The sequence below is a fragment of the Fortiea sp. LEGE XX443 genome (assembly GCF_015206815.1).
Taxonomy (GTDB): Bacteria; Cyanobacteriota; Cyanobacteriia; order Cyanobacteriales; family Nostocaceae; genus Nostoc_B.
Genome location: NZ_JADEXZ010000009.1, coordinates 1 through 57,671, shown reverse-complemented (window position 1 = coordinate 57,671; position 57,671 = coordinate 1). Strand labels below are relative to the sequence as shown.

At 40.7% G+C, this 57,671-nt stretch carries 45 protein-coding genes (1 of these 45 running past the window's edge); 22 read left to right on the top strand and 23 right to left on the bottom strand.

Annotated features, from left to right (window positions below; translation table 11 throughout):
* Positions 1–312 carry the 3' portion of a hypothetical protein gene (locus tag IQ259_RS06060; protein ID WP_370568004.1) on the top strand. It extends 1,044 nt beyond the left edge of the window, so only the last 312 of its 1,356 coding nucleotides appear in the window; its start codon lies off the left edge, out of view; its stop codon occupies positions 310–312.
* Positions 313–359: 47 nt separating this feature from the next.
* On the opposite strand, the gene IQ259_RS06055 is transcribed toward IQ259_RS06060, so the two are convergent.
* On the bottom strand, positions 360–1,181 hold the full coding sequence (locus IQ259_RS06055) for a sulfurtransferase (protein WP_193882423.1): 822 nt from the start codon (positions 1,179–1,181) through the stop codon (positions 360–362).
* A gap of 57 nt (positions 1,182–1,238) precedes the next feature.
* Here IQ259_RS06055 and IQ259_RS06050 point away from each other — a divergent pair, with 57 nt between their 5' ends.
* The 3 genes from IQ259_RS06050 to glmU all read left to right on the top strand — a co-directional run bounded on the left by IQ259_RS06050 (position 1,239) and on the right by glmU (position 5,724).
* A complete protein-coding gene (locus IQ259_RS06050; protein ID WP_193882420.1) occupies positions 1,239–2,168 on the top strand; it encodes a tRNA (5-methylaminomethyl-2-thiouridine)(34)-methyltransferase MnmD in 930 nt (309 codons plus the stop codon).
* An 866-nt stretch (positions 2,169–3,034) separates the two neighbouring features.
* On the top strand, positions 3,035–4,264 hold the full coding sequence (locus tag IQ259_RS06045; protein WP_193882417.1) for a two-component system response regulator: 1,230 nt from the start codon (positions 3,035–3,037) through the stop codon (positions 4,262–4,264).
* 113 nt (positions 4,265–4,377) lie between these two features.
* Positions 4,378–5,724, top strand: a complete 1,347-nt coding sequence (gene glmU, locus IQ259_RS06040; protein ID WP_193882414.1) for a bifunctional UDP-N-acetylglucosamine diphosphorylase/glucosamine-1-phosphate N-acetyltransferase GlmU — start codon at positions 4,378–4,380, stop codon at positions 5,722–5,724.
* Between the two features lie 165 nt (positions 5,725–5,889).
* Here glmU and IQ259_RS06035 read toward each other — a convergent pair whose 3' ends face one another.
* From IQ259_RS06035 to IQ259_RS06010, 6 genes are all read right to left on the bottom strand, one after another.
* On the bottom strand, positions 5,890–6,849 hold the full coding sequence (locus IQ259_RS06035; protein WP_193882411.1) for an isoaspartyl peptidase/L-asparaginase: 960 nt from the start codon (positions 6,847–6,849) through the stop codon (positions 5,890–5,892).
* A 216-nt stretch (positions 6,850–7,065) separates the two neighbouring features.
* On the bottom strand, positions 7,066–7,224 hold the full coding sequence (locus IQ259_RS06030) for a DUF2256 domain-containing protein (protein ID WP_083468775.1): 159 nt from the start codon (positions 7,222–7,224) through the stop codon (positions 7,066–7,068).
* Between the two features lie 397 nt (positions 7,225–7,621).
* Positions 7,622–8,203: a CHRD domain-containing protein gene (locus IQ259_RS06025; RefSeq protein WP_193882541.1), complete on the bottom strand. Its 582-nt coding sequence runs from the start codon at positions 8,201–8,203 to the stop codon at positions 7,622–7,624.
* A gap of 178 nt (positions 8,204–8,381) precedes the next feature.
* Positions 8,382–10,916, bottom strand: coding sequence for a PAS domain S-box protein (locus IQ259_RS06020; protein WP_193882408.1), 2,535 nt, complete (start codon positions 10,914–10,916; stop codon positions 8,382–8,384).
* Between the two features lie 15 nt (positions 10,917–10,931).
* Positions 10,932–16,394 (bottom strand): ATP-binding sensor histidine kinase, encoded by a 5,463-nt coding sequence (locus IQ259_RS06015; protein WP_228014385.1) that lies wholly within the window; start codon positions 16,392–16,394, stop codon positions 10,932–10,934.
* Between the two features lie 216 nt (positions 16,395–16,610).
* Complete coding sequence (locus IQ259_RS06010; protein WP_193882402.1) at positions 16,611–19,466, bottom strand: GAF domain-containing protein; 2,856 nt, start codon at positions 19,464–19,466, stop codon at positions 16,611–16,613.
* A 129-nt stretch (positions 19,467–19,595) separates the two neighbouring features.
* Here IQ259_RS06010 and IQ259_RS06005 point away from each other — a divergent pair, with 129 nt between their 5' ends.
* Positions 19,596–20,720, top strand: a complete 1,125-nt coding sequence (locus IQ259_RS06005; protein WP_193882385.1) for a quinone-dependent dihydroorotate dehydrogenase — start codon at positions 19,596–19,598, stop codon at positions 20,718–20,720.
* A gap of 150 nt (positions 20,721–20,870) precedes the next feature.
* Here IQ259_RS06005 and IQ259_RS06000 read toward each other — a convergent pair whose 3' ends face one another.
* The 3 genes from IQ259_RS06000 to IQ259_RS05990 all read right to left on the bottom strand — a co-directional run bounded on the left by IQ259_RS06000 (position 20,871) and on the right by IQ259_RS05990 (position 23,180).
* Positions 20,871–21,590, bottom strand: a complete 720-nt coding sequence (locus IQ259_RS06000) for a hypothetical protein (RefSeq protein ID WP_193882382.1) — start codon at positions 21,588–21,590, stop codon at positions 20,871–20,873.
* A 360-nt stretch (positions 21,591–21,950) separates the two neighbouring features.
* Entirely contained in the window at positions 21,951–22,463 is a 513-nt protein-coding gene (locus IQ259_RS05995; protein WP_193882379.1) for a L,D-transpeptidase, read from the bottom strand.
* Positions 22,464–22,547: 84 nt separating this feature from the next.
* A complete protein-coding gene (locus IQ259_RS05990; protein ID WP_193882376.1) occupies positions 22,548–23,180 on the bottom strand; it encodes a bifunctional 4-hydroxy-2-oxoglutarate aldolase/2-dehydro-3-deoxy-phosphogluconate aldolase in 633 nt (210 codons plus the stop codon).
* Between the two features lie 711 nt (positions 23,181–23,891).
* Here IQ259_RS05990 and IQ259_RS05985 point away from each other — a divergent pair.
* Positions 23,892–24,470, top strand: a complete 579-nt coding sequence (locus IQ259_RS05985) for an HdeD family acid-resistance protein (protein WP_193882373.1) — start codon at positions 23,892–23,894, stop codon at positions 24,468–24,470.
* A gap of 564 nt (positions 24,471–25,034) precedes the next feature.
* On the opposite strand, the gene IQ259_RS05980 is transcribed toward IQ259_RS05985, so the two are convergent.
* Positions 25,035–25,634, bottom strand: coding sequence for a hypothetical protein (locus IQ259_RS05980; RefSeq protein WP_193882370.1), 600 nt, complete (start codon positions 25,632–25,634; stop codon positions 25,035–25,037).
* Positions 25,635–25,969: 335 nt separating this feature from the next.
* On the opposite strand from IQ259_RS05980, the gene IQ259_RS05975 reads away from it, so the two are divergent.
* Positions 25,970–26,539: a DUF3611 family protein gene (locus IQ259_RS05975; RefSeq protein ID WP_193882368.1), complete on the top strand. Its 570-nt coding sequence runs from the start codon at positions 25,970–25,972 to the stop codon at positions 26,537–26,539.
* 483 nt (positions 26,540–27,022) lie between these two features.
* On the top strand, positions 27,023–27,916 hold the full coding sequence (locus IQ259_RS05970; protein ID WP_193882365.1) for a DUF4394 domain-containing protein: 894 nt from the start codon (positions 27,023–27,025) through the stop codon (positions 27,914–27,916).
* A gap of 30 nt (positions 27,917–27,946) precedes the next feature.
* Here IQ259_RS05970 and IQ259_RS05965 read toward each other — a convergent pair whose 3' ends face one another.
* From IQ259_RS05965 to IQ259_RS05940, 6 genes are all read right to left on the bottom strand, one after another.
* The gene (locus IQ259_RS05965; RefSeq protein WP_193882362.1) at positions 27,947–28,624 is read right to left on the bottom strand and encodes a response regulator transcription factor; all 678 of its coding nucleotides are present in this window, start codon (positions 28,622–28,624) and stop codon (positions 27,947–27,949) included.
* Positions 28,625–28,687: 63 nt separating this feature from the next.
* Positions 28,688–29,644, bottom strand: a complete 957-nt coding sequence (gene era / locus IQ259_RS05960; RefSeq protein ID WP_193882359.1) for a GTPase Era — start codon at positions 29,642–29,644, stop codon at positions 28,688–28,690.
* Between the two features lie 426 nt (positions 29,645–30,070).
* Positions 30,071–31,051 (bottom strand): magnesium transporter CorA family protein, encoded by a 981-nt coding sequence (locus IQ259_RS05955; protein WP_193882356.1) that lies wholly within the window; start codon positions 31,049–31,051, stop codon positions 30,071–30,073.
* A gap of 71 nt (positions 31,052–31,122) precedes the next feature.
* Positions 31,123–32,025, bottom strand: coding sequence for a M48 family metallopeptidase (locus tag IQ259_RS05950; protein ID WP_193882353.1), 903 nt, complete (start codon positions 32,023–32,025; stop codon positions 31,123–31,125).
* Positions 32,026–32,091: 66 nt separating this feature from the next.
* Complete coding sequence (locus IQ259_RS05945; RefSeq protein WP_370568006.1) at positions 32,092–32,481, bottom strand: DUF2358 domain-containing protein; 390 nt, start codon at positions 32,479–32,481, stop codon at positions 32,092–32,094.
* A gap of 63 nt (positions 32,482–32,544) precedes the next feature.
* Entirely contained in the window at positions 32,545–32,835 is a 291-nt protein-coding gene (locus IQ259_RS05940) for a hypothetical protein (protein WP_193882347.1), read from the bottom strand.
* A gap of 111 nt (positions 32,836–32,946) precedes the next feature.
* Between IQ259_RS05940 and IQ259_RS05935 the strand changes: the two genes are divergently transcribed.
* From IQ259_RS05935 to IQ259_RS05915, 5 genes are all read left to right on the top strand, one after another.
* Positions 32,947–33,810, top strand: coding sequence for an alpha/beta fold hydrolase (locus IQ259_RS05935; RefSeq protein WP_193882344.1), 864 nt, complete (start codon positions 32,947–32,949; stop codon positions 33,808–33,810).
* A 312-nt stretch (positions 33,811–34,122) separates the two neighbouring features.
* Complete coding sequence (locus tag IQ259_RS05930) at positions 34,123–34,581, top strand: pentapeptide repeat-containing protein (protein ID WP_193882342.1); 459 nt, start codon at positions 34,123–34,125, stop codon at positions 34,579–34,581.
* Between the two features lie 560 nt (positions 34,582–35,141).
* A complete protein-coding gene (locus tag IQ259_RS05925) occupies positions 35,142–35,579 on the top strand; it encodes a CAAD domain-containing protein (protein WP_193882339.1) in 438 nt (145 codons plus the stop codon).
* Between the two features lie 211 nt (positions 35,580–35,790).
* A complete protein-coding gene (locus IQ259_RS05920) occupies positions 35,791–36,054 on the top strand; it encodes a hypothetical protein (protein WP_193882336.1) in 264 nt (87 codons plus the stop codon).
* Positions 36,047–36,499 carry a hypothetical protein gene (locus IQ259_RS05915; protein ID WP_193882333.1) on the top strand — a complete coding sequence of 151 codons (453 nt, stop codon included), beginning with the start codon at positions 36,047–36,049 and terminating at the stop codon, positions 36,497–36,499. The genes IQ259_RS05920 and IQ259_RS05915 overlap by 8 nt, the downstream gene beginning before the upstream one ends.
* Positions 36,500–36,735: 236 nt before the next feature.
* On the opposite strand, the gene IQ259_RS05910 is transcribed toward IQ259_RS05915, so the two are convergent.
* The 3 genes from IQ259_RS05910 to petH form a co-directional block, all read right to left on the bottom strand.
* On the bottom strand, positions 36,736–37,794 hold the full coding sequence (locus IQ259_RS05910; protein WP_193882330.1) for an S-layer homology domain-containing protein: 1,059 nt from the start codon (positions 37,792–37,794) through the stop codon (positions 36,736–36,738).
* Between the two features lie 108 nt (positions 37,795–37,902).
* Positions 37,903–39,192 (bottom strand): homoserine dehydrogenase, encoded by a 1,290-nt coding sequence (locus IQ259_RS05905; RefSeq protein WP_193882538.1) that lies wholly within the window; start codon positions 39,190–39,192, stop codon positions 37,903–37,905.
* Positions 39,193–39,384: 192 nt separating this feature from the next.
* Positions 39,385–40,695, bottom strand: a complete 1,311-nt coding sequence (gene petH, locus IQ259_RS05900) for a ferredoxin--NADP reductase (RefSeq protein WP_193882535.1) — start codon at positions 40,693–40,695, stop codon at positions 39,385–39,387.
* Between the two features lie 1,115 nt (positions 40,696–41,810).
* On the opposite strand from petH, the gene IQ259_RS05895 reads away from it, so the two are divergent.
* From IQ259_RS05895 to IQ259_RS05885, 3 genes are all read left to right on the top strand, one after another.
* On the top strand, positions 41,811–42,815 hold the full coding sequence (locus IQ259_RS05895; RefSeq protein ID WP_193882327.1) for a phosphoribulokinase: 1,005 nt from the start codon (positions 41,811–41,813) through the stop codon (positions 42,813–42,815).
* Positions 42,816–43,109: 294 nt separating this feature from the next.
* Entirely contained in the window at positions 43,110–44,378 is a 1,269-nt protein-coding gene (gene metK / locus IQ259_RS05890) for a methionine adenosyltransferase (RefSeq protein ID WP_193882324.1), read from the top strand.
* Between the two features lie 532 nt (positions 44,379–44,910).
* A complete protein-coding gene (locus IQ259_RS05885; RefSeq protein ID WP_193882321.1) occupies positions 44,911–46,635 on the top strand; it encodes an ATP-binding protein in 1,725 nt (574 codons plus the stop codon).
* A 169-nt stretch (positions 46,636–46,804) separates the two neighbouring features.
* On the opposite strand, the gene murJ is transcribed toward IQ259_RS05885, so the two are convergent.
* From murJ to IQ259_RS05870, 3 genes are all read right to left on the bottom strand, one after another.
* Positions 46,805–48,409 carry a murein biosynthesis integral membrane protein MurJ gene (murJ, locus tag IQ259_RS05880; RefSeq protein ID WP_193882318.1) on the bottom strand — a complete coding sequence of 535 codons (1,605 nt, stop codon included), beginning with the start codon at positions 48,407–48,409 and terminating at the stop codon, positions 46,805–46,807.
* Between the two features lie 110 nt (positions 48,410–48,519).
* Complete coding sequence (locus IQ259_RS05875) at positions 48,520–49,026, bottom strand: pentapeptide repeat-containing protein (RefSeq protein ID WP_193882315.1); 507 nt, start codon at positions 49,024–49,026, stop codon at positions 48,520–48,522.
* Positions 49,027–49,186: 160 nt separating this feature from the next.
* Entirely contained in the window at positions 49,187–50,695 is a 1,509-nt protein-coding gene (locus tag IQ259_RS05870) for an LCP family protein (RefSeq protein WP_193882312.1), read from the bottom strand.
* A 117-nt stretch (positions 50,696–50,812) separates the two neighbouring features.
* On the opposite strand from IQ259_RS05870, the gene IQ259_RS05865 reads away from it, so the two are divergent.
* The 6 genes from IQ259_RS05865 to hemB all read left to right on the top strand — a co-directional run bounded on the left by IQ259_RS05865 (position 50,813) and on the right by hemB (position 57,357).
* Positions 50,813–51,877 carry a mannose-1-phosphate guanylyltransferase gene (locus IQ259_RS05865; RefSeq protein ID WP_193882308.1) on the top strand — a complete coding sequence of 355 codons (1,065 nt, stop codon included), beginning with the start codon at positions 50,813–50,815 and terminating at the stop codon, positions 51,875–51,877.
* 84 nt (positions 51,878–51,961) lie between these two features.
* Positions 51,962–52,246, top strand: coding sequence for a membrane protein insertion efficiency factor YidD (gene yidD / locus IQ259_RS05860; protein WP_193882305.1), 285 nt, complete (start codon positions 51,962–51,964; stop codon positions 52,244–52,246).
* A gap of 31 nt (positions 52,247–52,277) precedes the next feature.
* Positions 52,278–53,924 carry an AarF/ABC1/UbiB kinase family protein gene (locus IQ259_RS05855; protein WP_193882302.1) on the top strand — a complete coding sequence of 549 codons (1,647 nt, stop codon included), beginning with the start codon at positions 52,278–52,280 and terminating at the stop codon, positions 53,922–53,924.
* 208 nt (positions 53,925–54,132) lie between these two features.
* Positions 54,133–55,113, top strand: coding sequence for an ATP-binding cassette domain-containing protein (locus tag IQ259_RS05850; protein WP_193882298.1), 981 nt, complete (start codon positions 54,133–54,135; stop codon positions 55,111–55,113).
* A gap of 6 nt (positions 55,114–55,119) precedes the next feature.
* On the top strand, positions 55,120–55,908 hold the full coding sequence (locus IQ259_RS05845; protein WP_193882294.1) for an ABC-2 family transporter protein: 789 nt from the start codon (positions 55,120–55,122) through the stop codon (positions 55,906–55,908).
* 438 nt (positions 55,909–56,346) lie between these two features.
* On the top strand, positions 56,347–57,357 hold the full coding sequence (gene hemB / locus IQ259_RS05840) for a porphobilinogen synthase (protein WP_193882292.1): 1,011 nt from the start codon (positions 56,347–56,349) through the stop codon (positions 57,355–57,357).
* Positions 57,358–57,671 lie beyond the last annotated feature (314 nt).

Here is a 57,671-nt window from a genome sequence, read left to right as displayed (position 1 = left end):
TTTAGCGCTAACTTTGCTGAACCAACTAGCCGTAGTCGGCTAATTAATTCCTTTTGGGTTGCTTTAAATTATTCTGTGCAGAAACCTTTGCAAGTTGGAATTAACTATCAATTAAATCTTTCCGATTTTACGCAACGACAAAGAGACGACCAATATCACCGTTTATTTGGAAATGTGATTTACCGAATGTCTGATTCTAGCAGTTTGAATTTGCAGAGTGGTATCAGCTTTGGAGATTCTACAGAGAGAAATATTGACTTTAACAGCTGGTTCTTGAGTGTTTACTACAACTTAAAAATAGGTGAATTTTGAAATATGTCATTTGTCCTTTTTTCTTTGTCATTAGTTTTGACAAATGACTACATATAACTAATCCAATCACTCCAACTACCAGCATAAAGTTTACCTGTATGAATGCCAGCTAATTCTAAAGAGAGCAAATTCACACAAGCTGTGACACCAGAACCACAGTAGACTAAAATTTCCTTGGCTGTTGCTATAGTTTCCCATCGTTGACGTTGCTGTAGTTGAGAAAGCAGATAGCCTGATGAGTCTGTAACTTCTTGCCAAGGATAGTTAACTGCACCAGGAATATGCCCAGCAATTTTATCAATTGGCTCTCTTTCACCTCGGTAGCGATCGCCTTCTCTCGAATCTACCAATGCTACTTGTGGTGAATCTTGGCGATTTTTGACTGCTTCAATATCTACTAACAGTTCGGTTTGAATCTGAGGAGTAAAATTACCTGTTCGAGGTTGTGAGATAACATCTGTAACTGGATATCCAGCTTTTTCCCATGCAGTAAAACCGCCATCCATTACTACTACTTGCTCATGTCCGAGATAACGTAGTAACCACCACAGACGAGATGCAAAAGCCAACCGGGAATCGTCATAAGCTACAACCAAAGTTTTTTGAGAATTTACCCCAATTGCTGATAATTTCTGAGCTAAATTGTTAATGTCAGGCAAAGGGTGTCTACCGCCATGCTTACCTACTGGACTGGAAAGATCCTGATTTAAATCAAAATAATATGACCCTGGGATGTGACTTGTTTGATATTGTTTTTGTCCTAATTGTGGATCAACCAGAGAAAAACGACAATCCACAATCACAATTTGTAGATTGTTGAGGTGTTCTAAAAGCCACGCTGGTGAAACAAAAAGTTGAATGTCAACCATAAACTAACTCAAAATTCAAAATATATTTATTAGCTATTTATCAGTGAAAAAAGTCTGATGCCAGAATTTGATAACTTTGTACCACAACCAACCGCCGATGGTTCTTTCACCTTTTTCTCTCAAGAGTTTAGTGAATCATTTCACAGTCATTTTGGCGCTAAACAGGAGAGTTATTTTAAGTTTGTGGAACCGACTCAATTAGCTCAAGCTGCGCTCAAACCATTTGTGCGGCTATTGGATATTTGTTACGGTCTAGGATACAACACAGCCGCAGCTTTACAGACAATTTGGGCAGTAAATCCGAGTTGCCATGTGGAATTAATCGGTTTAGAACTGAATCCTGCTGTACCGCAAGCTGCGATCGCCAATTCTTTATTTGATCACTGGAACTACGAATACACGGCAATTTTGACCCAACTCGCGTTTGAACAGCAAGTACAAACAGAACGCCTCGAAGCAAAATTACTCATTGGGGATGCGAGAGTCTCGATTCAAGCGGTAAATCAATCAGGTTTCCTAGCAGATGCAATTTTTTTAGATCCTTTTTCACCACCTCAGTGTCCCCACTTATGGACTGTGGAATTTCTACAACAAGTCTCAGTATGTTTACAAGAAAACGGCTTGCTGGCGACTTATTCTTGTGCGGCGGCTGTACGTACAGCACTGATATTAGCTGGGCTACGAATAGGTTCTACTCCACCAGTCGGGAGGCGATCGCCTGGTACGGTTGCAGCCCCAAATCAAGACACAAAATTCTCCGCCTCTCCGCCTCTCCTAATCCCCGTGTCTACTTTACTTCCTCCTCTTTCCCCAGCCGAACAAGAACATTTGTTAACTCGCGCTGCTATTCCTTACCGCGATCCGCAATTGCATGATTCTCCTGATGTGATCATTATGCGGCGACAACAAGAACAACAAGCCTGTTTATTAGAACCTACCTCTCGTTGGCGAAAACGTTGGTTATTTAATACACAACTTAGACAGTGAGATGAAAAATCAAGGGTTTAGACAAGGGGTGTGGCGTGTAAGAGAGAAAAACGTTCTGTTCTAATAAATATTAATTTAAATTTAATATTTTTAATATATATCTATGATAATGTCGTAGCCACTGGGAAAAACAGCAAGTAAAAGCATTTTGATTGCGGCTTTACCACAAACTAGAAGCACTTAGAAATTTAAATTTTATAGCCACTAAGTTTCAAATTGCTTTATTTGCGACCTCAAAAGTGGTTATGACCATGTAGTTTTCAAGTTTCTCTCTTTATTAAAAATATTGAGTATATAAATTGACATAAGTTTAAGTATATTGTGATGATAATTTATAAAAATAGGTTCTTGCATTGATTTTATGGTGTGTCATGAAAATCGCTGTTTTATCAAAAATTTCAAAGATTTAAAATCTAGTAACAGCAAGGAACACAGGCTATGATTAGGTTTTATTTATGCTGCGATTCTATAAAATGAACTGAAGAACCTAAAAATTACTGACAAAAAATACGTATTAATTTTAAGATTTGAATAAAAACTTGAAAATTAAATTACTGTCGTTTGAGTTCAATTGAGCGATTAAAACACTTTGTTATGCTGGAAATGTTAAAAAATCTCCGTAAAAAACCTGATTTAACATTTGTGTGAATTTATCATACTAGAATAGTAAGTTAGGAATTTTGCAGCAAATTTCTCTGAGTAAGATTCTTTTCTCATAAAGAAAAATATGATCTGCATAATAAAAACAAGCAGCCTAAGATAGTAAATAAAGCTGATAAAAATTGAAAGTGGATTATGGTTGCAAATCTAAACTAGGTTTTTGCAGATCGAAACTGTTAACTTATTAGAAAAAATGGGGTGTCTTCGTGATTCACTGGAGTGCCAAATACACAGATTCTAATCAACAAAGTTTTAGTGAGTCAAGTCTCATAAAAAAAGTAAATGATATAAATGCAAGTCATGACCTAAAGTTTCGAGATTTAGATGACCAACCACTAAAATTATCGCAACAAGAAGTCATGCTTGAACAGGCGCAAGCAAGGTCTTCTTGGATAAAACCTGAAATTAATTATGGGTACAATTCATTATTATCAAAAACTCTACAAGCCAAAAGCTCCAAAGTGAATAGCTTTGATATTGAAGCACCAATAATTTTAGTAGTTGACGACCATGCGGCTAGTCGGATGACAGCAGCAGCGTTATTGGCGATGGAAGGTTATGAAGTGATTGAAGCAGACAGTGGAGCGACTGCTGTGGTGTTAATAACGCAAAAACAGCCAGATATAATCTTACTGGATGTGATGATGCCAGGCATGGATGGATTTGAAGTATGCCAGTTGCTTAAGCAGGACGAACATACGAGGTTAATTCCAGTAATTTTTATTACAGCATTAAATGATAGGCGATCGCGCATTCGAGGGATTGAAGTTGGTGCAGATGATTTTCTCACCAAACCCTTTGACCGTGTGGAACTAACAGCGCGGGTGAAATCCTTAGTACGGCAGAAGCGGTTGAACGAAGACTTAGACCATGCTGAACAAGTACTGTTTTCCATTGCTAGAGCCATTGAAAGCCGCGATCCGAATACAGGAGATCACTGTGAACGTTTGGTAAAGCTAGGACAAGCTTTTGGCGAATACCTGAATCTTTCTCGCGCTCAACTGCGAGATTTGATGTGGGGTGGTTATCTTCACGATATAGGTAAAGTTGGGATTCCGGATGCAGTGCTACTAAAAAATGGGCAACTCACCTCAGAAGATTGGCAAATCATGCAGCAGCATGTTTTAATCGGAGAAAAAATTTGCCAACCCCTACGCAGTATGCGGGGCGTAATTCCCATTATTCGCCATCACCACGAGCGCTGGAATGGTTCAGGCTATCCTGATAAATTGAAAGGACATGATATTCCCTTTCTGGCACAAGTTTTTCAACTCATTGATATTTATGATGCTCTAACCAGTGAAAGACCTTATAAAAGAGCTTTCACCTCAGAAGAAGCTTTATCTGTAATGCACGAAGAGACTGAAGCAGGATGGCGTAATTGCGAACTCATGCAGCAGTTTGCTGAGTTTATTCGCACTTACCAGTGTAAGTAGTGCTGTTAGCATGATCATGGTGTTGAGCCGCGTGCTGAGATCGTCAAGTATGAATTTTCAAAGATGAAGGATAGGAGCTAAAATCTTATACTTCATACTTCATACTTTTGATTATGGTAGTTGTAGCAATTCTAGCGGCGGGACGCGGTACAAGGATGAAATCAAGCTTACCCAAAGTTTTACATTCTTTGGGTGGGCGATCGCTAGTAGAGAAAGTTTTAGAAAGTGTAGAGCCGCTTTCCCCCTCACGGCGAATGGTGATTGTAGGGTATCAAGCCCAAGAAGTAAAAGCCAGCATCCAGTCGAACTCCCTGGAGTTTGTGGAACAAACTGTACAATTGGGAACAGGTCACGCCATCCAGCAATTACTGCCCCATCTGGAAGACTACACTGGAGATTTATTAGTCCTCAATGGTGATGTACCACTGTTACGCACCGAAACTCTGAAACAGCTATGGCAAACTCACCAAGAAAATCAGAACGCGGCCACCATCCTCACTGCTCAGTTAGCAGATCCTCAAGGTTACGGGAGAGTTTTTTGTAATGACGAACACATAGTACAACAAATTGTTGAACACAAAGATTGTACTCCGGCTCAAAGACAAAACTGCCGAGTTAACGCTGGGGTTTACTGCTTTCGTTGGCCAGATTTAGCTAAAGTCTTACCTCATCTAGAAGCCAACAACTCTCAAAAAGAATACTACCTCACCGATGCCGTTACTCAAGTTGGACAAGTCATGGCAGTGGATGTAGCCGATTATCAAGAAATTTTGGGCATTAACGATCGCCTACAACTAGCAACAGCCTACGAGATTTTGCAAAGGCGCATCAAAGAACAATGGATGCTTGCAGGTGTGACTCTCATCGATCCCAACAGCATCACCATTGATGACACCGTAGAATTACAACCAGATGTAATTATTGAACCCCAAACACACCTGCGGGGAAATACCAAGATTCAAGCTGGTAGCCGCATTGGGCCGGGAAGTTTGATTGATAATAGCCAGTTGGGTGAGAATGTCACAGTCTTATATTCTGTGGTGACAGATAGCATTGTCCAAGCAGGAACTCGCATTGGCCCCTATGCTCATTTGCGCGGTCATGCTGAAGTGGGGACTAATTGCCGTGTGGGCAATTTTGTGGAGTTAAAAAATACACGCTTAGGTGAAAAAACCAACGTGGCGCATCTATCTTATTTGGGCGATACCACTGCGGGTAGTCAAGTAAATATTGGTGCAGGGACAATTACCGCTAACTATGACGGCGTGAAAAAACACCGGACTCAAATTGGCGATCGCACCAAAACAGGTTCTAATAGTGTGTTAGTCGCACCAGTTACCTTGGGTGATGATGTCTATGTAGCAGCGGGTTCCACTGTGACTGAAGATGTCCCCAATGATAGCTTAGTCATTGCCCGTAGCCGTCAGGTAATCAAGCCAGGATGGCGGAGGAAAGTATGAAGTGTGAAGTATGAAGTATGCAAAGCCTCTTACTGCAAGCTGGGATAAAATTCAAATTTCAGTCTTTAGACTACCCTACCCTCCGGGTTCTCTTGTGGAGTACGGTAAGCCACCTAAAGGGTGTAGACACCCTTCAGACTTTTTTCAGACTTCACACTTCTGACTTCATACTTGAATACAGCCGATTTGTGTCCCAACGGGCATTTCTAAAGTATCGCCAATCTTTTCGCCGTCGTGGTGGGCGGCGAGTAAGACTTGGCTAGTTTTTCCCCAAGCGATCGCACCACTAGCATCTAAAGCGATCGCACCTAAATCTCTTTTGTGTTCGTGAGCTTCAGCAAAGGAGCGCTGCATAGCATCTTTAAGAGTCATACCATCAGTTACACGCACTACAATCCGTGGTGCTAAACACTCATCGATAATATCTTCCCCAATCCCGGTACAGCTAACAGCCCCATGACCAGTTGCGTAATTGCCTGCTGGCATTGCCGAATCACTCACCCGACCAATGCGCTCAAAACCTTTGCCACCTGTGGATGTACCTGCTGCCAGTCCACCGTGAGCATCTAAAGCAACTACACCAATCGTTCCGCGTCCTGCATTGCTAGTTTCTAATAACTCTGGCTCTGCTACAACCCCAGCCATTGTGCTTTTAAAATTATCTTGACGTTCCTGAATCCATTCTTGCAACCGCAAATCAGTTAAAGCATTGTAGCTGGGTACTTGTAACTCTCGTGCTAGTTCAGCCGAGCCGTAATCTGACAACACTCGGTCAGGGGAAGTTTGTAAAAAATGCGCTAACTCAATAGGATTTTTCACCCGCGAGACATTAATCACACCACTAAAACGCCCTGACATCCCATCCATCAAGGCAGCACTCATGCGAATTTGGCCATCGGATTGTAGCACCGAACCAGTACCAGCATTAAAGCGGGGGTCATCTTCCAACAGTTGACAACCCCGCACCACTGCCGTGGAAGCGTTTGCTCCTGACAATAACAAAGCATAAACTTCTTCTATGACTGCATGGAGCGATCGCCGTACTGCATCTAATCCTCCTTTGCCGTGGAGAGAACTACCAGCCCCTCCATGAATAATTAATTTAGGTTGCACCTGTAGCTTCATCTATATTTTTGCGCTATTTGCGTCTAAGTTAAAGTTGATTTTACACTTCATACAGCAGTAGCCAAGGCAGTTAGGACATCGGCCAATGATAAAACTCATGCACTAAAAGACTTTTAACCTTGTCACATGCGGTCACTGAGCGGCTGGTGAGCGCAGTCGAACCATGCCGAAGTGTCACCTGTTCCCTGTCACCTGCCATACTTCATATTTCACTTTTTACTCCGTTTTGGCCTCAGAACGGCGACGACGGCAACGTTCTGAGCAGTATTTAACTTCGTCCCAGCAATCTTGCCATTTTTTTCGCCAAGTGAAGGGACGTTGACATACCGGGCAGATTTTTGTAGGTAGGTCAGATTTAGAACGATAACGCCCCATATAAATACTGTGAAGATTTAAAGTTGATTTACAAGAGAAACGGAAAATAATTATAACCAGTTTGCTACCCAGGGGGGATACTTTGGCGCAGAAATATCAATCTCATCTGCCAATAGACTTAGTTATCAACTAATTGTCCATTAATATAGTTCTATTTTATACAAGAGTTGTTGTCGCTGGAAATATTTGAGTATTTGATCTAAATAGTTAAAGCAAAGTTATCTAGAATATAGGGATTCTGGGTTGTCTGAAATGGCAAGATGTGGGGAATCGCTCCACAATGGGCAGAATTACCCAAAAGCTGAATTTGGCACGTAAAAAAATATTGCACGCTAATGAAAAATATACTTATAGAGACGTTTCATAAAACGTCTCTATGTTAAGGTATTTATAAAAGTTAACTGGGTAACTTCTGTTTATTTTTTTGACGCTTAAATTGCCAGCTAATACCCCAAGCACTTAGTGCCAACAAACCCAACTGAGTTGGAGGTTCGGGAACAGATTGAATTTGCCCACGAAGTTCTCCAGCTGGAAAGAGGCTTGTATGGATATTAAAGTAAGTGTTGCCATTGATTAGCTGTTGAGCTAGAACGTCGGTTAAAGGTCTAGAGATGTCATCAAACCGCCAATCACCTGTAATCGTACCAGAAGTACTACCTGCAATGGGTGGAACATTTGCACCATCTAAATCGTGTACTATCGGGCCATTCACTCCTACAGGTGCAACATGTATGTGGGCAAAAGGAGCAGCAATAACACCTTGCAACCCAGAATAATTAACTACATAGCTGAAAACCCAACTACCAGGATCACCAGTAAGTGTACCTGTAGCTGTACCTGTAGCTGGTGTACTAATCGGTGGATTTTCTTGAGCGCCATTCAGCGTACTGGTGAAAGAAAAACCTGCGGCATTAGCTGCTAAAGGATTTAAAGCAATTATTGCTGCACCTATAACAGTTCCAGTTAAAAGGAGCTTCATACTTTTCTAAGTAATTTTACTACCTAGTCATTATACTGAAAAATAGTTAATTGATATTTAAATTTAATACCTATTCTGAGTAAAGTTTATCTATAATTGCACCCAACTGATACCATTTCACGAAATTCTTGATACAAATCACTTTTCTTGCTTCCCCTGCTTGCCATCTGTATCAACCTTAAGGTGAAACGGTATGAGAACCGCTACATAAGTGCTGAATTGGAATTGTAATGATAAATTCTGTTCCTTCTCCTGGTTTTGAGTAACACTCCAATTTACCACCATGTTTTTCAGTGATAATTTGATAACTGATAGACATTCCCATGCCTGTTCCCTTACCCACAGGCTTGGTGGTAAAGAATGGATTGAAAACCTGTTTTTGAACCTGCTCAGACATTCCCACACCGTTGTCAGCGATCGCAACTTTCACCCAATCAGAATCAATAAATGTAGTATTAATGGTAATGGTGGGAAGTGAAACTTCATTGTCTCTTCCTTGTTCTAAAGCATCAATAGCATTTGCCAGAATATTCATAAACACCTGATTCAGTTGTCCCGCATAGCATTCTACTAAAGGTAATTTGCCGTAGTCCTGGATCACCTGAATTTCGGGAAATTCCGGCTTTGCTTTGAGACGATGTTGCAAAATCATCAAAGTACTGTCTATGCTTTCGTGAATATCCACTGCTTTGAACTCGGCTTCATCCATGCGTGAGAAGGTACGGAGTGATAACACAATTTGGCGGATGCGTTGAGTCCCCACTTTCATAGAACTCAAAATTTTTGGTAAATCTTCCTGAATGTACTCCAGGTCAATTTCCTGGCATAAAGCTTTAAATTCAGGAACTTTAGTGGGTTGATATACATTAATTAACCGTAATAAATCTCGGCTATGTTCTTCTAGATAGCTAAGATTACCGTGGATAAAATTGACGGGATTGTTGATTTCATGAGCAACTCCAGCAACCAGTTGACCAAGGCTGGACATTTTTTCTGCTTGAATCATCTGTGCTTGAGTGCGTTGAAGTTCTTGCAGAGTTTGGGCTAAATCTTCGGCTTGTTGTCTGAGTTGAGCTTCGATTTGCAAGCGTTCGCGAATATCACGGGCAATAGTTGAAAAGAATTCTACTTCACCTTGCTTATTTTTGTGGGCAATCAACACCTGGGAAACTGGTATTTCTTCGCCATTGCGACTGCGGAAGATAGATTCTCCAGACCAAATCCCTTCTCGAAGTACGGTAGGTAGAATCTCATTCTGGAATTCATCTGATATCGATACCTCGGTAATATGAAATTTGTTGATTTCTGATGCGAGAATACCTAAAATTTTCTGACCTGCCTTGTTGAGATAGCAATTATTTCCGACAGCATCAGCCATACCTACAATATCGGTTGTGGCTTCTAAAATAGTTAGCAGTCGCCTTTGCTCTTGTTCCGCTCGTTTCCGCTCACTAATATCTCGCACTACCGAAAGTGCATGGGGTTTGCCATCGTAGTTCAACAGTGTACCTGTGACTTCTACATCAAAGTAAGTACCATTTTTGTGAATATCTATAGCTTGAGCATGAAATTCAAGTCCTTTCTTGACTGAGTCGATGAATTCCTCAAATTGCGGCAAAGAATCTGGATGGATGAAATCTGTAGGACTTAATTGCAAAAATTCTGCTTGAGAATAGCCGTGCATCTGACAAAAAGCAGGATTGGCAGCGACAATCTTACCAGTATCTAAATCAACAACAATAATGCCATCATGGACAGTCTCGAAAATGCTGCGATACTGAGTTTCTCGCTGACTTAGGGCTGCCTCTACCTGTTTGCGACCGCTGATATCGCTAAGAACCCCGTGAAAACCCTTCATTTCACCGTCTGAATTGAAAATTGGAGCCGTTACTGATCTCATCCAGCACCAGCTACCATCTTTGCGTTGATGACGAAATTCTATTTGGGTTCGCTGGCTTTTGGTTGCGACCATTTCTTGAATGTTGCTCTGGGCAAATAATAAATCATCAGGATGAAGTAGTAGTGCAAAAAGTTGACCCAATAGTTCCGAAGGTTCCCATCCTAAAATATTTTTGAACTGGGGTGAAACATAAGTAAATCTGCCATCTAAAGACATGGAAAAAATCAGATCGCTGATATTTTCCACCAAGTTGCGATACTTAGTTTCATTGTCTGCTAAGGCAGCTTTAGATGCTTTGTGATGGCTAATATCCCTCGCTAAACAAACAACAGTATTCTCACTCATTGGTGCAATACTTGCCTCAAACCAAACCTCTTGATTAGCAATAGACAAACTATATTCTAGTTTGATAGTTTGTTTGGTTTTTAGTGACTTTTGGATACAGTTGAGAAACAAGTTAGCAAAAGCCGGTGGTAAAACTTCGTGCATGGTTTTACCTAGTAGTTCCCCAGGTGGTTGGTACAGTAAAGGCGCACTGCTAGGAGCAATTTTTAGATAACGTCCTTCTGCATCAAGGATGAGAATTACATCTTGTATGGCGTTAAACAATGCCAGTAATTCTGCTTGGGAAGCTTGAAGGGCTAGTTCTGCTTGACAATTGCTTTGTAAGAGTTGTTGAGATTCTCTAAGCTCGTGTTCTAGTTGGGCAATTTTTCCAGTGAATTCAGTGATTGATTTTGCCAATTGTTGCTGTAAATCGGCGTTTTGTTGCCGGAGAAAAGCAATTTCTTGTTCGAGGACTTCAGTGTACATTAATTTTCCTTTCTTCTACTGTTGAACTGGAATTAAAATTGCAAATTCCGTACCTTGCCCAGGAGAGGAATTGCATTGAATCGAACCACCATGTTTTTCGACTATGATTTGACGAGCGATCGCCAGCCCTAACCCTGTTCCTTTGCCAACTGCTTTAGTAGTAAATAAATGGTCAAATATTTTTTGTTTAATTTCTTCACTCATTCCCATACCATTATCAGCAATAATAATCTTTGCTTGGTTATTTTCTAGTAAAGTTTTAATTGTAATCAGATTGGGGTTAGCTTGATTTTCTGGGAAAAAATTACTATTGTTTGCTTCTTCTAAAGCATCAATAGCATTTGCCAAAATATTCATAAATACCTGATTTAATTGCCCAGGGAAACACTCGATCCGAGGTAATTTAGCATCATATTTTGTAACTACTTCAATCGCTGGATGTTGTTCATTAGCTTTGAGACGATGTTTGAGAATTAAAATTGTGCTGTTGATTCCTTCATGAATGTTAAATAGCACTTTGTAGTCGTTATCGGCACGAGAGAAAGTACGGAGTGAAGTACTGATATTTTTCAGGCGATCGCACGCTATCATCATGGAATCAATTATTTTAGGTAAATCTTCTAAGGTATAGTCCAAATCAATTTCGACCGCATGATCAAGAATTTTATCGCCTGGATTGGTGAGACTTTCTTGATAGAGTTTCAAATGTTCTACAATATCAGCAATGGTAGGTTTGGCTTGTTTGAGACTCGCTGCAATAAAACCTAAAGGATTATTCATTTCATGGGCCACACCAGCAACTAAATTACCCAACGCAGACATTTTTTCATTTTGGACGATTTGTAATTGTGCATTTTGCAAGTTGTGTAATGCCTGTTCTAACTGTTGGGCGTATTCTTGAGAACGCTCATACAGTCGGGCATTTTCTAGGGAAATTGCAGCTTGAGTGCAGAGTAAGTTGAGGAGTTCGACGCGATCGCTTGTAAAGGCTCCAGTTGCTAAATTGTTTTCCAGATACAATATGCCTAGCAACTTACCCTGATGCAAAATTGGACTGCACAAGATACTCTTCGGTTGCTGTTTGTGAATGTAGGGATCATTGATTAATTGCGGATGCACTGTGGCATTAATAATTACAGCAGGTCGTAAACTGCGTTTGACATGATTAATTAAGCTAACTGGCACATCAACAGAGTCTTCAACAGACTTTGGATTGAGCAAGATCGGGTAAAAGTTGATTTTGTTTTGTACAGGGCTAAGAGAAAGCTGTGCTAACGCCTGAATCAGCAACCGATCTGACTCCACAAGCATAAAAACACACTTCTCTGCTCCGGCATTTTCAATGACAATATGCAGCAAAGCTGAGAGCAGTTTTTCGAGTTCAATTTCGCCGGAGAGAGTTTGAGAAGCTTTGAGAATGGCAGCTAAATCAAAAGCCACAGAGACGTTGCTACTACTAGAAGTGGCGGAACTAGTGGAGGTGACACTCTCTAATGTAAAGATGGTTTCGTGAGTTGAGAGAGGAAAACGGGTTGGCTGGAGGATGGGGACAAGCTCTTGAGGATAGCGTCTTTCCAAGTCGACGACTTTGGCTTTAGCACCCCAACGAGCATAGCCATAGTAAGCTTGGGTGATATATTCCTGAGCAATCCGCTGTTTACCCCAGTCGAGGTAAAATTTGGCGGCTAATTCATTGGCCAGTGCTTCTTCTTGGATGTAGCCGTTTTCTTTGGCTCCTTTGATGGCGCGATCATACCAATCCCCGGCTTCAGAGTACTTGCCTAAAACCCTACATTTTTCTGCTTCCACCAAGTCAAACTTATGCTGGTGATTCATGGGGGCATCGTGCGCCCAATGCTGTAGTTGCGTTTGGTTTTGTGCCACACGCTGGAATGCTTCTGATTTCTCATCTGACGGTTGACTCAACTGTGCTAAAACAATCAAAGAATCGTAGAGATAAAATGCTGGTTCACCAACAAATCCAGCACCAGCGATCGCATAGCGTCTCACCTCAACCGCATAGTTTGCCCCTTGCTGAATTTCCCCAAACCAGAAACAAAGTGTCAACTTATATAAGTAGAAAAAATATAGTGCAAACAAGTCATTGGCAGACAGCAGCAATGGCAGAAATTCTGTTTCTTGGAGGGCTTCACCCGACAAAATGCAGGGATGTTCTGTAAAACCCAATAAGTTTAATACAGATTGCCAAACGATTAGGCAGCGATTAGCTGCTGTCAGTTGGTACAGTTGCACCAAACCATCGCAGTAGGTACGAGTTTCTTGTTCCAAGGTGACAAGAGGTTGACCACACCAAAAAGAATTAATACAAAAATTAATGGCATTATTTCCAGCGTACTCTGGGTTTCCGACTTCTAATCCAGTCGTATAACCTTCTTGCGAGAGTAGTAGTGTTTCTTTTATGTGAGAGTTGCGGTGCAGGATAAATGCTCCCAGCGCCGCTAATACTTCAGATTTAATCGCTTTGGCATCTAGTTTGCAGACAACTTGGAGTGCTAATTGACCAAACTGTGTTGCTGTATCTACATCTTTCAGCATGTTACACAGAATGATGCCATACATCCCATAATGAAAGGCTGAAACTGATGTGTTGCCATATTGAATGGATAGTTTAACCGACAACGAAACCAGTAATGGCAGCAAGGGGGAGCCAATAATATGAGCTGCGGAGATGACAGTACTAGCAATTTGAACAATTGCGAGTTTTTCTCTATCTGTCATGACGCTGAGGTGAACTAAATCTTCAATTTTCCTGTGTCCAATCAGTTCTCCAATTTCTTGGATTTTCTGTTGAATATCCGTTGGTGTGGGTGTGTCGGGAAACGTTACGCCAAGTTGTTCCAGAAGCAATTGGGCGATCGCTATCGCTTCTGTAAATTTACTTTGAGAGACATAAAATTGAATTCTAATGCGGTAAACATTAACTTGTTCAGGTACGGAGTGTGCTTGTTCGATGACAGTATCAATAAACTTTTCCATCGCCTCAAAGTCACCGCACAGAAAAGCTACTTCAGCCGCTAATTCATACAAGGCGAGAGTCATTTTATACTGCTGTTGCCAAGCTTGTTCTCCCAACAGAGACAATCCGACTGCGGCATATTGACGAGCTGCTTGATAGGCGGTGGCGGCTCTGGCTTTGCGACAAGCGGTAAGGTTGAGTTGAGTTAATTCATCTCGTTCTGATTGTTGGGTAATCAGAGAAATTCCATAATTTAATTGATTGACTAGTTCAAAAATGCGGTCTTCTCTGGCAGCGGGAGAAATCTTTTGTAAGAGTAATTGTCCGATGTGATAGTGGATGTTTTGTTTTTGCTCATCTGGAATCAACGAGTATGCCGCCTGTTGGACGCGATCGTGCAAGAATTTGTAAACACAGGTGCTAACTGTCTGTGTTGATGTTGGGACTGAGGCAGATGATGTCTCAGTTTGATAAAACTTGTAGATTTCATTGGTGGGAATAACAAATCCTTCTTGTAATGCTTTCCATAAGTCCAAAGCGGTTTCTGTCTGGGACTTCTGATAAATTATGGCTAATGTTGCCAAATCAAACTGATTGCCAATACAGGCTGCCAATTGAAGTATTGCTTGGGCTTGGATAGGCAACTTTAAAAGTTGTGTTGCCATAAATTCCACCACATCATCGGTGAGGGCAAGCGATCGCACTTGTGCTACATCACACTGCCATCCTCCTTCACTTCTCCCCTCACCAAGAGGCGGATTAAAGGTAATTTGTCCATCTTCATGTAATGCTTTGAGAAACTGGGTTGTAAAAAACGGATTGCCTTTGGCTTTTTGATAAACTAATTCTGTTAACGGTAAGACAACTTCTGTTGAACAACTCAACGTGTCTGCAATCAAACTGTTAACATCCGATTGGCTCAAGTTTGTCAGGGTCAGAGTGTTAACCTTAGCTACTTTCTCAATCTTTTCCAGTGTCAGCATTAACGGATGAGCCGGGAATACTTCGTTATCGCGGTAAGCGCCAATAATGAACAGATAACCTCTCAAGGTTTCACCCATCAACAGCATGATCAAATTCAGCGATGCTGAGTCTGCCCACTGTAAATCGTCGAGGAACAACACCAACGGATGCTCTTTTGTAGTGAACACCTGAATAAACTTCACAAATAGCCGATTAAAGCGGTTCTGGGCAGCACTTGCTGATAGCTCTGGTACAGGTACTTGCTTACCAATAATCCTTTCTAATTCTGGAATTACGTCAATTATCACCTGTCCACTCTCAGATATTGCAGACAGAATTTTGTTTCGCCACTGCTCTAGTTGCACATCGTTTTCACTGAGCAACTGTTCTATCAAGTCACGGAAAGCTTGGACAAAGGCAGACAAAGGAATGTTGCGATTGAATTGGTCATACTTACCTTTGATGAAGTACCCGTTCCAGCGGACAATTGGCTTATGTACTTCATTGACTACAGCAGTTTTGCCAATACCAGAGAAGCCAGCAACTAGCATCAGTTCGGATGTGCCATGGGTAACTCGTCCAAATGCTTCCAACAAGGTTTCGATTTCTTGTTCCCTACCGTAAAGTTTTTCCGGGATGAGAAAGCGATCGCACACATCCCATTGGGCAATCTCAAAACCCTTAATTTCACCAGTTTCTTTTAGCTGAGTTAAACAATTTTCTAAATCAAATTTCAGCCCCAATACACTTTGATATCTATCTTCAGCATTTTTCGCCATTAATTTGCTGACAATCTCCGAGAATACGGAGGGGATTCGTGGATTTATTTCTTGTACTAAAGGTGCTGCTTTCGCAATATGAAAATGCACCAACTCCATTGGGTCATTTGACTCAAAAGGTAATTTTCCTGCAAGTAATTCGTAAAAAGTTACACCTAAAGAATAAAAATCAGTCCGATAGTCAATCCCTCGATTCATTCTGCCAGTTTGTTCGGGAGAAATATAAGCAAGTGTTCCTTCTAATATATTAGGATTGATGAGGGTTTGGGTTTCTCGTGGTAGTAAAGATGCAATACTAAAATCAATTAATTTAACTTGTTTTGTTTCGGCATTAATTAAAATATTGCTAGGTTTAATATCTTTATGAATAATGCGCTGACGGTAAAGTATATCTAAGGTGTTGCACAGAGCGATCGCTATTTCTAAAAACTCATGTAGAGATGCAATATTTTGTGTCTCTAGTGAGGTGAAATAATCTTTTAATGAAATTCCCCCAAAGTCTTCCATCACCAACGCATAACCATTTTGATAGGGTTCTAGGCTATAGGTTTGGATGATTAGCGGTGAGTTGAGATTTTTAGCTATGGTGTACTGATTGCGAAACTGCACCAGTTCGCTGAAACTTGGATAATTATTTTTTAGCAGTTTTATGACTACAGGTTTTTGATCAGTCTCTCGATACCCCCGATAAACAATGGTTCTCGAACCTTTGTAGAGTTCTTTGCTTATCTTGTATCCGGGAATACTCACTGGAATCATAACCACACCACTCAATTCTGAGGATTAACAGATTTAGTGTTCCCAGATATTGGTATGTAAATAAACAATATAGCTGAAGCCACTTTGGTTAAGACGCTGCTTGTCAACAGCAAAACATTGAAGAAGAATTCAGAAGTCAGAATGCTAAACTAAAGAGCAACCCATATCCCTGCATACGATCGCTCAGTGTTGAGCCAGAAGCCTAATAACAGCTTATTAGACTGCTAAAGGTAACAGCAAGCGGCTAACTACTCGATGATCTGGTAACTGATAGAAATGTAACTCGCCACCTAAGCGCTGCATTAACTGTTGGCAAATTAGCAGATGTAAACCCGGTGGTTGATTAAGTTGTGAAGCGGCTAGTACATCTTTGGGTGTCTGATGTTGCAGTGCTGCCAGTAGGTGCGGTTCAATAATGCCATTATCTGTAATTGACAGTTCTAGCAAACCCTCTTCTAAGCGGCGACACCAGATATCAATTCTGTCGCCACTTTGAGAACGGTTACAGGCTACAACCAATAATTCATAAAGCACTAATTCAAATTTCACTATATCGCCAGCGATCGCCAATGATGATGGATAACTAGAAGGTTGCAGTCCTTTGAGGAATATACCACTGTTACTAGAATCCGTATCTGTAGCTGATTGTCCCAAACCATGCACACCTGCCCACAGTTTACGTTGTTTGAGTAAATTTTCGACTCGTTCTAGCGATCGCTTCAGCAATGTGGCTATGGGCATGGTTTCGGAACTACAATGCAATTGCCACTGCTCAAGTTTTACTAAAGCAGTCATGGCAGCAGTTGTGTGGTCTAATTGCCGCAGTAATAGCTTATAGCGCGTCTGTGTGAGTTCATTTGCCGGAATACCCAAATCATCTATCTGGCTCAATAACAGTGTCGCTGTTCTTTGAATCTCCTCAAGACGGCGATGTTTGTACCAATTTAGTTGTCGCAATTCTTGGGTTGTGGACTCTAGTAGTTGGGTGATTTGCTGTTGACGACGCGACCAAGCTAATTGAGTTACCAGAGTTTTTGTAGCATTCAGGCTTTGTTGTGACCAATGTTGTTCTCGACGATCTGCGACTAATAGTATACTTGTGGGTGCATAATCAGCGCTAGTGCGGAGGGCGATCGCTAAAACTTTACCAATACCTTGACCATTTAACCATTTTCTGGTTCCTTGGGGCAAATCATCTGCATACACACAAAGGTAATCTTCTTTCGCTAGAGTCCACTGAATTAAAGCGTCAGTTTCGATGGGAATTGCTTTGTCTACTGCAACCTCAAACCGACTATCATGAATTATTCCTGGAATAATTTCTGCTGAATTTTCTCCAGGCAACCACGATAATAGCAACGCCAAAGGAGAATTAAGCACAGTAGCGATTTGTTCTAGTGCTGTGCGTTCTAGATGTTTCTCCTCATGAGTACTTTGAGCTTTTTCGAGGATGCGTAAGCATTGCTGAATACTGTGCAGAATTTGCTGCTGTTGTTCAGTATCAGTTTGTAGTTGCCACTGTCGCACAATCACGCCGATTTGCTGACTGACAACCCACAATAATTCTTTTTCCAGAGTTGTCCAACTACGATTAGTTTCGTGAGCAATTACCAACAGCGCGTTTGGTGTATGACCTTGAGTACAGTTACAAACTAAGAGCGATCGCATCCCATGTTCTAATAAGAGGGGTCGCCAGTTAAAAAACCGCAAATCTTCTTCTATGTTCTGCAACTCTACCGCCGTTTTGGCTGACTTTAACATCTGCTCATCCATATCTTTGGGAGCATGGAAGGTAAATGTCAAAGGACGGCGATTTTGTGGTTGGCTTTGAAAAATAATTTGATAGTTATGCTGCTCAGGATTGTACTGCAACAATAAAAAACGATTGGCTGCGACTCGCGTTAAAACTTTAGTCGCACAGTTACTTAAAGTTGCTTGTAGGTCATCATTGTTATAGATAGCTTGGGCAATTTGACTGTTTAATTGAGCATCATCTTGAATTTGTTTGATGGTGCTTTCCATCGTTTCGGTGGGAGCAACTAAAGAGATTAACCCTGCTGCACTTTGGACAAAATTTTTGTCAGCCTCTGTCCAGATGCGCGGTTCATTAGATTCCACAGCCAGAAAACCTAAAAGTTCCTTCTGCCACAGAATAGGTGCTGCCAAAAGCGATCGCACCTGTAAGCGTTGCAAAACCTTGGCTGTAAAATGACTTTTTAAGGAACTGCGCTCATCACCAATCCAAACAATTTGATTGACTGACAAAGCATAATAAAATTCGCTTAAATCCTGGACTGTCATTCCTGCCGCTATTTGCTTTTGGCTAGAGTGGCGATCGATATTAGCAAGTTGATTGCTCATCCGACACCAAAAATAACGCCCTTGTCGCTCAAACCAGTAAATATTCGTCCGGCTAGGGGAAATAAATTGATGTGTTGTCTGTACAACTGCTTTCAGCTTTTGGTCTAAATTATTGAGAGTACGTAAATTTTCTAGTAAATTTAATAATGGCTCATCTAAATGCTTGGTTTGCTGTTGTTGCAAATCCAGTTCTTTTTGAGCAAGTACAGCCCCCAATTCACCTAAAACCATTAACAAACGAGCTTTGGCTTCTCCTGGTAACAGATAACCCCAACGTTCCGAACCAAATAACAGCAAACCTAAAAAACGGTCTTTACAGCGAATTGGTAAAACGATTGTTCCCTGAATGTTAAATTTTTTGCCAATTTCTTGCCATTCTGCGGCACGCGGTTCCAGGCGCAAATCTGCAACTCCCAAGGGACGCTGTTCAATTACCACCTGTTCTAAAAGATCGCCGGGATTAAGCGCAATCTGTTTGCGTAAAAACTTGGTGTCACTATCAGGTGCGATGCCACCTTTACCAATCAATGTATGTTTTAGGCGATCATATAAAGCAATCCAAACCAGATTGTAGTCAAACTGCTCTTTAATGTAAGAAATAGTAGTATCCATCAGAACGTCAATATTATCCTCTTCTCTGATAGTTTGGAGGACACGTCCCAAAGCAATGATTGGTTGTTCGGCGGCTATTGGTCTTTGTGGCTGCCCCATCTGATTCTTGCTTAACATCGCTGTTTATGTATAAGATGCCCAGAAAAGCAGCCTAAGTTATGTTTTTTTTGCAGAAACTTATGCCCTATAAGTTTAATTAAGTATTACGAATTAGTAATTATTTTTGAAATGGATATTTATCAAGTTGCACTTCGTCCACTACTGTTCAATGTGCTAAAAACAGATCCAGAGTGGCTACATCAGCAGACTATTCGCAGTTTAAGCTGGCTATCGCAGACAAATAACGCTCCTGCTGGCTTAGTCACTCAAAGTTTACAGCAGTCTTTGTGTTTACGCGATCGCCGCCTCGAACAAAATTTGTTTGGGCTAAATTTCCCTAACCCTCTGGGTTTAGCAGCAGGTTTTGATAAGGATGGAGTAGCAGCAAAAATTTGGTCTAACTTTGGTTTTGGCTTCGCTGAGTTGGGAACTGTAACTTTCCACCCACAACCAGGTAATCCCCAACCTCGTTTGTTTCGCTTACCTTTAGATCAAGCAGTTCTGAACCGTATGGGTTTTAATAATAGCGGTGCAGCAGCGATGGCCGCTAGGTTGGCAAAACAAAAGGATTTAACTTATACGATACCCATTGGGATAAATTTGGGCAAATCGAAGGTGACACCTTTAGAAGCAGCCGCCGAAGATTATCTCAACAGTTTTCGCTTGCTCAAACATTTGGGCGATTATTTTGTTGTGAATGTGTCTTCTCCCAATACTCCAGGGTTGCGATCGCTCCAAGATGCCACTATGCTAAGTTCTATCTTGGACGTACTACAAAAAGAAAATAATACATATAAACCAATATTTGTCAAGATAGCACCAGATTTGGAATGGGAAGCGATCGCCGACATTATTAGATTGGCAAAAACCTACCAATTAGCTGGAATCATTGCCACCAATACCACAATCCGCCGCGATGGACTGAAAACCCAGGTAATTGACCAAACAGGCAAATCACCGCAAGATGAAGTTGGCGGAATTAGTGGTGCGCCCTTGCGCGATCGCTCCACAGAAGTAATTAAGTTTATTTGGCAGCAAACCCAAGGACAAATTCCCATTATCGGAGTTGGTGGTATATTTTCCCCAGAAGATGCTTGGGAAAAAATTACTGCGGGAGCCAGTCTAATTCAAGTCTATACAGGCTGGATTTATGAAGGCCCCATGATGGTACGCCGAATTCTGGCTGGTTTGCTGTCCAAGTTAGAACAAAACAAGTTAAATTCCATCACCGAAGCGATCGGGTTAGAAGTGTGAAGTATGAAGTATGAAGTGTGAAGTATGAAGTATAAATTTCACCATTTAACCTAGTCTGCGGCAAGTTGCTACGCATCTGTTAGTACTGCAAAGCAGTACATCTATAATTTTCATACTTCATACTTTAGCCTAGCGGGTCTACATACTTCATTACTCTTCTACGGGAAAGAACTCCTTAGTTGTTTCTGAGAAAGTCCAGGCAATACCATCAGGATCGCGGTTGCGACTCCATTCAGGAAAGTCAGGATCATTGCGCCGTTTGTACACAGTGCTGGAATAAACATTCAACCGCTTCGCAAGTTCCGATTGAATCAGAGAGCCAAAAACTAACTGTTTTGCTAAATTTTGTTTGACTTCCTGATGAGTTGGTGGTGGTAATTCAACCTCTGGTTCTGCTTCTACTGCTTGAGGTGCTGGCGGTGCTAGGAGCGATCGCGCAGATGTCGTCACAGTTTGAGCAGATAGTTGTTTTACTGGCTCACTACTGTCAAGAATATTACCCAGAATACTGGCTGTGATGAAGTAATAAACTTCACTCGTTTCCCCAGCATTAACTATACTTGCACCAAATTCCGCAGCCTTACTATCCAGGTAGCGTTTTGCTGTTGGGCCAGGAAAACTACCCCGAAGTGCTAAGTCCATTGGTGTAATTTTGCCTTGGTTTTCCCGAACTAACTGATGGAAAACCGGGTTAACTCGCTGACACCACTGTTGCCATTGATATTGTTGCCAAATATTGAAACCAATAATCAAAACAACTAGCGCCAGCAAAAATCTCCAGGTAGAAACTAGGAAAACGATTAAAAATGATATTGGCAAAAGTAGAACGAGAAAACCCTTCCCGCCACTTTCCATTGTTTTTTCACTCATGCCGATTTTTGCCAAGCGAATTTTTTGGGAAATAATATATTATATTGGCAAAAATTGGGACATGTTTTTGTATCTTTTGGCAAAATCACGGAAAAATTCAACAGTGCGATCGCCAATCTAAATCATTTAAAACTCAACAAAGGCAGATTTTCGGCAAAAATAGGCAAAAAAATTTTCCAGACTAAACTATTCTCGGCAAAAACAAAATTTTTACATAAATATAAAAAATACTTCGATACAGAGTAAAGCGGGGATTTACTCTGCTTAAACCTTTGCGCGACGGCCGTCGCTCCGCTTAAATTAAAATCAGGGAGTTAATAACTTAAATCTCCCCGAATCTCAGCCCCCGTGACTCTTCTATTATTTATGAATGACAACAGGTGTCCCTAAAGATGCCCAATTGAATAGCCATTTAGCATGATTAGGTGCGACATTTATACAACCATGACTTACTGGTGTGCCAAATTTTTTATGCCAGTAGGCCCCGTGAATTCCGTAGTTGCCTTGGTAAAACATTGCATGAGGAACGTTGGGAACATCATAGTCTCTGCCGCGCATTCGCATCGATTTATGCTTAGATTGAATCTTAAAACTACCAACACGAGTGGGAGTAGACTTTTTACCTGTGGAAATAGTCACTGCGTAAATTGTTTTTTTCCCTTCCCAGGCTGTTAGTCTTTGTGTTGAGAGATTAACTTGAATCCAACGCTGCTCTGATTTTTGTAGAGTTTGGATGCTTTGTTTGATTGTCTTGTCTTGAGAACTAGCTGCTAATGTACTTGCAGTAATACCCATTACACTTAAAGATATTGCTGCACCTACCACCAATTTTTTTAAGTGGTGTAACTGATCAGAATTAATCAGGCTTTTCATGATTTATATAGTCTAATGATGGAGTTTAGAGAATTTTTTTCCTTTTTACTTTGTAGCCTAAAAATTTACTGTGTGTGTATTTTGCTACGCTAAATGCTGAATTAACTTACCTGCATGTTGAGCGATCGCTTGCCAATTTTCGACTGCTACCAGCTTTTTAGGAAACAATTCACTACTTAAGCCAACAGCAACAGCTCCCGCTTGGATAAATTCTGGGGCATTTTCCAGCGTTACCCCACCTGTAGGAATTAGGGGAATATGACCCAGTGGCCCTTGTAAACTACTGATATAGCTGGCTCCTCCTAACGCTTGCACGGGGAATACTTTGACACAACTAGCACCTTGATGCCAAGCACTCACAATTTCTGTGGGAGTCAAAGCACCTGGAATTATTGGCACATCCTTTGCCACGGCTGCTGTAATCATAGCCATGTCAACGTGGGGTGAAAAGAGAAATTGCGCCCCAGAGGCGATCGCATTTTTTAACTGCTGCACGTTGAACAGCGTACCCGTACCAATCAGACAATCAGGTAATTCTGCACGTAATTTAGCGATCAGTTCGGCGGCGCGATCGCTGTTCCAGGTAATCTCTATTAGCTGCATTCCTCCACATGCTACCGCCATTGCCATCTGCTCTCCTAATTCCATTGTTGATGCACGGATAACAGCGATCGCTCTGTGTTTTCGCAACTGTGATAACCAAATTTGATTAGACATTCTAACTGGGAGTTGAAATCAGGCGTTGAAATTTCAACTACCAGCGTGACACATTAAAGGGGTTGGGGATTGCTTGTTGCACGAAGCTATGGGACTAAGTTGATCAAATTACCGTATTTACTTTTTATCTGAAAGTTTCTCAGCTACGTCTTCCCCTAGGGAGATTAATTCATTTAAACACCATGCGCCATTAGTCAGATGGAAGAAGAGTTAGAAATTTTTATGCTGAGTTTAACAAGTCGCAGAGTTTATCAAATAAACGTGAGTTCGACGGAGATCAAAAACCTCTCTCCAAACCTCTCCCCTGCAAGGAGGAGCCACTGCGTTGCGCGGGTTTCCCGCGTTGTAGCAAGTGGCGTTAGAGGCTTTAAAACTCTGATTTTTCCGTTGGAAACTAGTAATATTTCTGCCCCTCTCCGCGTCGGAGAGGGGTTGGGGAGAGGTTCATCGAATTCACGTCAAATAAGTGTAATTATTTATCGGCTTTGACTCACACAGTCATGCTGAACTGAAAAATCGTAGAATACTGACAAATAAATAATTCTGATACCAGACGCAACCATAACTAACTTCGTCGATGTGGTGCGTAAATCTGCGTACTCACTCACAGGTGCAGCCCAAGAATATAACTAATGTCGAATATAAACGATCTGACTAATTACTTGCCCATTTTAATCTCTCTGCTCTGTAATTTCATTATTGACTCAATTTATGACCGAGAATATTGATCCTATTAGGATAGCAACTAGGTTAGCAAGAAATTGGTGGACACTCGCATTGCGGGGAACACTCGCCATTATATTTGGTTTAGCCGCACTATTTTGGCCAGGAATTACTTTAACAGCCTTAGTATTTCTATTTGCAGCTTTTGCCTTAGGAGGAGGGCTGTTATTAGCGATCGCCGGATTTAGAGATCATCTGACTAATATCCACGGATGGTTGTTGTTAATAGAAGGAGCAATTGGGGTTGCTGTTGGAGTAATGGCATTTATTTGGCCAGGTATCACTGCGTTAGTTTTACTTTATCTAATAGCAGCTTGGGCAATTATCACTGGTATATTTGAAATTATTGCTGCCAATCATCTACGCCGGGAAATTGAAAATGAATGGCTGTTAATAGCTGCTGGTATTGCATCTCTAGTATTCGGTATTTTGTTGATTATTTGGCCTGTGGCTGGAGCATTAGCAATTTTATGGATAATTGCGGCCTATGCCATTGTTTTTGGGGTTCTCATGTTGCTTTTAGCTTTACGGCTACGGAAGTGGGGCGAACAACGCCGACTACTTTAATATGTTAAGAGGAAATATCCACAACTTTTAATACAAGTTTATTGCGATATTTTACTTGTTTGCTACTATGCACTAAATTTAATCAAATTTATTCCTTAATAGTCATTGTCAGCTACACAAATCCCTTTACATTTAATCCCGTTCGTAGCAGTGCGCTGACAATGGGGACATAGAATTTTTTCGTTTTCTGTTTCTTGATTTACCTTTATACTAGTGGTTGCTGTAAGATAGTCTTTTTCAGTTTGATGGTTTACAGTCATAAGAATTGAAATTTTTTGGTGGTTTACATTTTATAAGTAAATAAAGATAGTGATTATTGCTAAGGCATAGTCTAATAATTTTACTGCACACCAAATACTTTGAGTTTCTTCGTTAATAACTAGTATATAAATTATAGCAGTTATTACATTAACTAGAATGCTATACCGCCAAAGTCAACACCCCGTCATCAGATCAAACTAACTGGTAAATCTGCGGTTGGATAAAATGATGAATACTAGACAGAAGTAGTAGAGCGATCGCCCAGGAAAAAAAGAAAGTATCTTCAGTGGCGATCGCTTGCTTTTAACCTTGGATTCCTTGAGCTAAAATTCCTAATATCTTATTTAATTCTTTAATATAATAGTTATTTAAATCAACGAATAAATTAGTACCTTCTAGCTTCAAAAATTTCCAAATATCTCCTGTTGTGACTGCTCCATAAATAGTCTTAATATCATTCCCTTCTCTTTCATTAAATATCTGAGCCGCCAACATTGCTGCCATACACTGACCTAATCCACCTTTAATATTTTCATTCTTGGCTTCAACAATGATGATTACAGGTGCATTAATTGTTAATTGTTCTTTAGAAAGACTGATTACAAAATCACAATAACCATTCAGACCCTTTTCTGCATCAACATTAAAATCTGTTCCAGAAAATAAACTTATCTGATAATTAGCACTACGCCTCACCTCCAACAAAATAGGCGTAATAATCATTTCAGAGCGAGCTTTTTCTGTATTAATTGCCAATGCTAATTCTGTTGTTTCTTCTAGCGTAGTTGTTAGTTTATCACTTATATGTATAGGTTCAATATTGAAAAATAAATCATTTTTTTCATTAACATTAATATTGAAATCTTTTTTAAACTTAGTTAAGGTAAAATCACTATAAGCCATTGGAATTACCTGATGATTTATGTTTGTCAGTTCGACTTAGATTGAGGCGAATATTAACTATTTTGAACTATCCAAATAAAAATCAGAGCATTTACTCTACAGGCAGGAGAGGTTAATTCATTAAGTCGATATATATCTGGGATTATGTTATTGCCCAGGGCAACGCATCATGATCATATCAAACGAATGGGTAAATCTGCGGTTGGATAAAATAAGAAGTAGTTTCTTAATCATCCTTAAGATAGCTAGAGAGTTCCATCTGTGGGTGAGGGATATTATCATCCGGCTGAAATAAGCTTGAGACTGGGCGAAGTTTCAAACAGATGGAAATTAATATGCACACTGAAACAGAAGTAAAAACTCTAGCACCATCGCTTCAGGGAATTGGTAACACTATTCGCTTGACTGGCTGGATTACTTTCTGGATACAACTAGGACTAGCTGTAGTTTCTGGCATAGCCGTGTTGTTTGCTTCCACTGGACGTGGCTTTGCTGATCAACCAAATGTAGGTCTGGGGGTTGGCATATTTTGGGCTATCGGCGGTATTTTGGCGTTGTTATTTAGTGTCTACTGGGATTTTCGTTATACTCGCCTTGGCAGACGTTTAGGAAACCCTAACCACGCTTTACACCCTAGTAAGGCTGATACGACCGCAGCTATCAAATTAGGTATTATTATCAGTCTAGTCGGCATACTATTAACTCTCTTGGGTGCTGGCTCAACTTTGGGAGTTTTAGTAGCAAAATCAATTTCCCAACCACCAGGGGTAGCAATTACTGACCCTAACAAAATTATTCGGGCGCTGGATGTGTTTGTGGCGGTGGCAAATATTAATGGTATTACGGCTCACTTTTTAGGTGCTGTCTCTTCTTTATGGCTGTTGGAACAAGTGCATAAGCACTAGAGCATTGATTCAGTAATCAAAAACCTAACCCCCGGCTAAACTCCCCTCTCAACGTCGGAGAAGGGTTGGGGGAGAGGTTCTTTCAGCATTACTGAATTGGTGTTCTAGAAAAGCTACACTGCTAAATTAAAGCGACAAAACTATATTGTTTGCGTAAATTTTATACTTGCATAGAAAATATCAAAGAATATTGCTTTTTAGCTCAAAATCAAGTTATACCAAACAAAATGACTGCAAATTAAAGATTTTCCCATCTTCTAGCTGGGAAGTTTTTAAGTACAATTTAATACCTAAAACCATAAAGATTTAGTGAAGTAGTTTTTTATTCTGAAACTATTTGAGTTTTTTATTATAGTATTCGTCTTAAGTAAGATTACTGTAATATTTTCAATAAATATCAACCGCTTTCTAAGTATAAATATGCAAAGAAAGTAGAGGGAATCTTGCTGCTCACATTAGGGATAACTCACACTTGAGAGCTATATGATCACACTAGGGAAACTCAGTGCAGCGATCGCAACGCTGGCTGTAGCAACGACATTTGATCTCATCACCATTGCCAACCCTGCGGCAGCCGCTAGTCTGATAGGTCTAACTGACAACAATAATTTACTATTCTTTAACTCTACCAATCCTACGGCTACTACCACTGTCTCAGTCACAGGGATCGATGGTCTTTTATTAGGTATTGACCGTCGTCCAGCCAACAATTTGATCTACGGTCTTACAACTACTAACAATATTTACACCATCGACGAACTCACTGGTGTAGCTAGTTTTGTCAGTACTCTTAGCACACCTTTTACCGGTGGTCTTATTTCTGGAGTGGACTTCAACCCAGTACCTGACCGTTTACGGGTTGTCGGTGGTAACGACCAAAACTATCGCATCAACGTAGATAATGGTGCGACTATTGTTGATGGGACATTGAACCCAGGAAACCCCAACGTTACCGCCGTAGCATACACTAATTTTGATAACGACCCAGCAACCGGAACCACGTTGTATGGTATTGACTACATCAATGATACATTGGTCATCCAAAACCCTCCTAATGCTGGCACATTGGTGGAAGTAGGATCTCTCGGAGTTGATATCGACTCAGCAGCAGGATTTGACATCTTCACAAATAATGGTGTCAATACTGCTTTTGCCGCCTTGACTCCCACCACAACATTTAGCCCTACTTTATACAGCATCAATTTAACTACAGGTGCTGCAACCTCAATAGGTAGCATCGGTAGCGATCGCCGGCTCATCGGCTTGACAACAGCAACAGCAGCTGTCCCTGAGCCTACTTTTGGTCTTGGGTCTTTGATTGCTGGTGGTGGTATTGCTTTACTACGTCGTCGCCGTCGCCTTAAGTCTGGCATTTAGGAGTGTAGAGACGCGCTGTTTGAAGTGTCTCTACACCAAACCCGATCGCAGTGCAACTACAGCTGCTTGAACGCGATCGTCAACTGCTAGTTTATTCATAATCCCTCGTACATGGGTTTTCACTGTGTTGGGACTGAGATAAAGTTTTTCGGCAATTTCTGGGTTACTCAAACCTTCTACCATCAGTTTCAACACTTCTAACTCTCTTGTCGATAAATTGGCGGTGTTTCCCTGAACAGTGGGAGGTTTGAGATTATCAATCACACGCCTAGCTATTTGCGGATCTAAATATGTTGCACCATCAACGGCAGCTGCGATCGCTTTTAACAATCGTTCTACACTTGCACCTTTGATACAATAAGCATCTGCGCCGCTTGACAGTGCAGCAATTACCTCTGTCTCTGTGGTGTGAGATGTCAGCATCACCACATGAGTTTCTGGTAATGCGGCTTTAATTTGCTGTGTGGCTGCAATCCCATCCAGTCGAGGTAAACCAATATCCATAACTACTAAATCTGGTTTTAATTTTAAGGCTGCTTGCACGCCTAAATAACCATCTTCTGCTTGTCCGACAATTTCCAACTGAGGTTGCGCCATCAATGACTGTTCTAGTCCCAGTTGCATCATTGGATCATCTTCCACGATCAACACCCGCAACACAGGTGTATCAGTCGGCAAATTTAAAGGATGGCTAGAATTAGTAGACATTTTTTATCTGGTCAATAGTCAATGGTCAATAGTCAAAAACTTTTTGACTATTGACTAACTCCTCTATTTTTCCACGCGATAGCCAAACTCTGCTAAATTTAGTCGGGACTGTCGCCATTTTGGCTGGACTTTGACGAAAAGTTCTAGATATACTTTACCAGAGATAAGTTTTTGGATTTGTTCGCGGGCTGCACTGCCAACGGCTTTGAGCATTGAGCCACCTTTACCGATTAAAATGCCCTTTTGGGAATCCCGTTCGACGTGAATGGTAGCGAGTACGCGGGTGATAGTTGGTGTTTCTTCTACTTGATCAATGGCGATCGCCACGGAATGAGGTACTTCTTCACGAGTTAACAGCAAAATTTGCTCCCGAATCAATTCGCCCATAATAAACCGTTCTGGCTGGTCGGTTACTAAGTCGGGAGGATAGTATAAGGGGCCAAGTTCTAAATTTTCAATGAGTAATTTTTGGAGTTCTGGCAATCCTGTACCAGTTTTGGCAGAAAATTTCACTGTCGGCCATTGGTTAGCTTTACCCAACTCTTGGTAACTTTCATCGATAAACTGGGAATTTGCTGGTTGTTCATCGGTTTTATTCAGTCCCAAAATTACGGGTGTGTGGCTATTAGTCAGTAACTCAGCAATGTAGCGATCGCCTGCGCCACAAGCTGCTGTACCATCTACGACAAACAGCACCACATCTACTGATTCAATGGCAATTTTGGCATTCTGCACTAACACTTCCCCCAATTGATGATGGGGTTTATGAATTCCCGGTGTATCGACGAAAATTAACTGTGCTTCTGTTGTGGTGAGAATTCCGCGTAAACGATTACGTGTAGTTTGGGCTACTGGTGATGTAATAGCAATTTTTTGTCCTACTAATTGATTCATCAAAGTAGATTTACCGACATTTGGACGACCGATAATGCCGATAAAACCCGATTTATATTCAGGAGGAGCCTGAGGAATTAATACTTCTCCTGAAAAAGAGGAGATGTGATTATCAATACTATTCACCTTTTACTCCACCTTCATATTTTATAGATGGGATAAGTTAGTTCTTGGTTCAGACGCACAATGAACATATATTCACCCTGGATTTTTCGGGGTTTGTCATTGCTTTAGTTTAATCTACTACTAGAGATGTTTAGCTTCAAATATCCCAAAACATAGATATTAAGATACAACAAATATAATGTTATCTCTCTTCTAGAAAATTATGTTTCTTTGAATAAAATGCTGTATTTTTTATCACATTAAATTTTCGTTCTCGGTTGATAAACTCTCAAAATCACTATTTTATCAAAACAGAATTCAGGAGTCAGAATTCATTCTAAATTCTGTAAGACTTGCGGATAGCGCAGCTTCTCGTAGAGAGCGTCTAAATAAATGGGTTTAAGACCTCCATTATTTACCATCATGATGGTAAAAGCAAATCTAACCCTACAGCCAACGTTGCTGTTTAGCAAATGTAATACTACTGAGTATGATTAATACTATCACACTAATTACAGCAGGATAAGACCAAGTTTGCTCTAATTCCGGCATATATTTAAAGTTCATGCCATAAAAACCAGTAATGAAAGTGATTGGTAAGAATATAGTTGAGAGGATAGTCAAACGATTAATTCGTTCACTGGTTTTACTAGCAATATTATCGCGTTGAATTTCCATTAACTCTGACATCCAAACTCTTAAAGCTTGATATTCTTGCCAGAGGTTATCAACTTGATAAACTAATTCTTGATTGAATAATTCTTTGACTGGCGGAGTAATCCACTGAAAATCTTCGTAATTCATCAGAGATTGAAGCGACTTGATATTTTGGAAATTACGTCTTCCGGAACGCGTAGATTGTCTCATTGTGGCAATTTTTTGGTATGTTGTTTCATCCCCACAATTTGCTAAAACTTCATCTTCTAAATCATCAAGCTGTCTAGAAATATAATCAAATACTGTATGGTAATTATTTAAAATATCTTTAAAAATTAAATATAAAATATAATCTACACCCCATTGTTTAATATCTACAGTCTGTTTTTGAATATTGTTACTTAATATAGTTAAAACCTTGATTTCCGTAAGTTCAAAAGTAATAATAAAATTAGCTCCAACCACAATGCTGCCACGCGCTACCTGAAACTCCCTATTTTTTATTTGATGAGTTAGTATTTCATAGCTATCAAATAAACAATCTTCCATTTCCTCATCAATTCCTGTAGGGGAATGGTTAAAAATCATATCAATTCGACATGGATTAAGTTGAAAGTGGTTAATAATTTTGGCTGTTCCAGTGCGATCGCGGAAGTGAATACAGCGTAACCAGATATTATGAGAACTATCAATTTTTTGCAGTGCTGTATCGACATCTCTACTCGAAAATAATTCTAAATGATTCTGAGAAAAGGTCAAGAGATTTAGCATATAGAAGTTAATATTGTTTTTACTTGCCCTATTTTCAGCAGATACAAAGCTTGATTTAGAGTGACGATAGCTTACCAAGAAGTCATAAACTGCCAATCTTCCGAATCTGCTGGATTTTCTGCGGAATCTGCTGTCGGTTCTATATTTTCTGCTTGCATTAACTTTTCATATTCTCCTGAATCAACCCACTTCAATAATTCAGAAGTTCGCATCACAGCCCAGGGAAAGCGGTACTCCATGAAACTGAATATTTTAGTTACTTGATCTAGGTTATCAAGAGTGATGGTAGAAAATTCACGAGCTTGAGCCTGAAAATCGGCAATGGTATCTGCATTTAAATACTCAGTCGGTAAACCAGCTAATTTCATGAGCGCGGTGATAGCAACATTAATATCTTGACATGCTAATAAACCCGCGCGATCGCCAGTGAATCTTGACATAATCATCCAGTTATATAGAGCTACTTCTATACCACCTGCTGCCAAGCCTCCCAAACCAAAGGTTGTACTATTAATGATATTTTTTAACAGTGGGATGACATTTGCCATTTGCTGGTAAGCGATGTATTTACCTTTGATACGGGAAATTTCATACCCAAAAGCAAACAGCAATTCGTCTTGTGAATACCATTCCATAGCTTCTAGATTCACACTCACCATTGGCTTTTCTACACCAACTGCGTTGGTTTGAATATGTCCCGTACCACGAAATAGATATAACTCTGGCTTTGGAGTCAGATCAAGAATCTGACAGCTTTCTGTAAAGGCATCATGCAATTTAGGAAAATTTTGCGAAGTAACTCGAAATTCACCGCCGATAATTTGCATTCTGAGTAGGCGATCAATTCCATATTCATTCAGCTTTTTTAATAATAAAGGCAACCCTGGCATTTTATTCAAAGCTACTAAAGATTTTTGATCAAAGGGATGCTGGAAGCTTGCTGTATTTAGTCCGACAAATACTCTTCTTGTCATTATTTTTTTTAATTCGTAATTACTACTTAATAAAAATTGGATAAATCAGTACCCCAATTCTTGTGTTCATCCCTTCTGGATAAACTGCTTTAAAATCTCCACTGGCTTTCTATCCCATGTGTCTATATGTTCGTATATCAAATTATTTGAGTTAAATTTGTAGGTTGAATAGCCATTAAAAAATATCTCGGATTTCCAAGGTACACGCAACACTCCCCGCACTGTCCACTTGGCTAAAATAGTATCTTCCGACGACTGATAAACTTCGTGTAAATCAAAAGTAATTTGCGTAAAAAATAGTTGGGCGTGAAATCGCAATGTCCAAAATATAATTCGATAGTTGAATTTATATTTAAATTTATTTACTGGGTCTTTAAAATAGATATCTTGTGTATAAATGTCATAAGAAATATCTTTTGCAAAGAGTGTAGGTAAATCTTCTTTGAGAGTTTGCATTACCTGTTCTATCTGTAATTTATCTGCCATGCGCCTCCTTCAAAAAGATTTTTCCAAAAATTATTAATTCTCTGCCAGAAAGCCATTGCTGGACTGCTGTAAATCAGTCAAACTTGGGAATGCAGCAGGTTTAGCATAGTGGCGATTTCGTGAGATATGAGCAAGAGCATTATTATTCTCTCGCAAACCTTCGTAAAAAAAGAAGAAACCACGAGAAATTCTCAGTCGGTGGTTGTATGCGATCGCTTGCACCAGATATTCTGGACTGATGCAGTAAGTACCAAGCTTCACCAAAATTCCTGCTGCTTTCCTCCCCCACTCCCATGTAAGAATTTTCTGACATTGCTGCCACATGACACTCAGCAGAATTATTACTTTAATGACTGTCTTTTAACAGATGTTTGAACTAGGAATCTGGTACATAATTCAACAAAAGGTAGGTTATGTCTCTAAAAAATACAACATATGTCTGAAATTAAAAATTCATGGCAACACAAATATATAACTACCAATGGTGTGAAGCTGCACTATGTCACCCAAGGAACAGGCCCCTTAATGTTGATGTTACATGGGTTTCCTGAGTTTTGGTATTCTTGGCGGCATCAAATCCCAGAATTTGCTCAACATTTCCAAGTGGTTGCCTTAGATTTGCGTGGCTATAACGATAGCGAGAAACCAAAAGAGCAATCAGCTTATGTTATGGATGAATTTGTCAAAGATGTTGCGGGTGTAATTAAAGGATTAGGCTACGAAAAATGTGTTTTAGTGGGGCATGATTGGGGAGGTGCGATCGCTTGGTATTTTGCTGATACCCACCCGGAAATGTTAGAGAAATTAATCATACTTAATTTACCTCACCCTGCTAAATTTTCCCAAGGATTATCTACTCCTCAACAGTTACTGCGTAGTTGGTACATGTTCTTATTTCAACTACCAATAATACCAGAGTTACTGCTGCAATCTTTTGAATATCAAACAATTGCCCAGACTATTCAAGGCACAGCAGTTAATAAAAATGCTTTTACTTCATCTGATCTTGAAGCTTATAAAAATGCTGCGGCTAAACCTGGTGCTTTAACAGCTATGCTCAACTACTATCGTAATATTTTTCCCCATGTTTTATCCCGCAAAAATTGGGAAATTTTGCATGTACCAACACTGATGATTTGGGGAGAAAATGATACTGCTCTTGGCAAGGAGCTTACTTATGACACTGCTGCTTATGTTAGCAACTTACAAATTCAGTATATTCCGAATTGCGGACATTGGGTACAGCAAGAACAGCCTCAGTTAGTCAACCACTACATAAGTGAGTTTATAGTAAATTAATATACTGTTCACCGCAATTACTGAGTGTTATTTAGTAATAGAAAAATCATGGTTATCAACTAATGACAAATTAAAATAAATAATTTACTTTCTTAAAAAGATTTAACAAAACGAAAAATGGTGAATTTATGTAGATTTTCTCTTTGAAGCACAGCCTAAAACCCGTATCAATAGTATTTTCGTGCTATCAAGAAAAAGATGAAACATCACCTCCATTTGGTGAGTTAAATCAACATTGTGCAGAAATTTAGTGAGATAATAGAGTTGTGAGGAAAAGAACGGATGTCACTTAATTACAAAGGGGACAAATTTATGAAACTTAAGCTATTTGCAGCTGTAGCCTTAGCAACTCCCCTCATTTTTGCTAGTGCTGTTAAAGCAGGGAATTCGCAAGATTTACAAAGGCTTTTATCTACTGGGGAATGTCAGCGGTGTAATCTAGTCGGAGTTGACCTCAGTGGCGAACATTTAATTGGTGCAGATTTGCGTGGTGCAAACCTTTCTAAAGCTAATCTTTCTGGAGCTAACCTTGAAGGTGCGGATCTCACCAATGCTAATTTGAAAGGAGCTAACCTATCTTCCAGTTTTCTGACTAACGTTAACTTCAAAAAAGCCAATCTGAACGGAGTTAACATGAGCCGCGCTCATATTTTTGACTCCAATGTACACGGCGCGTCAATGGATAATTTAAATATTACTGATGCCGAAATTTATCACACTGGCATTGGTATTGGTGGTGAAGATGGCGCACAAGTTCCCGATTGGGATTAGTCAAGCGATCGCGCTAATGCCTTCTGACTTTTAATTCCACCCGATTCAGATGTAGAGACGCGTCATAGCGTGTCTCTACTATATTGCTTTTAAATGAGTTTAGATGAACACATAAAAATTTTTATTACATATTCATATCAAAGACGAACAGATTCATTGACGAAATCAGCTGAAGATAGCTTTAATATTCAAGTAAAATCGGCGCTTATCCTTGTATAAATGAGAAGTAGTCGGATTTTTGCCTGATTTGTGCTTGAATGAGTACGATTATCAGCAACTGATACAGCATGGGATAATTTCATCTTAAGGGTTACAGTTGATTGACAAACACAAAACTCAGACAGATGGAGGTAACACATCTCACCACTTTCCAGCTTCTGTCGTCCTACTCGCTGTCTACCTTGAAGTTGATGCAGTAGAGATTAGAGGCATTTATGGTTATAGGGAACCCAACGCGTTACCAAGCCTAGTCTGATACACTTGTGCATTGCTTAATCACAGCCTTTTGGTTGTCATTGTCCGGATTAAAAAACCCAACTGTCAAATTTATGGAAGTGAAAATGCAAGAACCGGAATTCGCAGAAACAAAATCCACAGAAGCAACAGTGCCAGATATCAACAGCCAAACAGGAACTATCACCAAACTCCAACCTCCTGCTCAACCTCAAGAGGAATGGATAAAATACGGAGAACAAATTTCTGGCTTTTTAGCAACACTGCCTGAATATCTAGGTAGCTTCTTCAATAAATATAAGCAGCCCCTAGTTAGTGTTGGCTTAATTGTGACAGCAATTGTCGCAGTTAAAGTACTTTTGGCAATATTAGATTCTTTGAATGACATTCCTTTGATCGCACCTACCTTTGAATTGATTGGTATTGGTTACTCTGCATGGTTTATTTACCGCTATTTACTTAAGGCTTCAACCCGGAAAGAGCTAACCAATGAAATTACAACCCTCAAATCACAAGTTGTTGGCAAAAACGCTCCTGGCGCTTAAGAACTGATTTTAGTTGCATCTTAAATTAAAGGAGTTTGAGTGGCAGAAATCGTCATTCAAACTCCCTAAAAATCCAGAATGAATCAATAGTTACCATACGAACCTTGATCAGGTAATTAATATAAAATTTTACTAATCAAAGCTTTTCAAATACCTTCTAAGCTTTCGAGGTAGAATAGAGGTAAGGGAGAAACACAGTATTGTACATTAAATGGCTGAAGAAAAGGCTAAAACTCCTAACAACTCAGTTTCTAAGTTAGCCAAAAAGCACTTGAGAGATATCCTGGGAGATGCAAAGGATATAGCAAGTGCTGTTGCTGTTGGCGCATTGGTCACATCAAGTATTGGGTTATCTGGCCCTGTGGCTGCGGCAGCTATTTTGGTGGCAACTACAGTGTTGAAACTGGGACTAAATACACTTGAGGAGGAAGAGGAAGTAGACAAGGATGCTCAAGAGGAGCAACAGGATGATTAGTGTTGCTACTGTTTTTACTGTCTACTTAATTCAGCTATCTTCAACCTGCCAGCAATGCGCTGAAACTGCCTCAAATTTCAATCACGACCAACTTCGAGTACTTACTGTACTTCTATTGTTGTTAATACACTGCATTGTTCGTGGTGTACGCGACCAAGCATTTCCCTCGGCTCGTGCAGCCTTGGATATTTCCTTGTTTTGGGCTGGAAATGTTTTAACCCTCAGTTTAGTATATCGAGCCTTAACAACAGAATTACTCTTCAGATTGGTAGACCTTGATGGAGTTGTGACTATGGGTATAGGAGCAATTATGACGCTCATTGCTGGTTTCAACAATGATGATATTTTGGCAGACTTTATTATGGCATTCCAAGGACTAAAATCAACTATGACTGCTGTATTTCAAAAAGGAATGGAAACAATTAAGAGGCTATTGAGAATATAACAGGAGTTCCACAAAAAGCTCTTTCGCTGTGGAAGGTGGTAAGGATTTTAGAGTTTTGAATAGTTTAGGACTTACGCACGAGTCACGGAATAACGTAGACGCGGTAGCAGCTTGCCGCAGGCTACCACAGAGGCGCAGAGGTCACGGAGAAATGAGAGTTTCAGAGATATTTTGCGTAAGTCCTATAGTTATTGAGTTATTTTACTTTGAGGCAAAGAATTTTTTACAGGCGATGCCTACGGCGGGCTTTGCCTACGCACAATATTCTCAGAAGAAATGTTATCTAACCTTCCCAGCCTTACCAAAGCTTGATGCACCATTGCAGCTACCTCAGCACGGGTAGCTTCTTGATTAGGTGCTAAAAATTGTTGATTGGCATCGGTAATCACCAAACCATTAGCTGTGGCAGCAGCTACTTTGCCAGCAGCATATTTAGGAATACTTTTAGCATCTTTGTAAATACTTAAAACCAGTGATGCTTTTGCTGGTTGTTGGAGATTTAATCCGCTAACTAGAGCCACTAAAACCTGCACACGGGAAATATTTTGTTCTGGTTGAAAAGTTTTGTCAGGATAACCTTGTAAAAATCCTGTACCAACAGCGCGATCAATTGCTGGTGTTGCCCAATATTGGGCTGATACATCTTTAAAAGGTAAAGAATTCTTGCTCAGTTCTGTATCAAAAGCTTTCTGTAGGATAGCAGCAAATTCAGCGCGGTTGATAGGCTGATTTGGTCTAAAAGTATAATCTGGAAAACCCTTAATAATACTGCGAGCCGAAAGAGCATTAATAAACCGAACTGCCCAAAAATTAGTGGGTACATCGTTAAATGCAATGGGTGGCGGAATAATAGACTTCTGTTCCGCCGGAGTAACTAGGGGTAAAGGCGATGACTTGATTGACGGCTCTAAGTTTTTGGTTGTAAAAAAGGGTGCAGGCTTGGGCTGTGAGTTAATAGGAGCTACGGGAACAGGTGGAAGTATCAGTCCAGGAGTAGGGACAGGTTCTGGAATTATCTTATCTGGAGGTAATGGTGCAGCATCAAGTTGAGAATCTGCATTTGGTTGCACCTGGGAAGTCGGAGAAGGTGATGGGAGACTTGGTTGAGTTTTGATAGTTGGACTTGGTGAAGGCGATCGCAATATATTGAAATTCCAGCCAGCATCTCGCCGCGAAAATGACCACAACAGAATTCCCCCGATCGCCGCAAAGGCAACCAAAATGGCGATAAATTCATCAAAGCCAAGGGTTGTTTCTTCAGATGACTGGCGATCGCTAGGTGGTAGATTTGTCATCGTATTTCCCCTGGAAACAGTAAAGTTCTCAAAAATCAACCCACACTAAAGAAGTGTAAAACATAAAAAGTTTATCCTTCATCCTTCACACTTCAGACTTCACACTTTTTAAAGCACTCGCAGTATGCTGGCAATGCTATCAATCGCTTCCAGATGTCGAATTTCATCTAAAGCTTGACGGAAGTCCCCTTCTTTAACATCGTGGGTAACAACTACAATTTCTGCTAACGCTCCCTGAAAGCCAGTTTGCACAACAGACTCTAAACTCACACCATAATTGCCAAAACAAGTACCTAATTTGCCAATGACACCAGGGTGGTCTTTAGTGAGGAAGCGGGCATAAAATCGCGTTAGTAGTTGGGAAACTGGGGTAATTTGGCAGTAATCTTCATGTCTACAAGTTAGTAGGGGATTTGGTACTGCCGTATTACTCTCCAGCGCCGCCACTAAGCTTAAGATATCTGAGGTGACGGCGCTGGCTGTTGCACCTGCACCTGCACCAGGCCCAAAAAACATCACCTGGCCGATGGGTTCCCCTTCCACCAGAATGGCGTTATAAACACCGTTAATACTAGCCAATGGGTGAGATTTAGGCACGAAGGTGGGATGGACTCTCACAGATAACCCAGGGTGATTATTGCCTTGAGATTTAGCGATCGCCAATAATTTAATCACAAATCCTAATTTTTCGGCGTAGGTAATATCTGTCTTACTAACTTGCCGAATTCCTTCACAATAAACATCTTCTAAGTGAATGCGTCCACCAAAACCCAATGATGCCAAAATTGCAATTTTATCGGCTGCATCTAAACCATCAATATCAGCTGTCGGGTCAGCTTCAGCATAGCCTAAGCGTTGGGCATCAGCCAAAACATCACCAAAATCGCTGCCTTCAGTTTGCATTCGAGTGAGGATGTAGTTAGTTGTACCGTTAACGATGCCAGTAACAGTATGAATGCGGTTGACACTTAAAGCCTGTTTTAAGGGTTGAATTACTGGAATCCCACCACCTACAGCCGCTTCGAGCATCACGTAGACCCCAGCTTCATTGGCAGCGTTGAAAATTTCTGCACCAAAACGGGCGATCGCGGCTTTGTTGGCGGTGACAATATGCTTACCATTTTTGATCGCTTGGAGAATGAGCGATCGCGCTGGTTCCAATCCACCCATCAACTCGACAACTATATCTACGGCTGGATCATTAACAATCGCAGCTAAATCGGTCGTTACTACTGACTGTGGTAATTTTACATCTCTGGGTTTATCCAGCGATCGGACTCCCACTCGATATATTTCTACTTCCTGTAACAACGGGTTGCGGCCAACAGCATCTTGTAAAAGTTGCACTGTACCCGTCCCCACAGTTCCTAATCCTAATATTCCTAGCTTTACACCCACAAACTTTGCACCCCATATCTGAATTTTGAGTGCTGAGTGCTGAGTAGTTAGTGCTTTAACTACCAAAACTCCATTCTCAGCAAATCAACTATATATACAAAACAATTGTAGGGTGGGCATTGCCCACCCTACGGATTATCTTGTTTCAGTTATCTTTTGTCTTAATCTAATGACCAATGACAAATGACTAACTTAGTAAGTTTCTACATGCCAGCGACCAGCTTTCTTTAGATCCTTCTGGTAATCACTCCAGGTTACGCCTTCTTTCGCAGCAGCAGCGGTTAAAGCCGCATCAATACCATCTTCCATACCGCGTAAACCGCAGATGTAGGTGTGGGTTTTTTCGTTTTTAATCAACTGCCACAGTTCATCAGCGTGTTCGGCTACGCGGTCTTGAATGTACATTCTGCCACCTTCAGGGTTCTTTTGTTCCCGGCTGATGGCACAAGTTAAGCGGAAGTTTTCGGGATACTTCTGCTGCATTTCTTCCAGTTCTTCTTTATATAGAATATTGGGAGTAGTCGGAACACCAAAAATCAGCCAAGAGAATCCTTTGAATTGGTATTCTGGGTTAGCGGCTCTTTCTGCATCCTTAAACATCCGCCATAAGTAAGCACGCATGGGCGCGATACCTGTACCAGTTGCCATCATGATGACGTTGGCTTCGGGGTCGTCGGGTAACAACATTTCTTTACCCACTGGCCCGGTGATTTTGACTTCTTCCCCTGGTTTGAGGAAACACAGATGTGTAGAGCAAACACCATAGACTGTTTCGCCAGATTCTGGGTGCTTGTATTCCAACTGGCGGACGCATAACGAAACTGTCTTGTCATCTACATCGTCGCCGTGACGAGTAGAAGCAATTGAGTACAGTCTGAGCTTTTCTGGCTTACCATTCTTGTCCAAACCAGGGGGAATAATCCCAATACTTTGACCTTCAATGTACTTCAAGTCACTACCAGAAAGGTCAAATTTAATATGCTGAACAATACCAATCCCGCCTTCTCCAACTAACGGATCATTAGATATACACTTACCAATAAATGGAGCATTGGGACGATAAGTGTTTACAGGAACGTCAGCGTGGGCTTTTTTGGCTTTCGCTTGAGTCATGGTGTTGCCTTTGTTATCCTTATTCTTTAGCTGTTCTTCAGCGAAGCCTTTCGCTTCACTTTTCGCTTTCACAGGTGTGGCTTGACCATTCCCCTCATTACTAGCAGTCTTCCCAGGTGCAGCACTGATAAATGAGGCTTTACCATTCAGTTGCTCTAGAGCGCTTGCGGGTTGAATGCTAACAATTTTGCCGCCTAGGCGAGTGATACGTCGCATTTCTTGATTCATGCGGTTGTAAGGCACTCTGATGAACACACTGCCACTTTTACGAATTGGGTAGTTCGTTTGATCAGTTTCTTTGTTCTGACGCAAACCCACCACTTCGTAAACGAAGACGCGGCTACCTGATTCTGTGTTGGCAGCACCCTCAACAGCACCTTGATTGTACATTCGTTCTATCACTCCGATATTTACTTAACCGTTTTTCAAAAAAAACTATTCCCAAGCCAGTTTTTAGTTTATCGGATTTTTGGTTACTAAAACTAGCACGTTGGGAAAGAAGCATCACAAAATGATGCCTTGCTAAGTACACTCACCAAAGACAAGTAGGCACTGCAATAAACACACCTGTTCATCTTCTAAAATAGAGGATAAGTTGCTTAGAGAATGTTAATAATGAGTCAATTTAATCTTTTTTTCGTGAATAGCTACTCTTTCCTGGAGATAGCATCTGAAAATCTACAAGACTTGATGTAAATAATTTTAGCCCCTAAAGGCCATACTCAATGACGGCGATCGCATCTCAATATTACCACTATCATCTACTGCAATGATCAAATTTTTTAGCGTATGTATGTGTTTAGCTAGTCAAATGCTTGGCTGTATTTCTATTTATTAATTTAGTCATGGCTAATTACACATCTAGGACAAACACCCTTGTAAAGCAGCAATGATTGAGAAAAAGATGATATAACGCGCTACAATCAGCTTCACTTGATGTGAAACATCTGTCAACCTCGATTAGAAGCTGGCTATCAGGTTCATATTTATACTTGAAGTATTTGCCAAAATTGTGAACACCAATGTCTAATCATTCTTTAGGTAGATAATTTTGAATGTTTGGAGAGTTGGGCTAATACCAATGAACAAGCACAAACTCCAAAAAATGGGCTTTCAAAGAAGAATTACACTTGAGCAACTTTTTTAGGATAAGTGTATCACTAAGAATATAGGCTAAGGACAATAATTGTGCTTGTCTGGAAACCTCATCACCAAATCATCAAGACGACCGTAAAAGCAGAAGATTACTCCTGATATTAAATCTTGTATAGGATAACCCCTTCTGTTAAAATTAACTATACCACTAGGATTAAATACTTACTAGCTACAAAATAAGAGAATCTCAGACGAGTAACAGACGTTAATTTGGTTGTCTACCCGTCTGATAAATCTTTATGTGGCTGAGTAGCAAGTACACAGGAAAAACCAATGGGGTAAACTCCTGGCTTCAAAATCTGCTGTGTGAAAAATTATTGATTGACACATTTAGTATTTAGAGGAGATTTATGACAAATAAGCCGGAACGCGTGGTACTAATTGGAGTAGCCGGAGACTCCGGGTGTGGCAAGTCTACTTTTTTGCGTCGTTTGATCGACTTATTTGGTGAAGGGTTTATGACAGTCATCTGTTTAGATGACTATCATTGCCTAGATCGCAAACAGCGCAAAGAAACTGGGATAACTGCACTTGACCCCAGGGCAAACAATTTCGACTTGATGTATGAGCAAATTAAAGCGCTCAAAGAAGGTCAAGCGATTGATAAGCCGATTTATAACCACGAAACCGGCATGATTGATCCGCCAGAAAGAGTAGAGCCAAATCACATTATTGTGGTGGAAGGTCTACATCCTTTATATGATGAACGGGTGCGATCGCTGCTTGATTTCAGCGTATATTTTGACATCAGCGATGAAGTTAAAATTGCCTGGAAAATTCAACGTGATATGGCAGAAAGAGGTCATCGCTACGAAGATGTCTTAGCTGCTATCAACTCCCGTAAACCCGACTTTACAAAATACATCGAACCCCAAAGAGAATTCGCCGACGTAGTTCTCCAAGTATTACCCACTAACCTGATTAAAAACGATACAGACCGCAAAGTTTTGCGGGTACGTATGTTACAGCGGGAAGGCAAGGAAGGCTTTACTCCAGTCTACCTCTTTGATGAAGGGTCAACAATTCACTGGACTCCTTGTGGACGCAAGCTGACCTGTTCCTATCCTGGTATGCAACTGTACTACGGTTCCGATGTTTACTACGGCCGCTATGTCTCAGTCCTAGAGGTAGATGGTCAATTTGACAACCTAGATGAAGTAATTTACATCGAAAACCACCTCAGCAACACATCCACCAAGTATGAAGGTGAGATGACTCACTTGTTACTCCAACACCGTGAATATCCAGGTTCCAACAATGGAACTGGTTTGTTCCAAGTGCTGACAGGTTTAAAAATGCGTGCTGCCTACGAACGTTTGACATCAAAGGAAGCAAAACTAGCAGTTCAAGTCTAAAACAAAACAGCAGTGTTTGTGTCAAAGTTTTGGGGGTGCTTCCGGGGGCATCCCCTTTTTATTTAGGTGACTTAGGGAACGAATTTCCACTGTTGCCTTTGATGACTACTATTGAAAATCCCCAATATTTAACTAATACTTCCTTTACAAATACTCAAACTTGATTATGTGTTTTGAAAGATCACACTACACTTACTACCGAATGTGTCAAGATTGGTATGATTCCAAAAATAATCGTCTGAACTAAATAGCTATATTTAGTCAGTGATAATAACATCACAGGAGGAAGTTTCTTTGTCTCGACGCTATTTATTTACCTCCGAGTCAGTAACTGAAGGTCATCCAGATAAAATCTGCGATCAAATTTCAGATACAATTCTTGATGCTTTACTGACACAAGACCCTAGTAGTCGTGTTGCTGCTGAGGTAGTAGTTAACACTGGCTTAGTTCTAATTACAGGTGAAATTACCACCAAAGCCAATGTCAATTATGTAAATCTTGCTCGCAAAAAAATAGCCGAAATTGGTTATGTCGATGCAGATAACGGCTTTTCTGCTAACAGCACCAGTGTTATCGTAGCATTAGATGAACAATCGCCTGACATTGCCCAAGGCGTTAACATCGCCCAAGAAACTCGCCAACAGGATAGTGATGAACTATTCGATACCATTGGCGCAGGCGACCAAGGCATCATGTTTGGCTTTGCTTGCAACGAAACCCCTGAACTGATGCCCTTACCCATCAGTCTTGCCCACCGCATTGCTCGCCGACTGGCAGCAGTCCGCAAAACAGGTGAATTGGCATACCTGCGTCCTGATGGTAAAACCCAAGTTACCATAGTCTACGAAGATGGTAGACCCGTAGGCATTGATACTATCCTGATTTCCACTCAGCATACAGCTACCATTGGGGAAATTAAGGATGAGGCAGCCGTGCAAGCTAAAATCAGACAAGACCTCTGGTCAGCAGTGGTCGCACCTGTTTTTAGTGATATTGACATTAAGCCCGATCAAGATACACGCTTTTTAGTCAACCCCACAGGTAAATTTGTTATTGGTGGGCCTCAAGGTGATTCTGGGCTGACAGGACGGAAAATCATCATTGATACGTATGGTGGTTATTCTCGACACGGTGGTGGTGCTTTTTCTGGTAAAGACCCCACAAAGGTAGACCGTTCTGCTGCTTACGCTGCTCGCCATGTGGCAAAAAACATTGTAGCTGCGGGGTTGGCAGAAAAATGTGAAGTTCAGCTGAGTTATGCCATTGGTGTAGCCAGACCAGTCAGTATTTTTCTGGATACTTTTGGGACTGGGAAAGTAGATGATGAAATCTTGTTGGAATTAGTCAAACAGAACTTTGAACTACGGCCAGCGGGGATTATTCATACTTTCAATTTACGCAAGTTACCAAGTGAAAGAGGCGGACGTTTTTATCAGGACATCGCGGCTTACGGTCATTTGGGACGAAACGATTTAGACTTGCCTTGGGAACAAACCGATAAGGCAGAATTGTTGAAGCAAGCAGTTGACAAGTTACGTTCAACAGCGACAGCGATCGCCTAGTAGCATACTACACTAAAAATCACAGTAACATTATAAGCAACTACCTCTGTCTTGATATTACTCAAGTAGTAACAAGACAGAGGCTTTTTATTGCTAAAGACTCTAAAAATAGGAAATTTGTTTGAGAGTTGCAGTAATTGATGATAAGATATCATATGGATAAATCTGTCTACTATCTAGATATTTAAATCAGCTAAGGTAAGAGTAAAATAAAGTACAGCGTAGCTAATAGTTAAAAACCACTGCAATTAACTGGGTTTCAAAAACAGTAACGATCAGGATAAAATCCCAGAATACGCTTTACTCTAGAAAAGTATTGATTACAAACACAGATTTTTCCATTTATGCAGTGTTGTTGTATACATTCATATCAAAATCACCCAAATACAATGAAGTCATGGCAATTATTTAAAGAATAATTATTTACGCTGCTTCTCAAAAAAAATTGTGTAGGTGTTAATCACCGGTTAATTTAATTTTAAAGATGAAATTGATGTGGCGATTTTTGCGGCAGGGCGAGGAGATTTGACGAATGCAAACTCACAAGCCTAACCCAATTGACGGCAGTTTAGAAAGCAAAAAAGTGCCAACCGAAGATTCATCAACCGAAGAACTACCAACTATAGAATTTCCCTCCAGTGGGAAACTCAAGGCAAGTTCTTGGCGGATACATCAGAAAATTGGCTATGGCTACTTTGTAGCTATTGGTATTGGCTTTTTTGGTTCACTTACTGGTTTGGTGATTGCCAACTACTATCGGGGGCGAGAAATTAGGCAGTTTAATCAAGCCCAAGAACAACGCCAACTACTGACTAACTATAAAAACGCAGTAGTTGGGGCGCAATTACATAGTTCTAATTTAGTTGCAGTACTAGAAAATTCAAAACAATTATTAACTAAGAAAACCGATTTTTTAGATAATGTTAATAAAGCTCAGGATTTAGAGCAAAAGATTGGCGATTTTATTGAAAAAAAACCGATGCAATTAGCAGCAACAAGTGCTAATTTGCAAGCTCTATTAGAAGATTATGCAATTAATTTAAGATATTATGTTGACAAAATAGAATCTGTATTAAAAGAAGTCGAGCAACAGCCCTTACAACCAGAGCAAATCATTTTAGTCAGAGAGGAGTTATTAAAAATAATGCGTGGTGAAACTGCCATGCAGTTAGATCGTCTTTCAATCAAATTAACTAATATTCTGCAAACGGCCGAAAATCAAGAACAGGACAGACAAAAGGACGTAGAGCAGGCTAAAGGAGTTGAGAGATTAATTGTAATGGTGAGTATGCTGGTGTCAGTAGCGATCGCCGCTATTATAGCTTGGCGCACCAGTCGAGCGATCGCAGAACCAGTCATTACCGTTACCCAAGTAGCAGAACAAGTCGCCCGAAAATCTAATTTTGATTTACGCGCACCTGTCACCACCGAAGATGAAATTGGCTTGTTAGCAAAATCGCTCAATCGTCTCATTGAACGGGTATCTGAGCGCACTAAACAACTAGAACAAGCTAAAGAATTAGCCGAAGCTGCTAGTAAAGCCAAGAGTGTATTTCTGGCAAACGTCAGTCACGAATTACGTACACCGTTAAATGCAGTAATTGGACTGAGCCAACTACTGCAAGATGACGCTACAGATTTAAATTTATCGGGAGATTTTATTACTGATTTAGAAACAATCAATTCCGCAGGTAGGCATTTACTAGAATTGATTAACGACATCCTCGACTTGTCAAAAATTGAAGCGGGGAAAATGACTCTTTATCCAGAGACATTTGAAATTGCCAACCTGATTAATAATCTTGTCCTAACTATTAAGCCATCTATAGAAAAAAATGGCAATATTTTAGAAATAGATTGCGACGAGCAACTAGGAACAATGTATACAGATCAAACAAGGATGCGGCAAGTATTATTAAATCTGCTGAGTAATGCTGCTAAATTTACCAATCACGGTAAAGTAACACTAACTGTTAAAAGTGAGAAACCAAACTCACCATCAGAAGCTCCTTTAGGCATGATTTTATTTACGGTTGCTGATACAGGAATTGGTATGACTCATCATCAACAGCAACAGTTATTTCAACCTTTTATTCAAGGGGATAATTCAACCACTAAAAAGTATGGTGGTACGGGGCTGGGGTTAGCAATTAGTCGCCATTTTTGCCAGATGATGGGTGGTGAGATTTTGGTGAAAAGTCAGCCAGGGGTAGGCTCGATTTTTACTGTGCGCTTACCTCTGACTGTTAAGGAATAGACTTTCTTCCCAGATTACTCTTAGGTACTTTGTCAAGTTTGAATTAAGGCATAAGTCCAATTTGAGTTCTCTTCTTTTTCTCTTTCTAGCTTTTGAGAACGTCTAACGACAAACGCACTCTACTTTATGATCAGCCGCTAACTTGTCTATGGTTTTTTCTCTGTATCAGTTACTTTTTCCAGAAACGCTGACGCAACCGCACAACAAAAATATTCACTTCTGGAATTTTCATGAGTGAAGCGATCGCAGCAAACACAACTAAACCAATTAAACCAGCAACTGACAACTGTACTAACTGAATTACTAAGCCTTTTGTACCTAATAACTGCTGCAAACCAAATAAAGTAGCATAGCTGGCTACTCCAGCAACAATACTACCGCTAGTTAAACCGAAAATTGGCAAACTCCACTCACGCCAAGGTAAACCGTTAAGCTTGCGATCTAGCAACCATAACAGCATTAACATTGAACTGCAATTAACACCAACAGTTGCTAACACCAAACCCGGTGCGCCAAACTGTTTTACTAACAACCAATCCAGTACAGCGTTAAGCAAAATGTTAAAAGTGCTGATGCGAAACGGTGTTTGTCCATCTCCCAAGGCGTAAAATACCCGCACCAAAACATCACGCCCTAAATAAGCAAACATCCCTATGCCATAGGCAACCAACAGTGAAGAAACCAACTGCGTAGCATCTTGCTTAAAGGCTCCTCGTTCATATACTACCTGCACAATTGGCACAGATAAAACCACCATTAACGCTCCCAGAGGTAACATGGTGACGGCAGTCAATAATAATCCTTGGCGGATGCGTAATTTCAAGTCTGGCCAATTTTCTGGTTCGGCTAGTTTGGCAAAAATTGGTAATAAAGGCAACAAAATAATATTAGAAATAATCCCTAAAGGCGTTTGTACCAACAAATTCGCATAGTTAAAACCAGCCGCAGCACCAGGGATAGGACTGGCAAAATAAAGGTCTGTAGCGACATTAATCGGCATCATTCCCGAAGAAATTGTTGCCGGTGTCATGATTCTAATTACTTCTTGAACGCCAGGAGCTTTAAAATCAAACCGCAGACGTAAAGTACCTAATCCCAATCGCCACTGGACAATTAGCTGCACTATCCATTGGAGAATTGCCCCGGCTAAAGTTCCCCAAGCTAACACCATCCCACCAATAAAGGCATATTCTGGCAAAATAATGTCTTTGCCCAATTGCAAAGTCAAAATACTAATGCCTGCAACTACAGTAATACTGGATAGCAAGGGGCTAATAGAAAGCAACCAATATTGATGAGCAGCATTGAGAGTACCGAATCCAATGCCAATCAATCCCGAAAATAAAGCCATTGGAGCCATAATTCGGAGTTGTTGGATAGCGATCGCTCTAGTGTTAGGTGCTAAACCATAACCAACAATATCAACAATCGTATCTGCTAAGAAAACCTGAGCAACAGTCACCAGCAACAAGATTCCACCTACTAGGGTTGTCACCGTTTCCACTAGAGGGGCTGCTTCTTTTTGTTTGCGCTTTGCTAAAACGCTGACAACTGCACTGTGTAATGGCCCATTTACACCACCCAGTAATATCAATAAAAAACCAGGAATAATATAAGCATAGCTATAGGCTGTAGCAGCAGCACCCACACCAAAAGCGGCTGCGATCGCCTGCTGTCTTACTAAACCAAATACTTTACTAATTAAGGTGGCTGCGGCAACAATGCCAGCAATCCCAGCGAAAGAACGAGAGGGTTTTGGCTCTTGATTAGTCACAAATAATACCTGAGAACTCTGGAGAAGGATGAAGTTTCAAGGTTAAAAGCTGAACAATCCACATTTAAAAACATTTAATTAATATATTTCAAACTTCCCACTTCATCGTTTTATTTACACCCCAAGCTCTCCCGCGTAGCGACACCTGTAATTAAATTGACCCCATCTGCTCTCTCGCAAAGTAGCGACACCTGATAACGGTCAATTAAAGCGTCAGTGAAATCCGCGCCAGTGATGTCAGCATCGTAAAAGCGGCTACTAGTCAATGTAGCTTCGGTAAAATTAGCATTTTTTAAGTTAGCACTATCTAAAGTAGCGCGATCTACTAAAGCACCCGTCAAGTTTGCGCCTTCTAAATTAGCCTTTAATAAAACACCCTTAGTAAAAATAGCGTTGCTTAAATTCGCTCCTTGGAAATTTGTACCCCGCATTTCCGCAGCTACAAAAGTTACACCTACCAAATCAGCATTGGCAAAGTCCCGGTTTTCTAAATTGGTATTGCTGTAGTTGATTGTATTAATTTGAGCAAAGGCTGGTCTTGGGCTAAGTATTATCCACAGACCAGCCAAAAGCAAAATTATAATTAAATTTAATAAACTCAGCCAAATCTTTTTCATAGCTTTACTAACTTTACAACCAAGTTATGAAGAATAAGTAAAATTTAATTCTTGTAAACTTAATAAACTCAGCCAAATCTTTTTCATAACTTTACTAATTGTCTATGTAGTCAATAGTCAACAGCCAAATAAGTAATGACTTTTGACTTTTGACTACTGACTATTTCCAATCTTTCCCAACTCGAATTGTGATATCAGATTCCAAATCTCCAGATGTTGACACCTCGATTTGACCTAAGCCTAAGACTTTTTGCAAGTCAATTCCAGGCTGTCGGCTGCCTTTTTGGACAATAATCTGAGTTTGGCGCTGGCTATCTGGCCAATCCGAGACTGTGTAAATATTTTTAAAGCCTTTCTCTTTAAGATAAGCAATAACTTTTTCTGTTACTTGTGGTTGATTAGAAGCATTTTGAATAGCAATTTTGAGGTTAGAAACCGGACGCACATCTGATTTGAGTCCGGGTACATCTACCCCAACATAATTATTCAGTAGATTCTGTTGTCCCGTCATATTCAGCCAATAGCTATTGGGATCTTTACTGAAACGGCTGAATGTACCAGGTAAAGTGGTCATTTGGAAATTATTCCGCTCCACATTTACAGAAAAATTCACCAACGCCATCATTTCTTCTATCTTTAAGTTGGTATCAAAATATTTCCGCATGATGCGGGTTAATTGAGGCAACTTAGGTAGAACAGTAGGACTATTTAGGCGTTGGACTAATGCCGACATGAGTGCTTGTTGACGTTGTACTCTCGGTAAATCCCCCAATCCATCCTCACGGAAACGGGCAAACTTTTCTGCCTGTTCGCCGTTGAGGGTTTGCCAGCCACTGACTAGATTAATTGACAGCTGACTGCTACTGTCTTGATATTCCATTGCTTTAGGTACAAATACTTCTATTCCACCCAATTGATCAACTAATTGCCTTAAGCCACTGGTAGAAATCCTAATGTAGCGGTCAATTGGGGCATTATTCAAAGTACGGCTCACTACCCGCGCTGCCAAGACTGGCCCACCTTGAGGATTGGCTTCAGATAGCTTTGTTAATCCCTTTTCTGGGATTGCAATCATGGTATCTCTGGGAATAGAAAGTACTCGAATTGATTTATCACTGGGGTTGAGGCGTACCAAGAGCATAGTGTCGCTTTTACCAGCAAAACTTTCTGGTGAGCCATCCACAGCATCATTGACTGGCTCAATTCCCATAATCAAAATATTCATGGGACGTGATAGCTGGTATTGAGAAATTTTGCTCCATAATTCCCCTGGTAAGGGCATCTTCTGCTCATCTTTACCAGCAAATCCCAGTTCTTCATCTGTTTTATCCAGATTGCTCCACAAGGGAGTCCATAGCGCCAAGGTCGATACCAGCAGCCCAGAGAGAATTATCCCCATCACCACCGTGAGTATCCACAGTAGCCAACGGGGCATACTCAAGCCCAATCTATCGTACAGTTCGTTGGGGATGGCACTCACCGACTCGACAACGCTACGAGAAGCGTTGGTTGGTGCTTGAGTCATTACCTCCGAATCGGTCGCTGACAATGATTGCAGCGTTCCCTGGCTATCTACCCGTTGTATTTGACCAGGTGTTACCTCAAACTCTATATCTGGTATTTGTTGAGGTGTAACCTGATTTTCTGACCATTGAACTTCTCTAATCACAATTCTCTCCCCACTCAACCACTGCCTTAAAAGTTATGTTAATGCAAGCTACAAATCTTGCCAGCGTAAAAGCTCACTGTAAACTTGTATTGTTCTTACGTAGCTGTGTATGACAACATGAATAGTTCATTGTTCCCCGTCATCCTTGCTGGTGGCAAAGGTGAGCGTTTTTGGCCTCTAAGTCGAAAAAATCGACCTAAACAATTTTTAAGCTTGGATGGCAGTTCTAAAAGTTTACTGCAAGCAACCGCTGAACGATTGCTCCCATTGGCAGACAGTTGGGATTCCTTATGGGTGATTACTTCCAGCCAGATAGCGGAAGGTGTTCGCCAACAGTTACCCGAACTGCCATCGCAAAACTTACTGATTGAGGTAGAGGGAAGGGATACTGCCGCTGCTGTTGCTTGGACAAGTTTAGAAATTAAAAAGCGTTATGGAGAAGACGCTATCATTGGCTTTTTTCCTGCTGATCATTGGATAGCTGACCAGCAAGCGTTTACAGACACAATAAAGGCTGCTACTCAACTAGCAACAAGCACCAAAGCGATTGTTACTTTAGGAATCAAGCCCACTTTTCCATCAACTGGTTACGGCTACATTGAACAAGGTGAAAAGATTGGTAGCTTTAATGAGTTGCCAGCTTATCATGTCAACCGCTTTACTGAAAAGCCCAGCCGTGAATTAGCAGAAACTTTTTTATCTACGGGACGTTTTAGCTGGAATAGTGGCATGTTTGTGTTTCGGGCTGGGGTTGTTCTTGAGGAACTACACACCCACGCCCCAGAAATCATCAAACCCCTGGAACAATATGGCTCTGAGGTTTACCCCCAGTTGCCTAAAAAGAGTATAGACTATGCACTCATGGAAAAGACCAATCTAGCATATGTCATGCCGGTGGAATTTGGTTGGGATGATTTAGGAGATTGGAATGCGATCGAGCGTTTACTAAAAAAAGAAGAGAATCCCAATGTAGAATTAGCTACTCATGTAGGAGTGGATACGCAAGGAGCTATTGTTTATGCTACTAATCCAGAGGATGTAATTGTTACTATTGGTTTAGAGGATGTGGTGATTGTGCGCGATCGCAATGTCACTCTCATCGTCAACAAAGAACGCACCCAAGAAATTAAACAGGTTCTTAAAATCCTGCAAAGTGATCCCCGCTTTACTGACCTACTGTAACTATAAAAATTAAAACTCTTGACAGAGGCTTGAAAGCTATTTTTTCTATTATAACTTGACTGTTTGTTATTTTTACTGACAGTTATGACTACCCTCAGCTTTGAGCCTCTGGCCAAGACAATGGCGATTAACTTCATCACAGCTTATCAGAAATATATTTCACCATTTAAAGGATTTTCTTGTCCCCATCGCCAGTTGCATGGTGGAGAATCTTGCTCAACTTACATTAAAAGAATGTTTTATGAGCAGAGCTTGATAGAAGTCGTAAAATCATCTCAACAAAGATTTCAAGACTGTGTTTTTGCCAGTAAAACTTTAACTAAAAATAGCTCTGGCTGTATTGTAATTCCCTGTTGTCTACCCTTTTAACTTCTCTGCTTCCTGGCAGTTGCTTACCAAAATGTTCCTGACTCAAACTGTTCCTCGTCAACGAGAAATTATTGAAGTAGTGCTTCGTAATGGCTGGGATTATATGCGAAGGCTGCTGACTGGTGGCAAAGCTGATGAACCGCAGCTACCTACCCCAGCGGTATTAAAAAATATCCTGGTAGATTTAGGGCCTGTTTATGTCAAGCTTGGTCAGCTATTATCTACCAGACCAGATTTACTGAGTGCTGCCTACATTGAGGAACTATCAACGCTGCAAGATGAAGTACCGCCAGTACCTTGGGCAGAGGTAGAAGTAGTTATCCGCAAACAGCTAAAACGTCCGCTGGAAGAAGTTTTTCCGAAAATTAATTCAGTACCAGTGGCAGCGGGATCAATTGCCCAGACCCATCGTGCCACATTAGCAGATGGTCGGGAAGTAGCGCTGAAGGTGCAACGTCCTGGAATTGATATTACCATTGCCCAAGATATTGCTTTAATTCAGGGGATCGCTGATTTAGTTGCCCGGACTGACTTTGGGCAAACTTACGAAATTAAATCTATTGCCGAAGAATTTACCAAAGCTTTAGAGGCCGAGTTAGATTTTACACGGGAAGCCGGTTTTACAGACCAACTACGACGTAATTTATCCAAGGGTCGCTGGTTTGACCCAAAACAAATTGTAGTTGCGGAAATTCACTGGCATCTCACATCAGAAAAGTTATTGGTGATGGAATGGTTAGATGGAGTGCCTTTACTGTCAGCAACGTTGAGCGGTGACAAAAATGGTAAAGATATTACAACCCAACGTAAAGATATCACCACTTTACTATTTCGGGCATTTTTCCAACAGCTATATATTGATGGCTTTTTTCATGCCGATCCCCATCCGGGAAATTTATTTTACCTCCAAGATGGTCGGGTGGCGCTTCTAGATTGTGGCATGGTCGGCAGACTTGATCCCCGGACTCAGCAGATTTTAACAGAGATGTTGTTGGCGATCGTGGATTTAGATGCGGGAAGGTGCGCTCAGTTAACTTTGCAACTAGCAGATTCGGCACAGCCCGTAATTGTGGCGCGATTAGAAAACGATTACGATCGCATGTTGCGAAAATATCATAATGTCAGCTTGACACAGATGAATTTTAGTCAAGTAATTTATGAAATTTTGCAAGTTGCCCGCAACAATAAAATTAGATTACCTAGCAATATGGGCTTGTATGCCAAAACTCTAGCTAACTTAGAAGGGGTAGCCCGTGCCTTTAATCCAGAAATTAATCTTTTTGATGAAGTCAAGCCGTTAATTACAGACTTGTTTCAACGGCAATTGGTAGGGGAGAGTCCGGTGCGATCGCTCCTCCGCACAGCCTTGGATTTAAAAAGTTTATCATTACAATCACCCCGACAAATTGAACTATTACTCGACCGTGTAACATCAGAAACCTTGCGGTGGAATTTCTCTCTGCATGGATTAGATGGTGTGCGCCGTACTATGGACGACGCTGCCAACCGTTTATCTTTCAGTATTTTAGTAGGTTCACTGATTATGGGGGCAGCAATTATTTCTACGAAAGCGCAGACAACGCAATTATCGTTTTTAAGCAGTGTATTATTTGCAGCCGCAAGTTTATTGGGATTGTGGTTGATTATCAGTATATTGCGATCGGGGCGTTTGCGTTAGAATCTAGAGCCTTACCCAGAATTAACCACTGCAAATCATAATACTTGTATCTGGACAAAAAATAAGTATTCAAGATTTAAAACAGCAAATGGATGAATCCAGGGGTTGCGGAGCTAGTTGAGTGAGCAAATCTCCCCATTCAACAACTGCCATGCAGATGATTTATTTCACCAACATCGGGTTCCTCAAAGGTTTTAAGATAAATTGTATGTCAACTATATTTGCTGAAAATTTAAGTAAATTTTATCCGGTAGCTGTCAAAGAACCGGGTATAGCTGGGACGCTTACCCACTTTTTCCGCCGCACCTACCGTTCTATTAAAGCTGTAGAGAATGTTTCTTTTGAAATTGCTCCTGGTGAAGTAGTGGGGTTTTTGGGGCCAAACGGTGCTGGAAAAACTACCACACTCAAAATGCTTACCGGTCTAATTCATCCTTCCAGTGGGACAGTTAGAGTAGCTGGACACATTCCGTTTCAGCGCCAAGAAGCATTTTTGCAAAAAATCACCTTGGTGATGGGACAAAAACAGCAGTTGCTCTGGGACTTACCCGCACTAGACTCTTTAAAGATTAATGCTGCTGTGTACGACATCTCTGATAAAGAATTTTACGCACGGGTAAGAGAATTAACAGAGATGTTGAACTTACAAGGAAAGCTAACTCAACCAGTACGCAAGCTGTCTTTGGGTGAGCGGATGAAAGCAGAATTGTTAGCAGCACTTTTACACCGTCCGCAAGTGTTGTTTCTCGATGAACCAACCCTGGGACTGGATGTTAATGCTCAGGTAGCAGTACGTGATTTTTTACGGGACTACAATCAACGTTATCAGGCAACAGTATTATTAACTAGCCACTATATGGCTGATATTACCGCTCTGTGTGAAAGAGTGTTATTAATTCACCAAGGGAAGCTGATGTATGACGGTAGTTTGGATGGACTGCTAGAACGCTTTGCACCATACCGAGAAGTTCATGTAGAGTTAGCCCAACCATTACCTAAAGAAAAACTCCAGTTTTATGGAGATGTGCAACTTTTAGACGGGCGAGCAGTATGTTTCATGGTACAGCAAGAAGCACTTACCCGTACAGTGTCTCAGATTTTGGCAGATTTAGAAGTCATCGATTTAAAAGTGACTGAACCGCCTGTAGAAGAAGTCATAGGAAAAGTATTTCAGGCGGGAGTTGTCTAGAAACTAATGAAAAAAATTATTAGAAAAACCCTAACTTTGCTTTCTGTATACTACGCCTATATGGTGGAATATCGTGCAGAACTACTTTTATGGGTTTTGGCTGGATCTTTGCCAATTATACTGATGGGTGTTTGGATACAAGCGGCGCAAGGAGGAAGATTTGGTTTAACATCTGTGGATTTTGCCCGTTACTTTTTGACAGTTTTTGTTGTCAGGCAAATTACGGTTGTTTGGGTAATTTGGGAATTTGAAAAGGAAGTAGTAGAGGGTAAGCTATCACCTAAATTATTACAACCGCTAGATCCTGTATGGCATCACGTTGCAGCCCATCTTTCTGAGAGAGTTGCTCGCATACCATTTGCCATACTGTTAATTGGTTTGTTTTTTGTGCTGTATCCTCAGGCATTTTGGTTGCCGAGTTTAGGTCAACTGTTTCTATTTACGTTAGCGGTAATACTAGCGTTTATCCTACGATTTGTAATTCAGTACACCTTTGCAGTGTTAGCCTTTTGGACAGAACGGGCTAGTGCTTTAGAAAATTTCTGGTTTTTGTTCTTTTTATTTTTATCTGGGATGATTGCCCCTTTAAATGTATTTCCCGAAGATATCCGCAATATTGTTTTATTTACACCTTTTCCCTATTTAATTGATTTCCCCGCAAGTCTTTTGGTGGGGCTACCTGTAGATGTAGTGCAGGGGTTTTTATGTATGATCGGTTGGATAATGGTATTTTTGGGCGCAAATCGTCTGTTGTGGCGGGCAGGATTAAAGCGGTATTCTGGAATGGGTGCGTAATATTTTTTGCTTCACGCAGAGGCGCGGAGAGATTAAGAATTTTACAGTAAGGGCGTTGCTGAATTTAGGGATGAAAGAATGAACCGCATTCTCTAGCCTGTATTGACGGACTGATAAAGCTTTCAGAGATTGGCTGTCCGGAAAGTGACAGAAGAGGGGTGTCTAGGATTTTTATTGCCTCTTTTGACTCTTTCATGGTTCTTCCTCTCTCTGCCTCACTCAATTATCTTACTAAAAAAAAGCCTGAAACGATTAACTGATAATCATTTCAGGCTTGATATTCTCCAAATTCATATTTATTAAATTAGCTTTAATATCTGTGGAATGTGGGTTGTCACCCGTTAAGCAAAAAAATCTCAGAAAAAGCTCTGTAAAGCTTAAACAACAGGTAAGTCTACTACAGGTTTACAATAATGATTATCATTTTAATTAAATTCTATGTTGCCTGCTTCTTCAACTACCGACAAGCCATTGAACCCGTTCCAACGTCCCCGTCGTCTACGCCGGACAACAACGCTACGGCGGATGGTGCGGGAAACTACTCTGAGCGTAGATGACCTCATTTATCCAATGTTTGTGATGGAAGGAGAGGGGCAAAAAGTAGAAATCGCCTCTATGCCAGGGTGTTATCGATACTCTTTAGATTTATTACTCAAAGAAATAGCAGAAGTGTCACAGTTGGGGATTAATGCGATCGCATTGTTCCCCGTAATCCCCGAAAATAAAAAAGACGACACAGGCACTCAAAGTTACAACCCAGACGGGTTAATACAGCAAACCGTCAAAGCCATTAAACAAGCAATCCCAGAAATTGTTGTCATTACCGATGTTGCCCTTGACCCTTTCACCACTCATGGTCACGATGGTTTAGTAGATGAAAAAGGGACTATTCTAAATGACCTGACAGTAGAAGTGTTAGTAAAAATGGCACTATCTCAAGCCGCAGCCGGGACAGATTTTGTTGCACCTTCCGACATGATGGATGGTAGAGTCGGCGCAATTCGTCAAGCTTTAAATGCGGAAGGTTATATTAACGTCGGGATTCTAGCCTACTCTGCAAAATACGCCTCTGCTTACTATGGCCCCTTTCGTGATGCGTTGGATTCTGCTCCGAAATTTGGCGATAAAAAGACTTATCAAATGGACGCAGCTAACGCCAGAGAAGCTTTAAAAGAGATTGAACAAGATATTGCCGAAGGTGCAGATATCGTCATGGTCAAACCTGCTTTAGCTTACTTAGACATAATATGTCAGGTAAAAGAAGCTACAAATTTACCAGTTGCAGCTTACAACGTTAGCGGTGAGTACGCCATGATTAAAGCCGCTGCTCAAATGGGTTGGATTGATGAAAAACAGGTAATTTTGGAAAGCTTAACCAGCATGAAACGCGCAGGCGCAGATTTAATTTTGACTTACTTTGCTAAAGAAGTAGCTTTGATGTTGCTCTAGCTGACGAGATGAGGAAGACAAGGGAGCATTCCCTATCAAGCGTTTTTCTCTATGCCTTAATTACGAATTAGTATGACCACTATCCCTGCAAAAATTGACCTGGCGATTATTGGTGCTGGGCCTCATGCTTTGACCTTGACTACCCATCTATTGCAAAAACGGCAAAGAATTAGGGGGAAATTTTTAGTATAGCTGTCGCCATAGATATTAGGACGCAGCTTGTTTGAGAATAGTATCAATGGCATCTCGCAAATTATCCGAGTCGCGTAAGTGTTTGCGAATTCGGCTTTTCAACCAAGCCCAACACTTCTCTA

Coding starts and splice junctions, on each gene's coding strand:
- IQ259_RS06055 (WP_193882423.1), bottom strand. CDS start 1,181: ATGGTTGACATTCAACTTTTTGTTTCACCAGCGTGGCTTTTAGAACAC.
- IQ259_RS06050 (WP_193882420.1), top strand. CDS start 1,239: ATGCCAGAATTTGATAACTTTGTACCACAACCAACCGCCGATGGTTCT.
- glmU (WP_193882414.1), top strand. CDS start 4,378: ATGGTAGTTGTAGCAATTCTAGCGGCGGGACGCGGTACAAGGATGAAA.
- IQ259_RS06035 (WP_193882411.1), bottom strand. CDS start 6,849: ATGAAGCTACAGGTGCAACCTAAATTAATTATTCATGGAGGGGCTGGT.
- IQ259_RS06030 (WP_083468775.1), bottom strand. CDS start 7,224: ATGGGGCGTTATCGTTCTAAATCTGACCTACCTACAAAAATCTGCCCG.
- IQ259_RS06025 (WP_193882541.1), bottom strand. CDS start 8,203: ATGAAGCTCCTTTTAACTGGAACTGTTATAGGTGCAGCAATAATTGCT.
- IQ259_RS06020 (WP_193882408.1), bottom strand. CDS start 10,916: ATGTACACTGAAGTCCTCGAACAAGAAATTGCTTTTCTCCGGCAACAA.
- IQ259_RS06015 (WP_228014385.1), bottom strand. CDS start 16,394: ATGATTCCAGTGAGTATTCCCGGATACAAGATAAGCAAAGAACTCTAC.
- IQ259_RS06010 (WP_193882402.1), bottom strand. CDS start 19,466: ATGGGGCAGCCACAAAGACCAATAGCCGCCGAACAACCAATCATTGCT.
- IQ259_RS06005 (WP_193882385.1), top strand. CDS start 19,596: ATGGATATTTATCAAGTTGCACTTCGTCCACTACTGTTCAATGTGCTA.
- IQ259_RS06000 (WP_193882382.1), bottom strand. CDS start 21,590: ATGAGTGAAAAAACAATGGAAAGTGGCGGGAAGGGTTTTCTCGTTCTA.
- IQ259_RS05995 (WP_193882379.1), bottom strand. CDS start 22,463: ATGAAAAGCCTGATTAATTCTGATCAGTTACACCACTTAAAAAAATTG.
- IQ259_RS05990 (WP_193882376.1), bottom strand. CDS start 23,180: ATGTCTAATCAAATTTGGTTATCACAGTTGCGAAAACACAGAGCGATC.
- IQ259_RS05985 (WP_193882373.1), top strand. CDS start 23,892: ATGACCGAGAATATTGATCCTATTAGGATAGCAACTAGGTTAGCAAGA.
- IQ259_RS05980 (WP_193882370.1), bottom strand. CDS start 25,634: ATGGCTTATAGTGATTTTACCTTAACTAAGTTTAAAAAAGATTTCAAT.
- IQ259_RS05975 (WP_193882368.1), top strand. CDS start 25,970: ATGCACACTGAAACAGAAGTAAAAACTCTAGCACCATCGCTTCAGGGA.
- IQ259_RS05970 (WP_193882365.1), top strand. CDS start 27,023: ATGATCACACTAGGGAAACTCAGTGCAGCGATCGCAACGCTGGCTGTA.
- IQ259_RS05965 (WP_193882362.1), bottom strand. CDS start 28,624: ATGTCTACTAATTCTAGCCATCCTTTAAATTTGCCGACTGATACACCT.
- IQ259_RS05955 (WP_193882356.1), bottom strand. CDS start 31,051: ATGCTAAATCTCTTGACCTTTTCTCAGAATCATTTAGAATTATTTTCG.
- IQ259_RS05950 (WP_193882353.1), bottom strand. CDS start 32,025: ATGACAAGAAGAGTATTTGTCGGACTAAATACAGCAAGCTTCCAGCAT.
- IQ259_RS05945 (WP_370568006.1), bottom strand. CDS start 32,481: ATGCAAACTCTCAAAGAAGATTTACCTACACTCTTTGCAAAAGATATT.
- IQ259_RS05940 (WP_193882347.1), bottom strand. CDS start 32,835: ATGTGGCAGCAATGTCAGAAAATTCTTACATGGGAGTGGGGGAGGAAA.
- IQ259_RS05935 (WP_193882344.1), top strand. CDS start 32,947: ATGTCTGAAATTAAAAATTCATGGCAACACAAATATATAACTACCAAT.
- IQ259_RS05930 (WP_193882342.1), top strand. CDS start 34,123: ATGAAACTTAAGCTATTTGCAGCTGTAGCCTTAGCAACTCCCCTCATT.
- IQ259_RS05925 (WP_193882339.1), top strand. CDS start 35,142: ATGCAAGAACCGGAATTCGCAGAAACAAAATCCACAGAAGCAACAGTG.
- IQ259_RS05920 (WP_193882336.1), top strand. CDS start 35,791: ATGGCTGAAGAAAAGGCTAAAACTCCTAACAACTCAGTTTCTAAGTTA.
- IQ259_RS05915 (WP_193882333.1), top strand. CDS start 36,047: ATGATTAGTGTTGCTACTGTTTTTACTGTCTACTTAATTCAGCTATCT.
- IQ259_RS05910 (WP_193882330.1), bottom strand. CDS start 37,794: ATGACAAATCTACCACCTAGCGATCGCCAGTCATCTGAAGAAACAACC.
- petH (WP_193882535.1), bottom strand. CDS start 40,695: ATGTACAATCAAGGTGCTGTTGAGGGTGCTGCCAACACAGAATCAGGT.
- IQ259_RS05895 (WP_193882327.1), top strand. CDS start 41,811: ATGACAAATAAGCCGGAACGCGTGGTACTAATTGGAGTAGCCGGAGAC.
- IQ259_RS05885 (WP_193882321.1), top strand. CDS start 44,911: ATGCAAACTCACAAGCCTAACCCAATTGACGGCAGTTTAGAAAGCAAA.
- IQ259_RS05875 (WP_193882315.1), bottom strand. CDS start 49,026: ATGAAAAAGATTTGGCTGAGTTTATTAAATTTAATTATAATTTTGCTT.
- IQ259_RS05865 (WP_193882308.1), top strand. CDS start 50,813: ATGAATAGTTCATTGTTCCCCGTCATCCTTGCTGGTGGCAAAGGTGAG.
- yidD (WP_193882305.1), top strand. CDS start 51,962: ATGACTACCCTCAGCTTTGAGCCTCTGGCCAAGACAATGGCGATTAAC.
- IQ259_RS05855 (WP_193882302.1), top strand. CDS start 52,278: ATGTTCCTGACTCAAACTGTTCCTCGTCAACGAGAAATTATTGAAGTA.
- IQ259_RS05850 (WP_193882298.1), top strand. CDS start 54,133: ATGTCAACTATATTTGCTGAAAATTTAAGTAAATTTTATCCGGTAGCT.
- IQ259_RS05845 (WP_193882294.1), top strand. CDS start 55,120: ATGAAAAAAATTATTAGAAAAACCCTAACTTTGCTTTCTGTATACTAC.
- hemB (WP_193882292.1), top strand. CDS start 56,347: ATGTTGCCTGCTTCTTCAACTACCGACAAGCCATTGAACCCGTTCCAA.